Origin of the sequence: Frigoribacterium sp. CFBP 13605 (assembly GCF_014839405.1) — a bacterium.
Taxonomy (GTDB): domain Bacteria; phylum Actinomycetota; class Actinomycetes; order Actinomycetales; family Microbacteriaceae; genus Frigoribacterium.
Window position 1 is genome coordinate 1 of the sequence record NZ_JACYNS010000013.1, and the last position, 48603, is coordinate 48603.

43 protein-coding genes and 1 tRNA gene are annotated in these 48603 nt (G+C 70.9%); 29 read left to right on the forward strand and 15 right to left on the reverse strand.

Translation table 11 applies throughout. The features are described from left to right. Window positions 1-302 precede the first annotated feature (302 nt). On the reverse strand, window positions 303-1706 hold the full coding sequence (gndA, locus tag IFT36_RS05230; protein ID WP_200412602.1) for an NADP-dependent phosphogluconate dehydrogenase: 1404 nt from the start codon (window positions 1704-1706) through the stop codon (window positions 303-305). A gap of 201 nt (window positions 1707-1907) precedes the next feature. On the opposite strand from gndA, the gene IFT36_RS05235 reads away from it, so the two are divergent. The 13 genes from IFT36_RS05235 (at window position 1908) to IFT36_RS05295 (ending at window position 16672) form a co-directional block, all read left to right on the forward strand. Further along, the gene (locus IFT36_RS05235) at window positions 1908-2450 is read left to right on the forward strand and encodes a gluconokinase (protein WP_236557034.1); all 543 of its coding nucleotides are present in this window, start codon (window positions 1908-1910) and stop codon (window positions 2448-2450) included. Window positions 2451-2746: 296 nt separating this feature from the next. After that, the gene (locus tag IFT36_RS05240; RefSeq protein WP_056048841.1) at window positions 2747-3382 is read left to right on the forward strand and encodes a 50S ribosomal protein L25/general stress protein Ctc; all 636 of its coding nucleotides are present in this window, start codon (window positions 2747-2749) and stop codon (window positions 3380-3382) included. Between the two features lie 60 nt (window positions 3383-3442). Then, window positions 3443-4033, forward strand: coding sequence for an aminoacyl-tRNA hydrolase (gene pth / locus IFT36_RS05245; protein WP_123571603.1), 591 nt, complete (start codon window positions 3443-3445; stop codon window positions 4031-4033). A gap of 153 nt (window positions 4034-4186) precedes the next feature. Further along, window positions 4187-7798 carry a transcription-repair coupling factor gene (mfd, locus tag IFT36_RS05250; protein WP_159827150.1) on the forward strand — a complete coding sequence of 1204 codons (3612 nt, stop codon included), beginning with the start codon at window positions 4187-4189 and terminating at the stop codon, window positions 7796-7798. A 2-nt stretch (window positions 7799-7800) separates the two neighbouring features. Continuing rightward, complete coding sequence (locus IFT36_RS05255; protein WP_200412592.1) at window positions 7801-8706, forward strand: MazG nucleotide pyrophosphohydrolase domain-containing protein; 906 nt, start codon at window positions 7801-7803, stop codon at window positions 8704-8706. Window positions 8707-9012: 306 nt separating this feature from the next. Continuing rightward, the gene (locus IFT36_RS05260; RefSeq protein ID WP_200412593.1) at window positions 9013-9594 is read left to right on the forward strand and encodes a TetR/AcrR family transcriptional regulator; all 582 of its coding nucleotides are present in this window, start codon (window positions 9013-9015) and stop codon (window positions 9592-9594) included. Window positions 9595-9847: 253 nt separating this feature from the next. Next, window positions 9848-11089 (forward strand): histidine--tRNA ligase, encoded by a 1242-nt coding sequence (gene hisS / locus IFT36_RS05265; protein ID WP_159827144.1) that lies wholly within the window; start codon window positions 9848-9850, stop codon window positions 11087-11089. A 102-nt stretch (window positions 11090-11191) separates the two neighbouring features. Next, the gene (gene eno / locus IFT36_RS05270) at window positions 11192-12472 is read left to right on the forward strand and encodes a phosphopyruvate hydratase (protein ID WP_056048826.1); all 1281 of its coding nucleotides are present in this window, start codon (window positions 11192-11194) and stop codon (window positions 12470-12472) included. 85 nt (window positions 12473-12557) lie between these two features. Continuing rightward, window positions 12558-13115 (forward strand): FtsB family cell division protein, encoded by a 558-nt coding sequence (locus tag IFT36_RS05275; RefSeq protein ID WP_056048823.1) that lies wholly within the window; start codon window positions 12558-12560, stop codon window positions 13113-13115. After that, window positions 13112-13669: a DUF501 domain-containing protein gene (locus tag IFT36_RS05280; RefSeq protein WP_200412594.1), complete on the forward strand. Its 558-nt coding sequence runs from the start codon at window positions 13112-13114 to the stop codon at window positions 13667-13669. Before IFT36_RS05275 ends, IFT36_RS05280 begins: the two co-directional genes overlap by 4 nt. Window positions 13670-13674: 5 nt before the next feature. Then, entirely contained in the window at window positions 13675-14922 is a 1248-nt protein-coding gene (locus IFT36_RS05285; RefSeq protein ID WP_307785030.1) for a S8 family serine peptidase, read from the forward strand. Window positions 14923-14961: 39 nt separating this feature from the next. Further along, window positions 14962-16470 carry an NAD(P)/FAD-dependent oxidoreductase gene (locus IFT36_RS05290; RefSeq protein ID WP_173152865.1) on the forward strand — a complete coding sequence of 503 codons (1509 nt, stop codon included), beginning with the start codon at window positions 14962-14964 and terminating at the stop codon, window positions 16468-16470. Between the two features lie 128 nt (window positions 16471-16598). Next, a tRNA-Leu gene (locus tag IFT36_RS05295) sits at window positions 16599-16672 on the forward strand. A 911-nt stretch (window positions 16673-17583) separates the two neighbouring features. Here the strand turns inward: IFT36_RS05295 and IFT36_RS05300 are convergent. After that, complete coding sequence (locus tag IFT36_RS05300) at window positions 17584-19806, reverse strand: Ig-like domain-containing protein (protein WP_200412595.1); 2223 nt, start codon at window positions 19804-19806, stop codon at window positions 17584-17586. Window positions 19807-20036: 230 nt separating this feature from the next. Here IFT36_RS05300 and IFT36_RS05305 point away from each other — a divergent pair, with 230 nt between their 5' ends. Both IFT36_RS05305 and IFT36_RS05310 read left to right on the forward strand, forming a co-directional pair. Continuing rightward, complete coding sequence (locus tag IFT36_RS05305; RefSeq protein WP_043597810.1) at window positions 20037-20618, forward strand: LemA family protein; 582 nt, start codon at window positions 20037-20039, stop codon at window positions 20616-20618. A 25-nt stretch (window positions 20619-20643) separates the two neighbouring features. After that, complete coding sequence (locus IFT36_RS05310; RefSeq protein WP_056048814.1) at window positions 20644-21549, forward strand: M48 family metalloprotease; 906 nt, start codon at window positions 20644-20646, stop codon at window positions 21547-21549. Here the strand turns inward: IFT36_RS05310 and IFT36_RS05315 are convergent. Next, window positions 21546-22796, reverse strand: coding sequence for a winged helix-turn-helix domain-containing protein (locus IFT36_RS05315; protein WP_307785031.1), 1251 nt, complete (start codon window positions 22794-22796; stop codon window positions 21546-21548). The genes IFT36_RS05310 and IFT36_RS05315 overlap by 4 nt on opposite strands. Before the next feature lie 130 nt (window positions 22797-22926). Between IFT36_RS05315 and IFT36_RS05320 the strand changes: the two genes are divergently transcribed. Together IFT36_RS05320 and ilvA are read left to right on the forward strand one after the other, a co-directional pair. Next, window positions 22927-24108, forward strand: a complete 1182-nt coding sequence (locus tag IFT36_RS05320; RefSeq protein ID WP_159825629.1) for an AI-2E family transporter — start codon at window positions 22927-22929, stop codon at window positions 24106-24108. Continuing rightward, window positions 24101-25339, forward strand: a complete 1239-nt coding sequence (ilvA, locus tag IFT36_RS05325) for a threonine ammonia-lyase (protein ID WP_056048808.1) — start codon at window positions 24101-24103, stop codon at window positions 25337-25339. Before IFT36_RS05320 ends, ilvA begins: the two co-directional genes overlap by 8 nt. Before the next feature lie 338 nt (window positions 25340-25677). Here the strand turns inward: ilvA and greA are convergent, their stop codons facing one another. Together greA and IFT36_RS05335 are read right to left on the reverse strand one after the other, a co-directional pair. After that, a complete protein-coding gene (gene greA / locus IFT36_RS05330; protein WP_056048805.1) occupies window positions 25678-26169 on the reverse strand; it encodes a transcription elongation factor GreA in 492 nt (163 codons plus the stop codon). A gap of 142 nt (window positions 26170-26311) precedes the next feature. Continuing rightward, window positions 26312-26734: a DUF4307 domain-containing protein gene (locus IFT36_RS05335; protein ID WP_043597824.1), complete on the reverse strand. Its 423-nt coding sequence runs from the start codon at window positions 26732-26734 to the stop codon at window positions 26312-26314. Between the two features lie 69 nt (window positions 26735-26803). On the opposite strand from IFT36_RS05335, the gene mca reads away from it, so the two are divergent. Both mca and IFT36_RS05345 read left to right on the forward strand, forming a co-directional pair. Continuing rightward, window positions 26804-27694: a mycothiol conjugate amidase Mca gene (gene mca / locus IFT36_RS05340; protein WP_192122780.1), complete on the forward strand. Its 891-nt coding sequence runs from the start codon at window positions 26804-26806 to the stop codon at window positions 27692-27694. Beyond that, entirely contained in the window at window positions 27691-28065 is a 375-nt protein-coding gene (locus tag IFT36_RS05345) for a hypothetical protein (RefSeq protein ID WP_056048802.1), read from the forward strand. Before mca ends, IFT36_RS05345 begins: the two co-directional genes overlap by 4 nt. 58 nt (window positions 28066-28123) lie before the next feature. Here IFT36_RS05345 and trhA read toward each other — a convergent pair whose 3' ends face one another. Beyond that, a complete protein-coding gene (gene trhA / locus IFT36_RS05350; RefSeq protein WP_374058385.1) occupies window positions 28124-28810 on the reverse strand; it encodes a PAQR family membrane homeostasis protein TrhA in 687 nt (228 codons plus the stop codon). Window positions 28811-28985: 175 nt separating this feature from the next. Here trhA and IFT36_RS05355 point away from each other — a divergent pair, with 175 nt between their 5' ends. The 5 genes from IFT36_RS05355 to IFT36_RS05375 all read left to right on the forward strand — a co-directional run bounded on the left by IFT36_RS05355 (window position 28986) and on the right by IFT36_RS05375 (window position 35233). Continuing rightward, the gene (locus tag IFT36_RS05355) at window positions 28986-29774 is read left to right on the forward strand and encodes an isoprenyl transferase (protein WP_043597826.1); all 789 of its coding nucleotides are present in this window, start codon (window positions 28986-28988) and stop codon (window positions 29772-29774) included. A 325-nt stretch (window positions 29775-30099) separates the two neighbouring features. Further along, a complete protein-coding gene (locus IFT36_RS05360; protein WP_056048799.1) occupies window positions 30100-31227 on the forward strand; it encodes an aminotransferase class V-fold PLP-dependent enzyme in 1128 nt (375 codons plus the stop codon). Between the two features lie 258 nt (window positions 31228-31485). After that, window positions 31486-32829: a PhoH family protein gene (locus IFT36_RS05365; RefSeq protein WP_267659683.1), complete on the forward strand. Its 1344-nt coding sequence runs from the start codon at window positions 31486-31488 to the stop codon at window positions 32827-32829. A gap of 1019 nt (window positions 32830-33848) precedes the next feature. Continuing rightward, a complete protein-coding gene (locus IFT36_RS05370; RefSeq protein WP_200412597.1) occupies window positions 33849-34457 on the forward strand; it encodes a hypothetical protein in 609 nt (202 codons plus the stop codon). Between the two features lie 290 nt (window positions 34458-34747). Continuing rightward, the gene (locus IFT36_RS05375) at window positions 34748-35233 is read left to right on the forward strand and encodes an A24 family peptidase (RefSeq protein ID WP_200412598.1); all 486 of its coding nucleotides are present in this window, start codon (window positions 34748-34750) and stop codon (window positions 35231-35233) included. A 215-nt stretch (window positions 35234-35448) separates the two neighbouring features. Here the strand turns inward: IFT36_RS05375 and IFT36_RS05380 are convergent, their stop codons facing one another. The 5 genes from IFT36_RS05380 to xseA form a co-directional block, all read right to left on the reverse strand. Further along, on the reverse strand, window positions 35449-36849 hold the full coding sequence (locus IFT36_RS05380; RefSeq protein ID WP_255350807.1) for a class II fumarate hydratase: 1401 nt from the start codon (window positions 36847-36849) through the stop codon (window positions 35449-35451). An 85-nt stretch (window positions 36850-36934) separates the two neighbouring features. Then, on the reverse strand, window positions 36935-37525 hold the full coding sequence (locus IFT36_RS05385) for a carbonic anhydrase (RefSeq protein WP_056049244.1): 591 nt from the start codon (window positions 37523-37525) through the stop codon (window positions 36935-36937). A gap of 142 nt (window positions 37526-37667) precedes the next feature. Then, on the reverse strand, window positions 37668-38351 hold the full coding sequence (locus tag IFT36_RS05390) for a DUF4245 domain-containing protein (protein ID WP_056048791.1): 684 nt from the start codon (window positions 38349-38351) through the stop codon (window positions 37668-37670). Next, a complete protein-coding gene (locus tag IFT36_RS05395; protein WP_200412599.1) occupies window positions 38348-38578 on the reverse strand; it encodes an exodeoxyribonuclease VII small subunit in 231 nt (76 codons plus the stop codon). The genes IFT36_RS05390 and IFT36_RS05395 overlap by 4 nt, the downstream gene beginning before the upstream one ends. A gap of 9 nt (window positions 38579-38587) precedes the next feature. Next, complete coding sequence (gene xseA, locus IFT36_RS05400) at window positions 38588-39877, reverse strand: exodeoxyribonuclease VII large subunit (protein ID WP_200412600.1); 1290 nt, start codon at window positions 39875-39877, stop codon at window positions 38588-38590. Between the two features lie 124 nt (window positions 39878-40001). Here xseA and IFT36_RS05405 point away from each other — a divergent pair, with 124 nt between their 5' ends. Beyond that, on the forward strand, window positions 40002-41066 hold the full coding sequence (locus IFT36_RS05405) for a 4-hydroxy-3-methylbut-2-enyl diphosphate reductase (protein WP_233568507.1): 1065 nt from the start codon (window positions 40002-40004) through the stop codon (window positions 41064-41066). After that, a complete protein-coding gene (locus tag IFT36_RS05410) occupies window positions 41063-41644 on the forward strand; it encodes a DUF6264 family protein (RefSeq protein ID WP_123571589.1) in 582 nt (193 codons plus the stop codon). Before IFT36_RS05405 ends, IFT36_RS05410 begins: the two co-directional genes overlap by 4 nt. 76 nt (window positions 41645-41720) lie before the next feature. On the opposite strand, the gene fbaA is transcribed toward IFT36_RS05410, so the two are convergent. Further along, window positions 41721-42749 (reverse strand): class II fructose-bisphosphate aldolase, encoded by a 1029-nt coding sequence (gene fbaA / locus IFT36_RS05415; RefSeq protein ID WP_123571588.1) that lies wholly within the window; start codon window positions 42747-42749, stop codon window positions 41721-41723. Window positions 42750-42860: 111 nt separating this feature from the next. On the opposite strand from fbaA, the gene glpX reads away from it, so the two are divergent. Beyond that, the gene (glpX, locus tag IFT36_RS05420; protein WP_043597850.1) at window positions 42861-43859 is read left to right on the forward strand and encodes a class II fructose-bisphosphatase; all 999 of its coding nucleotides are present in this window, start codon (window positions 42861-42863) and stop codon (window positions 43857-43859) included. A gap of 65 nt (window positions 43860-43924) precedes the next feature. Here the strand turns inward: glpX and IFT36_RS05425 are convergent, their stop codons facing one another. Together IFT36_RS05425 and IFT36_RS05430 are read right to left on the reverse strand one after the other, a co-directional pair. Beyond that, window positions 43925-45193: a DNA recombination protein RmuC gene (locus IFT36_RS05425; RefSeq protein WP_123571587.1), complete on the reverse strand. Its 1269-nt coding sequence runs from the start codon at window positions 45191-45193 to the stop codon at window positions 43925-43927. A gap of 104 nt (window positions 45194-45297) precedes the next feature. Continuing rightward, entirely contained in the window at window positions 45298-45927 is a 630-nt protein-coding gene (locus IFT36_RS05430; protein ID WP_123571586.1) for an exonuclease domain-containing protein, read from the reverse strand. A 119-nt stretch (window positions 45928-46046) separates the two neighbouring features. Here IFT36_RS05430 and ychF point away from each other — a divergent pair, with 119 nt between their 5' ends. Beyond that, window positions 46047-47120, forward strand: coding sequence for a redox-regulated ATPase YchF (gene ychF / locus IFT36_RS05435; protein WP_043597911.1), 1074 nt, complete (start codon window positions 46047-46049; stop codon window positions 47118-47120). 42 nt (window positions 47121-47162) lie between these two features. Further along, window positions 47163-48350, forward strand: coding sequence for a N(5)-(carboxyethyl)ornithine synthase (locus tag IFT36_RS05440; RefSeq protein ID WP_056048773.1), 1188 nt, complete (start codon window positions 47163-47165; stop codon window positions 48348-48350). A 35-nt stretch (window positions 48351-48385) separates the two neighbouring features. Here IFT36_RS05440 and IFT36_RS05445 read toward each other — a convergent pair. After that, window positions 48386-48603: TetR-like C-terminal domain-containing protein (locus tag IFT36_RS05445; protein ID WP_200412601.1), on the reverse strand; the 218-nt coding region annotated here is incomplete at its 5' end.

Consider the following 48603-nt stretch of genomic DNA (forward strand, 5'->3'; position numbering starts at 1 on the left):
GCCCGCCCGGCCCGTGCCGCCTGGGTCACGCGACCGGCAGGCCACGGCCCGGCCCGAGCGGCCGGCCTGGCCCGCGACCTGCCCGTGCGATGTCGGCAACTCCGGAGTTCGGCTGCGCCGCGCCTCCAAAGGGCCGATTCGGCGGCCGTTCTCCTGAGTTGTCTACGTCGACGTCGGAAGCTCCGAGATCCGCTGCGGCGGAACGACGGACGGGCGTGCCCGATGCCGCCCGCCGCAGCGGCACCGCATCGACGGGCACGCCCGTCAGGACGCAGGAGGCGCGGTGAGCGCCCCTGCACCCGTCAGTGGGTCGACGGCTCCGTCTCGATCTCGGACCGGTCGCCCGACCAGAGGGTGTGGAACGTGCCCTCCTCGTCGACGCGCTGATAGGTGTGTGCCCCGAAGAAGTCCCGCTGCCCCTGGATGAGTGAGGCGGGCAGGCGTTCGGACGCGAGCGAGTCGTAGTACGACAGGGCCGAGGCGAACCCGGGCACGGGGATGCCCGAGAGGGCCGCCTTGGCCACGATGCGGCGCCAGGCCTCTTCGCCGTCTCGGACGGCCGCGGCGAAGTAGTCGTCCTCGAGCAGGGTCGCGATCGACGCGTCCTTCTCGTAGGCGTCGACGATGCGGTTGAGGAACTGTGCCCGGATGATGCAGCCGCCGCGCCAGATCTTGGCGATGGCGCCCTTGTCGATGTCCCAGTCGTACTCGTCGGCACCGGCGATGATGGCGTCGAAGCCCTGGGCGTAGGCGACGATCTTCGAGGCGTAGAGCGCCTTCTGCACGTCGTCCTCGAAGCCGTCGCCGGCCTCCTGGATCTCGGGCCGTCCCTGCAGGGTCTTCTGCACGGCCGAGCGCTGGGCGGGCTTCGACGACACGGCGCGGGCGAAGACGGCCTCGGCGATCCCACCGACCGGCACGCCCAACCCGACGCTGTTCTGCACGGTCCAGACGCCCGTGCCCTTGGAGCCGGCCTGGTCGACGATCGAGTCGACGAGCGGGCCGCCCGTCTTGGCATCCGTCTGGCGGAGCACCTCGGCCGTGATCTCGATCAGGTACGACTCGAGCTCGCCCTTGTTCCACTCCTCGAAGACCGAGGCGATGGCGGCGGGCTCGTGGCCGCCCACCCGGCGCAGCAGGTCGTACGACTCGGCGATGAGCTGCATGTCGGCGTATTCGATGCCGTTGTGGATCATCTTGACGAAGTGGCCCGCGCCGTCGGCCCCGACGTGCGTGACGCAGGGCTCGCCCTCGGCCACCGCGGCGATCGACGCCAGGATCGGGCCGAGTGTCTCGTAGGCCTCCTTCGAGCCGCCGGGCATGATGGACGGCCCCTTCAGGGCGCCTTCCTCGCCGCCCGAGATGCCGGCGCCCACGAAGTTCAGTCCGCGCTCCTTGAGGGCGGCCTCTCGTCGGCGGGTGTCCTGGAAGTTCGCGTTGCCGCCGTCGACGATGATGTCGCCCTCGTCGAACACGTCGGCGAGCTGGCTGATGACGGCGTCGGTGCCCCGACCGGCCTGCACCATGACGATCGCGGTGCGCGGCTTCTGCAGGGATGCGGCGAAGTCCTCGATCGACTTCGAGGCGATGAACCCGGCGTCACCGTGCTCGTCCATGAGGGTGTCGGTGCGCTCGGGGGAGCGGTTGTAGACGGCGACCGTGTTGCCCTCGCGACTGGCCAGGTTGCGCGCCAGGTTCGAGCCCATGACGGCCAGGCCGACGACTCCGATGTTCGCGTGGGCGGTGGACTGCGATGCTGCTCCGTGTTCGGTCACGGTGCCTCCTTCTCGGTCGGTGGTGTTCGCAGACTATGCCTCGGTGCCGAGCGTCCGACAGGCTCCGTCCGTACCCCTCCACGGCGGCTCGCCTAGGGTTGACGCAACCGTTTCCCCGATCGAAGGCCGTCCGTGACCGACCAGCCCCACCCCGCTCCCTTCCCGCCCGTCGTCGTGATGGGGGTCTCCGGATCGGGCAAGTCGACCGTGGGCGAGCTGTTGGCCGAGACCCTCGGCGTCCCGTTCGTCGACGCCGACGACCTGCACCCCGAGGCCAACCGGCTCAAGATGGCCGCCGGGCAGCCGCTCGACGACGACGACCGGTGGCCGTGGCTCCGCATCGTCGCCGACCGCATCGCCGCGGCGGGCGACGACTCGGTGGTCGTCGCCTGCTCGTCGCTGAAGAAGGCGTACCGCGACGTCCTGCGGGAGGGCGACCCGCGCCTCCGGTTCGTGCACCTGACCGGCGTGCGCGACCTCGTCGCCCGACGTCAGCGCGAGCGCAAGGGGCACTTCATGCCGGCCGGCCTGATGGAGTCGCAGTTCGCCACCCTTGAGCCGCTGACCGACGACGAGGCCGGTTTCGAGGTCGACGTGGAGCCCGGTCCCGACGACGTCGTGGCGGCCGTGACGGCCCACCTCGGGGCCGTGCGACGAGGCGAACTCGGGCACTGACGAGCCCGACTCGGGCGCTGAGGGGGCGCCCTCGCGGACGGACGAGCCGAGGAGGCGCGGGTTGGCGACACGCCCGGCCGACGTGTAGCCTTGGTAGCTGAACCTCGGCGAGGGGTGCTCCGGCACCCGTGATCGACGCGGTAGGCAGGCGCTCGGTGCTCACGCACCACTCGTGCAGCGGTGATCGTCCCTCGGGCGGCACCCCTCGGGTTGCGGGTCCTTCCTCACGCGATTCGCGTTCGAGTTGACACCGACCACACACCCCCGGGCCGTCACGGCCCCTGCAAGGAGACGACATGTCCGACCAGAACAACCTCAGCGCCCTCGTGCGCACCAGCTTCGGCAAGGGCGCGGCCCGCAAGATCCGTGCCAAGGACCAGATCCCCGCGGTCATCTACGGCCACGGCACCGACCCCCAGCACGTCACGCTGCCCGGTCACGAGACCATGCTGATCACGCGTCGTGCCAACGCCGTCATCACGCTCGACATCGAGGGCACGAACCAGCTCGCCCTCGTCAAGGACATCCAGCGCGACCCGGTCAAGCAGACCATCGAGCACATCGACCTCATCGTCGTCCGCCAGGGCGAGAAGGTCACCGTCGAGGTGCCCGTGCACGTCGAGGGCGAGTCGGCTCCCGGCACGATCCACGTCGTCGAGCTCAACGCCGTCGAGCTCGAGGTCGAGGCCACGCACATCCCGCAGAACGTCGTCGTCTCGATCGAGGGCCTCGAAGAGGGCGCCCAGATCTCGGCCGCCGACCTCGTGCTGCCCAAGGGCGCGACCCTGGTCAGCGAGCCCGAGACCCTCGTGCTCGCCGTCTCGGTGCCCCAGCTCGACCTGACGACCGACGCGGTCTCCGACGAGGACGGCGAGGCCGCCGAGGCCGAGGGCGACGTCGAGTCCATCGAGGACGAAGAGCGCTCCGAGTAACACGACGCAGCTCGAACACCCTGTCGGCGCAGACCCACTGAGAGAACGACGACCACGACGATGGCACTCGACGACCAGTGGCTCGTGGTCGGGCTCGGCAACCCCGGGCCCGGCTACGCCGGCAACAGGCACAACGTGGGGCAGATGGTCCTGGCCGAACTGGCCGACCGACTCTCCACCGGGTTCAAGAACCACCGCACGAACGCGACGGTCGCCGAGGGGCGCACCGCTCCCGGCGGCCCTCGCTTCGTGCTGGCCAGGCCCGCGACCTTCATGAACGTCTCGGGCGGGCCGACGCAGGCACTGTTGAAGTACTACGACCTCGACGTGTCGCGGCTCATCGTCGTCCACGACGAGCTCGACATCGACTTCGACGTCGTCCGGCTGAAGCACGGTGGCGGCCACGGCGGCCACAACGGCATCCGCGACATCATCGCCGCCACGGGGTCGAACGAGTTCACCCGGGTTCGTGTCGGCATCGGCCGTCCGCCCGGCAGGCAGCCAGCCGCCGACTTCGTCCTCAAGGACTTCTCCTCCACCGAACGCAAAGAACTTCCGTTCCTGGTCGCCGACGCGGCCGACGCGGTCGAGATGATCGCGACCGACGGGCTCACCGCGGCGCAGCTGAAGTTCCACACCGCAAAGAGCTGACGCGTCCCGAGCCCGACCGACCACGGACGTGGTCGAGTCGCGGACCGCGACGAGCGGGTCCGTCCCGCCGGTGACCGACCTCCGGGCGCCTCCCGGTGTCGCCGACAGCGAACCCCGACCGCGGTGTCGGTGGTGCCGCGTAACATCGTGCGGGTGATACTCGCGGGCTTGATCCAGGCGCTCTCGCGCGCCTCCACGTTCTCTGCCGCCCTCGACCGGGCCGCACGCAGCACTGATTTCTCCGTCGTCGACGGCCTCCGCGTTCCCCTGCTGGCCGGTCTGCTCGACCGTCGCGAGGGTCCGCAGGCGATGCTGGTCGTCACGGCCACGGGTCGGGAGTCCGAGGCGGTGCGGGGGTCGCTCACCAGCTACCTGCCCGAGGCCGAGGTCATCGAGTTCCCCGCGTGGGAGACCCTGCCCCACGAACGTCTCAGCCCCAGCGCCGAGACGGTCGGCAAGCGGATCCACGCCCTGCGGCGTCTCGCCACCTGGCGGCAGGAAGCTGCCGAGGCGCCGGGTTCCGTCCGCCCCATCGTCGTCGTCGCCGGTGTGCGCGCCGCCCTCCAGCCGCTCAGCGACAACCTCGTCGAGCTCGACCCCGTGCGGCTCACCGTGGGCGAGCGCGGCCACGACCTCTCGGGCATCGCCGTCCATCTCGTCGACCTGGCGTACGCCCGGGTCGACATGGTCACCCGCCGTGGCGAGTTCGCCGTCCGCGGCGGCATCCTCGACGTGTTCCCGCCCACGGCCGAACACCCGGTGCGCGTCGACTTCTTCGGCGACGAGGTCGACCAGATCCGTCGGTTCTCCGTGGCCGACCAGCGAAGCCTGGACGGCGAGGTCACGTCGGTCGAGCTGCCGCCGAGTCGCGAGATGCTGCTCACCGAGGCGGTCCGTCAACGGGCTCGCGAGATGCAGCACGAGTTCCCCAGCCTCTCGCAGATGCTCGCGAAGATCGCCGAGGGCATCCCGGTCGAGGGCATGGAGAGCCTGGCACCCGCGCTCGTGCACCGGCTGGTGCCGGTGACGCACTACCTGCCGGCCGGCGCCTCCATCGTCGTCCTCTCACCCGAGCGGGTCGTGTCGCGCGCCCAGAGCCTGGCCGAGACGAACCGCGAGTTCCTGTCGGCCGCCTGGAACGCCGCGACGGCCGGTGCCGAGGCACCCATCGACCTCGACTCGGGCGACTTCCTCAGCCTCCGCGACCTGCGTGACGCAGCGGGCGACCGGTCCTGGTTCACGATGAGCGGCTTCGACTCGGGCGAGGTCCTGTCCGACGACGAGGCGGTCGCCGCGGCCGGCGACTACGTCCGCGTGGACGCGGCCGTCGTCCCGAGTTTCAGCGGACACGCCGAGGGGGCGCTCGAGCACGTCGTCGAGCGCGTGCGCGACGGCTGGTCCGTCGTCGTCACGGCCCGCGGCACGGGGCTCGTCGAGCGGGCCCGAGACGTCCTCGCCGAGCGCGAGGTCGCCGCCCGCCTCGAGGAGAGCCTGCCCGAGACCCTCGAACCCGGCGTCGTCCACCTCGTGGCCGGTGGTGTCGAGGCCGGTTTCGAACTGATGGAGTCCAAGATCGCCGTCCTCGGCGAGTCCGACTTCTACGGCCGTTCGGCCAACTACGACTCGCGGCAGGTCAAGAAGCTCGCGACCCGACGCAAGAACGTCGTCGATCCCCTCCAGCTCAAGCCGGGCGACGTCGTCGTGCACTCGACCCACGGCATCGGCAAGTTCCTCGAGCTCACCAGCCGCGAGGTGTCGAGCGGTGGCAAGAACGCCGTCAAGCACTCTCGCGAGTACCTCGTGCTCGAGTACGCGCCCTCGAAGCGCGGTTACCCCGGCGACAAGCTCTACGTCCCGACCGATCAGCTCGACCTGCTCAGCCGCTACGTGGGTGGCGAGGCCCCGACGCTCAGCAAGATGGGCGGCGGGGACTGGGCGGCCGCCAAGGGCAAGGCGCGCAAGGCCGTCCGCGACATCGCGGTCGAGTTGGTCAAGCTCTACTCGGCCCGCATGGCGAGCAAGGGCCACGCGTTCCCGCCCGACACCCCGTGGCAGCGCGAGCTCGAAGAGGCGTTCCCGTTCGCCGAGACCCCCGACCAGCTCACGACCATCGACGAGATCAAGGCCGACATGGAGCGCCCGATCCCGATGGACCGCCTGCTCTCGGGCGACGTCGGCTACGGCAAGACCGAGGTCGCCGTCCGAGCGGCGTTCAAGGCCATCCAGGACGGCAAGCAGGTCGTCATGCTCGTCCCGACGACCCTGCTCGTGAAACAGCACTTCGACACCTTCAGCGATCGCTTCGCCGGGTTCCCCGTGCACCTCCGGAGCCTCAGCCGGTTCCAGTCGGCGAAAGAGTCCAAGGAGACGATCGCCGGGCTCGGCGACGGCACCGTCGACATGGTCATCGGTACTCATCGACTGTTGAGCGAGGGCATCTCGTACAAGGACGTCGGCCTCGTCATCATCGACGAAGAGCAGCGTTTCGGCGTCGAACACAAGGACGCCCTGAAGAAGCTCAAGACCAACGTCGACATCCTGGCCATGTCGGCGACCCCGATCCCGCGGTCGCTCGAGATGGCCGTCACGGGCATCCGCGAGATGTCGACCCTGGCCACCCCGCCCGAGGACCGCCACCCGATCCTCACCTTCGTGGGCCCCGAGAGCGACCGGCAGAAAGCCGCCGCGATCCGGCGCGAGCTGCTGCGCGAGGGCCAGGTGTTCTACGTGCACAACCGCGTGTCGAGCATCAACCGCATCGCGGCGCAGATCGCCGAGCTCGTGCCCGAGGCCCGCGTCGCCGTCGCCCACGGCCAGATGGCCGAGTCGACGCTCGAGCAGGTGATGGTCGATTTCTGGGAGCGCAAGTTCGACGTCCTCGTGTCGACCACCATCATCGAGACCGGTCTCGACATCGCCAACGCCAACACGTTGATCATCGACCGGGCCGACAAGTACGGTCTGAGCCAGCTGCACCAGCTGCGTGGGCGGGTGGGTCGAGGAAGGGAGCGAGGCTACGCGTACTTCCTCTACGACGCCGACAAGCCGCTCAGCGAGACCGCACAAGACCGGCTCGAGACGATCGCCGCCAACAACGAGCTCGGTGCGGGCATGCAGGTCGCCTTGAAAGACCTCGAGATCCGTGGGGCCGGCAACCTGCTCGGCGGAGAGCAGTCGGGGCACATCGCCGGGGTCGGTTTCGACCTCTACCTCCGCATGATCGGTGAGGCCGTCAGTTCCTTCCGCGGGGACGTCGCCGAGGGGCAGACCGAACTCCGGCTCGAACTCCCGGTCGACGCCCACGTCCCCGAAGAGTACGTCGAGAGCGAGCGGCTGCGCCTCGAGGCCTACCAGAAGCTCTCGACGGCCAGCTCGCCCACCTCCACCGACGACCAGATCGACTCGGTGCTCGACGAACTCACCGACCGTTACGGTGAGCCCCCGGCACCCGTGCTGGCGCTGATCGAGGTCTCCCGCCTGCGTCGGGCGGCCCAGAAGGCCGGCCTCAGCGAGGTCGTGGTCATGGGCAGCAACCTGCGGGTCTCGGGCGTCGACCTGCCCGACAGCATGCAGGTCCGTCTGCAGCGGATGTACCCGGGTGCGCGGTGGTTCGCGCAGACGAACGCCGTCAGCGTGCCCCTGCCGCGAGCCCACGGGCAGGCACCGAGCGACGACGAGTTGATCGTCTGGGTCGAGCAGCTGCTGTCGGCGATCTACGCGGCCCCGGTCGCGCGTCCGGCGACCGACACGGCCGCGGCGAGCTGACCGTGTCGGGTCGCCCGGACGGAGCCCACGACGAGGAGGCGCGGGGCGCCTCCGAACCCGGGGCGGGCGCTCGGCTCGACGAGCTCGTCCGCGTGGTCGACGCCCTCCTCGCCGACGAGGGCGGCTGCGCCTGGAACCGTGCGCAGACCCCACGGTCCCTGGTGACCTACCTCGTCGAAGAGACCTACGAGCTCGTCGAGGCGATCGAGGACGGCACCTCGGACGACGTCCGGGAGGAGCTCGGGGACGTGCTCTACCAGGTGGTCCTGCACGGGGCCCTCGCCGCCCGCGCCTCCTCGGGGTCGTTCGACCTCGCCGACGTCGTGCGTGACGTCGCCGAGAAGACCGTGCGGCGTCACCCCCACGTGTTCGGGGCCGACCGGGCCGACGACGTCGACGAGATCGTCCGACTCTGGTCGGCGGCGAAGGCCGGCGAGAAGTCGCAGCGGACGAGTGCCTACGACGGCGTCCCCGTCGGACAGCCCGCTCTCGCCCGCGCCCAGAAGCTCGATGCACGACGGGCTGCCGCAGGTGGCGTCCGCCCCGAGCCCGTACGCGCACCGACCACGACGTCGGGCACGGAGGTGACGGGGACGGAGGTGACGGGCACGGCGGCGACGGACGCCCGGGCCGAGTCGCGCGAACTCGCGTGGGGTCGATCGCTGCTCGCGCAGGTCGACGAGGCCACCGATCGGGGCATGGACGCCGAGCGCGCGCTTCGGGCCGCCGTGCGCGAGCGCGAGATGCTGCTTCGGCGAGACGAGGCCGAACCGGCCGGAGGCGGGCAGCTCGAGGGCGGCCAGGCGGAAGGCGAGGAGCCCGAGGGCGCCCAGGCCGGAGGCGGCACGATCGAAGGCGGCACGATCGAGGGCCGTCCCGTCGAGCAGGTGCCCCCTCAACCCGAATGAGGGGGCACCTCGGCGTCGCCCGCTCAACCCGAATGAGTGGCGAGGCCGGCGCTCGTCCACCAGAGGGTCGGCCCGAGGGGCAGCGACCCGGTGGGGTCCGAGTGGTGTCCTCAATGTAGAGGATGTGTGTTGACATGTCAAAAGCCGACATGTCGGTCCACTCGGCGTCCCGCCCGGGGTGCTCGGAGGGCCTCGCGGGTGCCGGTCGACCGACCGGTCGGCCACGACAGACGTCTGTTATGGTCCACTACGACGACGGCGACCGCGCAGGGCGAGTACGACTCGTCGGCACGAAGGAGCGGCACCATGCCTCGCAAGCCTGATCCCACCCGCAAGCCCGAGCTCCTCGGCCAGATCCTCGAGCACCTCCGGGGTCGCTCCCTCGCCACCGTGTCGTTCCGCACCCTGGCCGAGGCCCTGGGGGTCAGCACGTACGTCTTCGTCTACCACTTCGGCAACCGGGCGGAGCTCATCGCCGAGATCGTCCGCGCGGTCGTCGCCCGCAACGACGCCTTGCTGTCGGTCGCGGTCTCCGAGCTCGACCGCGAGGCCTTCGGCAAGCACCTGGCCAGGGTCTGGCACGAGGTCACCACCGAGCGGGGCCGGGACCTGCACCGCCTCGAGCTCGAGGCGGCCCTGCTCGAGACCGTGGCGGGCGAGGTCGGCGGCACGGCCCGCGGGGCGGTCGGGCGATGGGTCGACCACGTGGCGGGCTGGGTCTCGGCGAACGGGGTCGCGCCGGCCGAGGCCAAGGTCGCGGCGCGGGTCTTCGTCGATGCGTTGTTCGGCCTGCAGTACGACGCCATCGTCTCGGGGGACGGACGTCGTGCGTCCGCAGCGTACAAACATGCCGTCGAGACCCTCGTCTCGCGCGTTCCTCAGCACTGACCCTGCTCGCCGTCGGCCTCGGGGTGGGTGGAACCTGATGGTGTCGGCGGGCGTCGGGTCGGGCTGAACCGGGCCGAGCGCTCAGCGCCCGGCCCGGCCAGGGCCCTCACCGCAGGGAAGGGAGGGCCGAGTGGTGTGACCGACACGCAACCCGATTCGCGCCGACCACCCGAGAAAACCATAACGTAGAATGTGACATGCCTGCAAGTCGGTACCGACGTCAGGGGTGCGGCGTCTCTGGGATGATGTCCTCATGCCGACCCCCGTCAACCCGCCGCGCGGCATGCGCGACCACCTGCCCGCCGACAAGAGGCGCCGCGAGGGCGTGCTCTCGGTCATCCGAGGCGTCTACCGCTCCTACGGCTTCGACGAGATCGAGACGCCCGTGGTCGAAGAGAGCTCGCGCCTCCATTCCGGGCTCGGGGGCGACAACGAGAAGCAGGTCTTCGCCGTCCTCCGGCGGGGCCTCGACCTCGACGATCTGCGGTCGGCCGAGAGCGTGCTCGGACTCGCCGACCTCGGACTCCGCTTCGACCTGACGGTGCCGCTCGCGCGCTTCTACGCGTCGCACCGAGCCGAGTTGCCGACGGTCTTCCGCTCCGTGCAGATCGCCCCGGTGTGGCGGGCCGAGCGTCCGCAGAAGGGCCGCTACCGCCAGTTCGTCCAGTGCGACATCGACGTCCTGGGAGAGGCCGGGCCGCTGGCCGAGATCGAACTGATCCAGGCCACGACCGCCGTGCTCGACGCCCTCGGCCTCACCGGCACGACGATCCGCGTGAACGACCGCCGCATCCTGCTGGCGATGCTCGCCCACTGGGCGGTACCCGAGGCGCTGACCGACCAGGCGCTGATCGTCGTCGACAAACTCGACAAGATCGGCGTCGACGGCGTCGTCGCCGAACTCGCCGACCTCGGCGTCACCACGCCGGGTCTCGGCGAGGCGCTCACCCAGCTGGCCGGCGCCTCCTGGGCCACCGGTGAGGCCACGGACGTCCCGTGGCTCGACCGTGCGGCGTTCGCCGACCTCGTCGCGCTGCGCGAGGCGCTGCCGGGCTCCACCCTCGAGTTCGATCCGACCCTGGTCCGCGGCATGGGGTACTACACGGGCACGATCTTCGAGATCGCCCACCCGGACGTGCCCTATTCGCTCGGCGGCGGCGGTCGCTACGACGGCATGATCGGACGCTTCCTCGGCAGCGACGTGCCCGCGGCCGGTTTCTCCCTCGGCTTCGAACGCCTCGTCGACCTCGTGACCCTCGAGGCCGACGGCGACGAGGGGCTCGCGGTGGTCTACGACAAGAAGGTCGAACCGGTCGAGCTGCTCGCCCTGCAGCGCGCGTTGCTGGCGGGCGGCGAACGGCGCGTGCGCCTCGAGAAGAAGGCCAAGAACTTCACCAACCAGCTCGACGGGCTGGCCGCGGCGGGGTTCGGCCGCTTCGTCACCGTGCGCGGGGGCGAGTCGGCCGCCGACCTCGAGGTCCGCACGATCGGCTGACCGTCGCCGACGGCTCCTCGCCACGAACCAGGGCAGGAGGCGCGGCTAAGCTGGGCCGCGGACCTCGCGTCCCCAGACGAACGACTACTAAGGAGCTCTCCAGTGGCAGCAATCGACGCCGTAGGCGCCCGCGAAATCCTCGACTCGCGGGGCAACCCCACCGTCGAGGTCGAGGTCTTGCTCGAGGACGGCACGGTGTCGCGTGCGGCCGTCCCCTCGGGTGCATCGACCGGGGCCTTCGAGGCCTACGAGCTGCGTGACGGCGACAAGAGCCGTTACCTCGGCAAGGGCGTGCTCAAGGCCGTCGCCGCCGTGATCGACGAGATCGGCCCCGAGGTCGAGGGGCTCGACGCCACCGACCAGCGCCTGATCGACCAGGCCATGATCGAACTCGACGGCACCGACAACAAGAAGCGTCTCGGCGCGAACGCCATCCTCGGCGTCTCGCTGGCCGTGGCCCGGGCGGCGGCCGACTCGGCCGACCTGCCCCTCTTCCGCTACCTCGGCGGGCCGAACGCGCACACGCTGCCCGTCCCCATGCTCAACGTCATCAACGGCGGTTCGCACGCCGACAGCAACGTCGACATCCAGGAGTTCATGATCCTGCCGGTCGGCGCGTCCTCGTTCGCCGAGGCGCTGCAGTGGGGTGCCGAGACGTACCACGCCCTGAAGAGCGAGCTCAAGGCCAAGGGCCTCTCGACCGGTCTGGGCGACGAGGGTGGCTTCGCGCCGAACCTCGACAGCAACCGCGCCGCGCTCGACCTGCTCGTCGAGGCCATCACCAAGGCCGGCTTCACCCCGGGCAAGGACCTCGCCCTGGGTCTCGACGTGGCCTCGAGCGAGTTCTACGCGGACGGCAGCTACACCTTCGAGGGCGAGAAGCGCGACTCGGCCTTCCTCGCGAACTACTACGCCGACCTCGTCGCGTCGTACCCCCTCGTCACCATCGAGGACCCGCTCGACGAGGACGACTGGGAGGGCTGGGCCCACCTGACGAGCGAGATCGGCTCGAAGACGCAGATCGTCGGCGACGACCTGTTCGTCACGAACCCCGAGCGACTCGCCAAGGGCATCAAGGCCGGCGCTGCCAACTCGATCCTCGTGAAGGTCAACCAGATCGGCACGCTGACCGAATCGCTCGACGCCGTCGCGCTCGCCCAGCGCAGCGGCTACACGACGGTCCTCTCGCACCGTTCGGGTGAGACCGAGGACACCACGATCGCCGACCTCGCCGTCGCGACCGACGCCGGCCAGATCAAGACCGGTGCCCCCGCCCGCAGCGAGCGCGTGGCGAAGTACAACCAGCTCCTCCGCATCGAGGAAGAGCTCGGCGACGCCGCGGTCTACGCCGGGTACAGCGCTTTCCCGCGCTTCTCCGCCTGACGCGACCCGCGCCTCCTCGGGGCCCGTCCTGCTCGTGCGGGGCGGGCCTCCGTCGTTCCCCAGAGACGTCCTTTAGGCTCGTCCCATGCCCCGTGAGACCGCGAACCGCCGTGTGCCGGTGACCCTGCCGACCGGCGAGACGCCGACGGGCCACTGGCTGCGGTCGATCCGGTTCTCGGGGTTCAGCGTGCTCATGCTGGTCATCCTGGTCATGTTCGTCGTCATCCTCGCGCCCTCGCTGCGCACCCTGGTGCAGCAGCAGCAACAGATCGCGGCCCTCCAGGACGACGTCCGGCAGCAAGAGCAGTCCGTCGACGAGTTGAAAGAAGACGTCGCGCGATGGAGCGATCCGGCGTACATCGAGGCCCAGGCACGCGACCGCCTTCTCTACGTCTACCCGGGTGAGTACAGCTACCTCGTGATGGGCGACGACGCGGCCCAGGCGCCCGGCACGGCTCCGGGCACCGGCACGACGATCAGCGACTCGCTCCAGACGCCCCAGGTCGACTGGGTGGCGGCGATGACGGCCTCGGTGCTCGACGCCGGGCTGAGCGACGAGCCCGCGACCGAACTCGTCGCCCCCGACATCAGCGGCAGCCAGGTGCCCGCCCCGACCTCCGAGCAGACAGGTGGCACGCCGTGACCACGCCCCCCTTCGACCCCGTGACCGACCACGACGTCCGTGTCGTGACCGCCCAGCTCGGGCGGCCCGCGCGCGACGTCATCGGCATCGCCGCGCGCTGCGTCTGCGGCGCACCCACCGTCGTGGCGACGAAACCGCGGCTGACCGACGGCACGCCCTTCCCCACGCTCTACTACCTGTGCCACCCCGGTGCCACGGCTGCCGTGTCGACCCTCGAGGCCACCGGGGTGATGGCCGAGTTCACCGAGCTCCTCGAGTCCGACCCCGAGTTGCGAGGCCGTTACCACGCCGCGCACGAGGCGTACCTGGCCGACCGCGAGGGCATCGAGCACGTGGACGAGATCGACCACGTCACGGCGGGTGGCATGCCCGAGCGGGTCAAGTGCCTGCACGCCCTCGTCGGTCACTCGCTGGCGGCCGGGCCGGGGGTCAACCCCTTCGGCGACCTCGCCCTCGAGCGGGCGTCGTGGAGTCCCGACGTGTGCCGGTGCCCCGACTTCCTGGCCGACGACCAGCAGGCCGCCGCCTCGCCCGAGATCGGTGGGGGAGCCTGACGCGCGTGCGCCGTTCCGGGGGGTTCGTGGTGGCGATCGTGCTGGGGGCCCTCGTCGCTGCCGTCGTGCCGGCGTCGGCCGCATCGGCCGACCAGGTCCGCGATGCCGAGTACTGGCTCGCCGACTACGGCATCCAACGGGCGTGGCAAACCACACGGGGGGCGGGGACGACCGTGGCCGTGATCGACACCGGCGTCGATTCGTCGGTGCGTGAACTCCAGGGCGTCGTCGTCGGCGGCACCGACGTGTCGGGGCTCGGCTCGGCCGACGGTCAGACGCCCGTCGGCGACGACCCGAACCACGGCACGCTGGTCGGATCGATGGTCGCCGGCCGTGGCACCGGGTCCGGCGACGGCGTGATCGGCGTCGCGCCCGAGGCCGACCTGCTCTCGGTGTCGGTGGGCTTCGGCTCGTCGGCGGTGGACTCCGACGACCAGATCGCCCGGGCGGTGCGCTGGGCGGTCGAGGCCGGGGCGGACGTCATCAACATGTCCCTGACCCGCAACACGCTCGACTGGCCGACCAGCTGGGACGACGCCTTCCTCTACGCCATGCAGCACGACGTCGTCGTCGTCGCGGCGGCCGGCAACCGCGGCAGCGGCACGACCGAGGTCGGCGCGCCCGCGACCATGCCGGGCGTCCTCACCGTCGCCGGCGTGGATCGCCAGGGCACGGCGAGCTTCGACGCGTCGAGCCAGGGCATCACGATCGGTGTGGCCGCCCCGAGCGAGGACCTCGTGGGTGTCGGTCCCGGTGACGTCCACTACAGCTGGAGCGGCACGAGCGGTGCCACGCCCCTCGTGGCGGGCATCGTCGCCCTCGTGCGCAGTGCCCATCCCGAGCTCGACGCCGACGACGTCATCAACCGCGTCGTCGCGACGGCCACGCCGAAGGGCGCCACGACACCCGACCCGCTGTACGGGCACGGCCTCGTCGACGCGGCCGCGGCCGTCACGGCCTCGGTGCCGACGGTCGCCGAGAACCCCATGGGCGACCTGGCCGAGTGGATTCGGGTGCACCGGCGGGCGGACGTGCCGGCGCCGTCGGCGCAGGCGACGAACCCGACCGTCGAGGCCCCCGTGCCGACACCGGTGACCGATCCGGGTCAGCCGTTGGCGGTCCTGCTGCCCACGGTCGAGACCATGAGGTCGACGGGCATCCCGTTGATCGTCCTCACGGTCTTCGGGGGAGCGGCCGTCCTCGTCGCCGTCGGGGCGGTCCGCCAGTTCAGGCGTGCGCGGCGCTCGGGGTAAGGTCGTCTGCGACACCCCCATCTCAAGGAGACATTCGCCGTGCCCAAAATCCTGATCGTCGGCGGCGGCTACGCCGGCTTCTACACTGCCTGGAAGCTCGAGAAGTGGTTGCGCGCGGGTGAGGCCGAGGTCACGATCGTCGACCCGCTGCCCTACATGACGTACCAGCCGTTCCTGCCCGAGGTCGCCGCCGGGTCGATCGAGCCGCGCCACGCGGTCGTCGCCCTCCGCCGCCACCTCAAGAAGACGAACGTCGTCACGGCCAAGGTCACCGGCGTGGACCACGCCTCGAAGACCGCCACGATCACGCCCGAGGTGGGCGACGCGTGGACGATGCAGTACGACCAGATCGTCATGACGGCCGGCGCCGTGTCCCGCACCTTCCCGATCCCGGGCGTCGCCGACGAGGCCATCGGCCTCAAGACCATCGAAGAGGCCGCCGCGATCCGCGACAAGGTGCTCACGAACTTCCAGAAGGCCGCCAACCTGCCGGCCGGTCCCGAGCGCGACCGCCTGCTCACGGTCGTCGTGGTCGGCGGTGGCTTCGCCGGCATCGAGGTCTTCGCCGAGCTGCGCAGCTTCGCCAGCGACCTGCTCAAGAACTACCCCGACCTCACCATCGACGACACGCACTTCCACCTCGTCGAGGCGATGGGCCGCATCATGCCCGAGGTCTCGCTCGAGACGAGCCACTGGGTGCTCAAGAACCTCGCCGAACGCGCCGCGACGGTCCACCTCGACACGCAGCTGCAGTCTGCGGTCGGCGGGAAGATCGAACTGTCCACGGGCGAGTCGTTCGAGTCCGACCTCATCGTCTGGACGGCCGGCGTCATGGCCAACCCGATGGTCCGCGGCACCGACTTCCCGCTCGAACAGCGCGGACGCATCACCGTCAAGGCCGACCTTCGCATCGTCGACGGTGAGACCGTCGTTCCCGACGCCTGGGCCTGTGGTGACGTCGCCGCCACCCCCGACCTCACCGGGAAGGGCGTGGGCGGCTTCTGCGTGCCGAACGCCCAGCACGCCGTCCGCATGGGCAAGCGTCTCGCGAAGAACATTGTCGCCTCGCTCCGCGGAGAGGGACTCGTCGACTACAAGCACGAGAACCTCGGAGCCGTCGCCGGCCTGGGGCTGAACGTCGGCGTCTTCCAGAGCGGCAAGTTCGCCATGAAGGGCTTCCCGGCCTGGGCCGCCCACCGCGGGTACCACGGCCTGGCGATGCCCTCCTTCGAGCGTAAGTTCCGCGTCGTCGGCGGTTGGTGGAACAACTTCTGGTTGGGACGCGACATCGTCTCGCTCGACAACCGTGAGCGTCCCCGGGCGGCCTTCGAAGAGTTCGCCTCGCGTCCCAAGGCGGCTGTCGAGACGCCCGCCGAGGCTCCCGCGCCCGCATCCGTCGGTGCCGGCCAGCCCGCCGGCGAGGCGGGGCCCGCGTACGCGAACCCGGTCGAGGACGACGGAACGGCCAAGAAGGGCACGGCCGAGGTCGGCGAGGCAGCGACCGGTACTCCTCGCAAGGCGCCTGCGCGCAAGCCCGCCGCCAAGTAGGAGATCACCGGCGAGACCGCGGTGACGGACGGGGTGCCCGCCTCCGAGCGACCCTCGAGCACGTCCAAGACGCCCGCCCGCTGCCTGCAGCGTGGCGGGCGTCCGCGTCTCGTAGGCTGGTCGCTCGGGCCCCCGTAGCCCAATCGGCAGAGGCAGGCGACTTAAAATCGCTTCAGTCAGGGTTCGAGTCCCTGCGGGGGCACGTGCCGCCCCTCCCTGCCAGGTCACGTGCCGCCCGAGGTGGCGAGGTGGCATCTGCCCCGGCGCTCGGTGCTGATCGCGGCCGGGCCCCTGCGGAACGCAAGCGCCTCGCTGTCGACCCCGCCGCGCCTCCTGCTCTCGCGTAGGCCCCTCGCCCGCGCCTCCTGCTCTCGCCCCCGCCTCCTGCTCGCGCCTAGGCCCCCGTCCCCTCGTCCGCTCCCACCCCGTAGCCCCGCCAGCTCTGCCAGCCCGCCCGCCCGGCGCGAGCATCGTCGGCAACTCAGGAAATCGGCGTGCTCCGGGGCACGTCGCGCGCGTTCCGGCGTCGTTCCCCTGAGTTGCCGACTTCACGCGTCCGGCCGGCGGTCGCGTCCGCCGTGTGGCCGCATCGCCTCGGCCCCTGTCGCGCGCCGTCCGCCCGCGTGTTCCGCTCCGCCGCCCCCTGCCGCGCCCCGAGCTACCTCGCCGCACCCTGCCGGCCGCGCTCAGCCCTGCTCTGCCGCGCTCTGCCCCGCTCCGCCCTGTCCCTGCCCTGCTCCGTCTGCCCTGCCCTGCCCTGCTCCGCCCTGCTCCGTCTGCCCTGCCCTGCCCTGCCCTGCTCCGCCCTGCTCCGTCTGCCCTGCCCTGCCCCGCCCGCCCTGCCTAGCCCTGCCTAGCCCTGACCTGCCCTACGTCGACAACTCAGGAGATCGGAGGATCGGCAGGCCGGTTCCGTCCGTTCGTGCGTCGGTTTCCTGAATTGCCGACGACGACGACGGTGACGACGGCGGCAGGCAATGCGGCGAGACCAGACCACCGGCAGCCCGACGGCCTGGCAGCCGTCCGCGCGACATCCGCCGCCCCGCCCGCCGCCGCCCCGACCGCCGTCGCGTGGACCGCAGTCGGGACGGCCGGCGACGGAGGCGCGTCAGGTCAGGCGTCGTCGGTGTCGATCTCGACGAACGACGTCCAGAGCCAGGCCGCGACGCAGAGGCCTGCGGTCACTGCGGCGGCCACGACCGCGCCTCCGACCGGGAAGGACGACGAGCCGCCCGTGAGCACGGCGGCGGCCGCCGTGACGCCGACGACCGTGAGTGCCACGTGCAGCGGGCGCGACCAGGCCCAGAGGCGTCGACCCGGCAGGGAGCCCACCGGCACGAGCGCGAGCACGAGCGATCCGAGCCCGGTCAGGCAGACCGTCGCGCTCGTCTCGAGGGCCAACTCGGTGAAGAACCCGCCGGTGGCGGGGAGGGCGCCGTGGACGGCCCAGGCTCCGGCCGCCACGACCACCAGGGCGGCGACCTGGACGAGCGCGAGCAGCCCTGCTTCTCGATCACCCACCTCACCGGTCCGGCCGTGGTGCGCCGACCGGGGCGCTGCGGCGATGCTTCCGACGAGCACCACCCCGAGCACGAGGGGCGGGTCCAGGCCGAGCGACCGCGTCACCGCGCAGGCGACGACGGCGACGAGGAGGAGGCGCGGTGACATGTGGATGCGCGCCTCGCGGTCCGGGGAACGCCCCATCACCAGGGTGGGCACGACGACCGCGAGCACGTTGACCAGGGCGACTCCGACGACGATCCCGGCGAACAGGCGTGCGTAGCGGACCTCGTCGTCGAGGCCGGCCGCCAGCCCGACCACGGCGGCTCCGGCCGCGATGGTCAACCCGGCGGCGAGGCGCGGGTCGAGTGTGGCGGTCGAGAACGAGGTCGGGAGTTCCCGACGACGGTTCCGGCCGGTGAGCCGCGGGGCGCGAGGCGCGAGGCGACCTCGCATCGCCGTGGCCAGCAGACGTGCCGGGGCGACGACGAGCAGCACGAACGCGGCTGCGAGGCCGAGAGCGATCAACCATCCCGTCCCGGTCATCGTCCGGCCGAGGGACGGCAGGTCGCGACCGAACGTCGTCGCAGCCGCCCAGGAGTCCGCCTCCGGTGTGGTCGCTCCGGGTGGTACCTCGCCGACGCCACCGGGAGCACCTCCCGGCCCGCCACCGGTCCCTGGGGCTCCGGGCGTACCGGGAGACGGCACGGAGGGGACGGCGCCCCCGGACGCACCGGGCGCCGCCGTCGGTGCCGGAGCGGCCGAGGACGAAGGAGGCGCGGGCTGCGCGGCCGACGACGTCACCGTGATCGAGATGCCCGCGCTGGGCGGCCCGACGTTCACCGACGGGTCGATCTGTGCGGCCTGGACCACGTGCTCTCCGTCGGCGAGGGTGGCATCGGACGACGTGCAGGCCCATGCGCCGCCGGAGACCGTGGCCTGGCAGACCGGGGTGCTGTCGACGTAGGCGGTGACGGTCGCGCCGTCTTCTCCCGTCCCCGAGAAGGTGAGCGGTTGCGAGGCGACCCGTTCGCCGGCCCGGGGCGTGAGCACGGCCGGCGGGGCGGGTGGGTCGCGGTCGATCGTGACGGTGACGCCGGTGGAGGTCGAGGACCGGGGCACGGCGGGAACGGAGTCCGAGGACTGGGACGCCGTGACCGTGTACCGGCCGGTCGGCCAGGTCGCCGACGGGAGCACGGCCGACCAGGCCCCGGCGCCGTCGGCCGTCGCCGAGACCGGCCCCGCGCCTCCGCTGACCGTGATGCGGGCACCGGGGAACGCGGTGCCCGCGACCTTGCCACCGACGGCGGGTCCGCCCTGGACCGTGGGCGGGCCGAGCACCGAGAACGGAGCGCTGACGGCGTCGTCGACCACGGCGGCATTCGTCACGTCTCGGACCGTGAGGGTCTGGTCGGCACCGTCCTCCAGCGTCACCGGGCACGACCAGGGGACGCCGGCCGGGTCACCGGTGGGCAGGGTGACCTCGCAGAGGGCTCGACTGGGGACGCGGGGGTCGAGCACCCTCACGGTGGCTCCGGGCGTGCCGGTCCCGCCGACCACGACGGCGTTCACGTCCCGGTCTCCGACGTCGCCGATCGTGGGTGCGACCGGACCGGGAAGGGGCTGGCCGAGCGACGGGCCGGGTGCGGGGGTGCCCGACGGGCTGCCCGCGGCGAGCGCGCCGACTCCGCCCGTCAGGGCGAGCGAGAGACCCAGCACGACCGTCGCGAGGGTCGAGGCGACACGTCGTCCGTGTCGCGGCTCGACCACGAGCCGTCCGTCGACGGGGGTCGACGGACGCGGGGGACGCAGGGTCGGCGGCTCGAACACTGTCACCCATTCAGCACGTTCGCGGGGTACAAGTCAATCCGTTGTGCGGGGGAGTCGTGCGGGGGAGATGCCCGGTCGGGCCCTCCTCGGGAGTCTGCTTCGAGATCACCCGACGGGCAGGGACCCCACATGCAGCGCATTTATAGTGTCCAACGGACTCCCGACGACCCGACCCCGGTCGCGGGCGACCATCCGGCGCCCGCCGTCATCGGTCCACCACCTAGGAGTGACACGTCATGCAACCGGCCACGATCGGCATCTTGGTAGCAGCAGGGATCATCGTCCTGCTCGCGGTCATCATCGGCATCTACCTCTGGGCCACCTACAACTCGTTGGTGACCCTGAAGGTGCGCGTCGACGAGGCGTGGAGCGACATCACGATCCAGCTCAAACGCCGGGCCGACCTGATCCCCAACATCATCGAGGCGGTCAAGGGATACGCCTCGCACGAATCGTCCGTCTTCCAGAACGTGACGGCGGCCCGTGCCGAGACCATCGGAGCGGGCACACCGGCCGAGGCGTCGGCTGCCGAAGGGCACATGCAGACCGCCCTGAAGAGCATCTTCGCCGTGGCCGAGGCCTACCCGCAGCTCCAGGCGAGCCAGAACTTCCTGCAGTTGCAGTCCGAGCTGGTCGACACCGAGGACAAGATCCAAGCCGCGCGCCGCTTCTACAACGGCGGCGTCCGCGAGTTCAACACCAAGAACCGCGTCTTCCCCAACTCCCTCTTCGCAAAGCGGCTCGGCTTCAGCGAGCGGGACTTCTTCGAGGTCTCCGAGCCGTCGGCGATCGCCGAACCGCCGCGCGTCCAGTTCTGATCCAGCCCGAGTCGTCCTCGACACCGTGTACTCCGCGATCTCGCGCAACAAGCGCAACACCGTCTTCATCGTCCTGATCTTCCTGGTGATCGTCGGGGCCCTCGGGTTCGCCGCGAGCGCCATCTGGAACAACGGGTCGATCGGTTTCCTGGTTCTCGGTGGTGCCGCGGTGTACGCCGTGATCCAGTACTTCGCGGCCAGCGGGCAGGCGCTCTCGATGAGCAACGCCCAGCAGGTCGACGGTGTGACGGCTCCGCGGTTGTACCGCACGGTCGAGAACCTCAGCATCACGATGGGCATGCCGATGCCCAAGGTCTACGTCGTGGTCGATCCGGCCCCCAACGCCTTCGCCACGGGCCGCGACCCGGAACACGCCGTGGTCGCCGCCACGACCGGCCTGCTCGAGATCATGGACGACAGCGAGCTCCAGGGCGTCATGGCTCACGAGCTCGGTCACGTGAAGAACTACGACATCCGTGTGTCGACCATGGTGTTCGGCCTCGTCGTGGCCGTGGGCTTCCTGGCCGACATCCTGTTGCGCATGTCGTTCTTCAGCGCGTTGTCAGGGGGGAACCGCAACTCGAACAACAACGGTGGGGGCGGCGGGAACCCCGTCTTCCTGGTGCTCGGTCTGGTGGCCATGATCATCGCCCCTCTCGCCGCAGCAGGTGTCCAGGCGGCCGTCTCGCGTCAGCGCGAGTACCTCGCCGATGCCACCGGGGCGTTGACGACGCGGTACCCCGAGGGTCTCGCCCGAGCCCTCGAGAAGCTCGGTGCCCAGGGGCGGCCCATGCGGCAGCAGAACACCTCGATGTCGCACCTCTGGATCAGCGATCCGATGAAGCCCGGCGTGATGGACCGACTCTTCAGCACGCACCCTCCGCTCGCCGATCGCATCCAGCGGCTGCGACAGAACGCCGGGACCTTCTAACCGAGGGGGTCGGCCGGGCCGGCCGCGTCGGCCCGGCCGGTCAGCACCGTGCGGAGTCGGCCCGCCAGGTCGCCCCGATCGGCCACCTCGACGGCGTCCAGTCCCTGCCAGGCGGCCGCCCGGCGCAGCGTCGTCACGAGCCGCTCGACGTCGACGGGGAGGTCGCGCTCAAGCCATGCCGCCTGCACCCGCAGGACGCCCGCCTGACGATCGCTCTTGAGGTCGACCCGCCCCACCAGCTGGTCGTCCTGCAGGACGGGGAGGACGTAGTAGCCGTGCACGCGTTTCTCGCGCGGGGTGTAGATCTCGATGCGGTAGCGGAAGTCGAAGAGGCGTTCCGCCCGGGGCCGGTGCCAGACGACGGGGTCGAACGGTGACAGCACGGCGTCGGCCTCGAGCCGACGGGGTACGCGGGCGTCACGGTGCAGCCACGCGGTCGCACCCCAACCCGGCACGTCCACGGGTTCGACGACACCGTCGTCGTGGAGCTCGCGCAGGGCGGGTACGACGTCGGCGGCCTTGAGGCGGAAGTAGTCGGCGAGGTCGGCGGCCGTCGCGACCCCGGAGGCGCGGGCCGCGTGGGCGACGAGGCGCCGGTGGGCCTCGTGACGGTCGACGTCGACGGCCAGGACCTCGGCCGACAGCACCTGTTCGGGCAGCGCGTAGACGCGCTCGAACCGACGGCGACCGGCACTGACCAGGGCGCCCGTGCGGAACAGCGACTCGAGGCCGCGCTTCACGTCACCCCACCCCCACCACGGGCCCGTCCGGTCTGGCTGGGGGAAGAGGGCGGCGTCGGCCTCGACCAGGCTGGCCGGCAGCGGCCCCTTGTCGCGGATCTCGTCGAGCAGCCAGCGTTCCATGCGCGGACTCGTCGACAGCCACGAGGAGGCGTCCCCCCGCCATTTCGCGTCGTAGTCGCGCATGCGCCACCGCAACAGGGGCCAGGTCGACACCGGGACGATGGCGGCCTCGTGGGCCCAGTACTCGACGTACCGCCCACGGGGAACGAAGGTGAGGCGGTCGAGGGTCGCGCGGTCGTACGCGCCCAGTCGTGCGAACGCGGGCAGGTAGTGACTGCGCTCGAACACGTTAACCGAGTCGATCTGCAGCAGGCCGAGGCGATCGACGAGGCCGTTCAGCTGCCGCGTCCCCGGGCGGGCGTGGCCGTCGACGGGCCTCCCGAAGCCCTGGGCCGCCAAGGCGACACGACGGGCCTGGGCGGGGGAGAGCTGCTGACGGGGCACGCGGACGACTGTAGCGACGGCCACCGACGCGCGCCGCGCCTCCTGGTGTCGTCTGGTCCCCGTCGACACATGCGTGCACCGGCATGTGGAGGGGTAGGTGACCGGCCCCGCAGGGCCATAAACTGACGCGATGATCTGGCGGAACCGCCCCACGCGCGGCGACGAGGTGCAGGGCGACGTCACGAGCGGTCGCGCGGCCGGTGTCGTCGCCGATCCGTCGGTGCCGCGGGGCATGGTCATCGCCGGGGCCTGGTCCTGGCGCATCCTGGTGATCGTGGCCGTGGCCGGCGTCGTCATCTGGTCGATCACCCAGCTGCGGGTCATCGTCATCCCCTTCTTGGTGGCCCTGTTGATCTCCGCGCTGCTCGTCCCGCTCTCGGGGTGGCTGCAGCGGCACCGCTGGCCCAAGTGGTTGGCGGTCGTGTCCGTCCTGGTGGGGTTCCTCGTCGTGGTCTCGGGCCTCGTCGTCCTGGTCGTCCTCCAGATCGTCGACGGCTGGCCCTCGTTGCGTGATCGCTCGATCGCCTCCTACGGCGACTTCAAGGACTTCCTGCTCACCTCGCCGTTGCACCTCACCGAGGCGCAGATCAACGGGTACGTGTCCGACGCGGTGGCGGCCGTCCAGCAAGACAGTCAGCCGCTCGTGCGCGGTGCGCTCTCGGTCGGGTCGACCGCGGGTCACGTCGCGGCCGGGCTCGTGCTCGGGCTCTTCGCGACGATCTTCGTGCTCGTCGGCGGGTCCGAGATCTGGCGGTGGGTCGTCCGGCTCTTCCCCCGGGCATCGCACCCGGCGATCGACGGGGCGGGCCGCGCGGGTTGGCTCACCCTGACCAACTTCGTCAAGGTGCAGATCTTCGTCGCGTTCGTCGACGCCGTGGGCATCGGGTTGGGGGCGCTCTTCCTCGGCCTGCCCCTGGTGGCACCGATCGCCATCGCGGTCTTCCTCGGGTCGTTCGTGCCCGTCGTGGGCGCCGTCGCGACCGGAGCCGTCGCCGTCGTCATAGCCCTCGTCTACAACGGCTGGGTCGTGGCCCTGCTCATGCTCGCCGTGGTGATCCTCGTGCAGCAGATCGAGGGGCACCTGTTGCAGCCGTTCGTCATGGGCAGCGCCGTCAAGGTGCACCCGTTGGCCGTCGTCTTCGCCGTCGCGGCCGGCACTCTGGTCGCCGGGATCCCCGGCGCCCTCTTCGCGGTCCCGTTCGTGGCCGTGCTGAACGTCATGATCACCTACGTCGCGAGGGGTACGTGGCGAGAGAAGCCGCGACCCGTCGAGCACGACGTCACGCGGCCCGGAGGCCTCACCGATGTCTGAACGCACCCTGGCCGGTCCCACCCTCGTCGAGATCGAGGAGGCGCGCGACCGCGTCTCGCAGGTCGTCCGCGTCACCCCGATGGAGACCTCGCAGTACCTCGCCGAGGTGCTCGGCTCGCGGGTGCACCTCAAGTGCGAGAACCTGCAGCGCACCGGGTCGTACAAGATCCGAGGCGCCTACAACCGCCTGACCCAGCTGAGCGACGACGAGAAGGCGCGCGGGGTCGTCGCCGCGTCGGCCGGCAACCACGCTCAGGGTGTCGCCCTGGCGGCCCGTGAACTCGGGATCGTGGCCACGATCTTCATGCCCGTCGGCGTGGCCCTGCCCAAGCTGCAGGCGACCCGGCACTACGGCGCCGACGTCGTCCTCCGGGGGCACACGGTCGAGCAGTCGCTTCGAGCCGCACAAGAGTTCGCCGACACGACCGGCGCCGTCTTCATCCCTCCGTTCGACCACGCCGACGTCGTCGCGGGCCAGGGCACGCTGGGGCTCGAGATCCTCGAACAGGTGCCCGACGTCGACACCGTGATCGTGCCCGTCGGCGGAGGTGGGCTGGCGGCCGGCGTCGCCAGCGCCCTGAAGCAGAGCGCGGCACGCACCGGGCGCGACGTCCGCATCATCGGCGTGCAGGCGGCCAACGCCGCCCCGTACGCCGTCTCGATGAAACTCGGGGTGCGGACCGACATCGACGCCCAGCCCACGATCGCCGACGGCATCGCCGTGGCGAAACCCGGCGTGCTCAACTTCGAGATCATCCGCGACACGGTCGACGAGATCGTCACGGTCAGCGACGACGACACGGCCCGGGCGATGCTCGTGCTGCTCGAGCGCGCGAAGCTCGTCGTCGAGGCCGCGGGTGCCGTGGGCATCGCCGCCATCCTCACCGAGCAGGTGCGTGACCTCGGCACGACCGTGGTGATCCTCAGCGGCGGCAACATCGACCCGCTGATGATGGAGCGCGTGATCGGTCGCGGCCTCGCGGCCGCCGCCCGCTACGTCAAGCTGCGCATCGGCATGCCCGACCGCCCCGGCCAGCTGACCCGCGTCAGCGAAGTGTTGTCCGACGCCAACGCGAACGTGGTCGAGGTGCTGCACACCCGCCACGGTCGCGGGCTCCAGATCAGCGAGGTCGAACTCGAGCTCAGCGTCGAGACGCGCGGGCCGGACCACGTCGAAGAGGTCCTGCAACGGCTCCGCGACGCCGGGTACGAGCCCAACGTCGACTTCTAGCCGACTCCGCGAGACGCGCCCCGCGCCTCCTGCCGGTGCCCGCGCCTCCTGACCAGGTCTGCGCGTCCTGACCGGGTGTTCGCCTGCTGAACGTGCCCGCGCCTCCTGACCAGGTCTGCGCGTCCCGACCGTGCCCGCGCCTCCTGACGGTGCCCGCGCCTCCTGACGGCACCGCGTCCCCGTCGGCAACTCGGGAGAACGGCCGCCCGCGGGCGCAGGACTGCCGCGGACGACGCCGCATTCCGGAGTTGCCGACACCCCCGTCGAGGGTCCGGGCCCCCGTGGCCGGGACGACGAAGGCCCCCGCTCCGTTCGAGCGGGGGCCTTCGGCGTCGGACCTACGGCTGGTAGGTCTCGACGTTCGTGATCGACACCGAGATGTCCTTGCCGTTCGGGGCGGTGTAGCTGGTCGTCGTGCCGACCTTCAGCCCGTTGATGGCCTGGCCGAGCGGGCTGGTCTCGCTGTAGACCGAGAGGTCGCTGCCGGCGGCGATGATCTCGCGGTTGCCGAGCAGGAAGGTGCTCTCGTCGCCGGCGATGGTCGCCGTGACGACGGTGCCGGGGCCGACGATGCCGTCGGCGGCCGTCGAGTCACCGACCGTCGCGTGCTTCAGCAGGTTGATCAGCGTACGGATGCGCGCCTCCATCTTGCCCTGCTCGTCCTTGGCGGCGTGGTAGCCGCCGTTCTCCTTCAAGTCGCCCTCTTCGCGGGCGGCTTCGATGCGTGACGCGATCTCGCGACGTCCCTCGCCGCTGAGGGTGTCGAGCTCGGCCTGCAGACGGTCGCGGGCGTCCGTCGTGAGCCAGGTGGTCTCGTTGTCAGTGCTCATGGTGTCTCCGTTTCGTGCGGCGGCCGAACCCGGTCGGGCGACTCGAGCCGAGGAGGCGCGGTGCCGGGAGCCGGGGCGAGGTCGCCCACCGAAAAAAGGAGACCGGCCGAGTGGCCGGTCTCGTCGTGCGATTCCGAGCAGTCTAGGGAAGCCAGCACCGGTAGATCAAGCCCGTGACCGCCCGTTCCGACGTCGCGAGCGAGGTCGTGTAGGTCACCGAACGCCGCTCGGAGGCGGGCAGGTGCACGATCTTCCAGCCGACGACCGCGAAGCCGCTGTTCTGGGCTTCGACCGCACAGTCGACCGCCTCGCCCGTGTCCGCGGTGACCGTGTACTGGACCTCGACGGCTCGGTCGGAGGTGACCTGGTAGCCCACGTCGGCGGATTCGAGCTGGGACGAGGTCCCGTCGAAGGCGGCGAAGACGACCCACGCCGCGAAGACGACGACGAAGGCGACGGCGACGGACAAGCCCACGACGAGGCGCCTGCGCCGACCCCGCGGCGAACGCCCGTACCGTGCGTCGAGGCGCGACGAGGGCGAGGTGACACGGGGCGTGGACGTCACGCGGATCTCCGTCCGATTAAGCTGTCCCCAGGGTAGCAACGTCTGCCCGGCACACATTGCGAGGAAGAATTGACCCTGCGCCTGCTGGCGGTCCACGCCCACCCCGACGACGAGTCCAGCAAGGGCTCGGCGACCTACGCCTACTACCGCAGCCTCGGCGTCGACGTCCTCGTCGTCAGCTGCACCGGCGGCGAGCAGGGGTCGATCCTCAACGAGCAGCTCGAGGCCCGAGCTCACGCCGAGCGTGACATCGCGGGCCTGCGCGTGCACGAGATGGCGGCCGCCCAGGCGGCGATGGGCATCGACCACCTGTGGCTGGGCTACGCCGATTCGGGCCTGCCGGCCGAGGGCGAGTCGGTCGCGGTCAACTCGTTCTCCACCATCCCGCTCGAGATCAGCGCCGAGCCGCTCGTCGCGATCATCCGTCGGTTCAAGCCGCAGGTGCTGGTGACCTACGACGAGAACGGCGGGTACCCCCACCCCGACCACATCCGCACGCACGAGATCTCGATGGCGGCCTACCGCGACGCCTCCGACCCCGAGCGCTACCCGGCGACCGGCGACGCGTGGCAGATCGACAAGGTCTACTACGACCGCATGTTCAGTGCCGGACGCATCGGCGCGATGATCACGCACCTGCGCGAGAGCGACCCCGAGTCGCCCCTCATCGAGTCGTTGACCGAGATGCTGGCCCGTTTCAGCGACCGGCCCGACCTGGCCACGACCCGCGTGCCGGTCTCCGACTTCTTCCCCGTGCGCGACGCCGCCCTTCGGTCGCACGCCAGCCAGGTGCCGCTCGACAGCGCGTTCTTCTTCTGGCCCCACGACCTCCAGGTCGCCGCCTGGCCCACCGAGGACTTCCAGCTCGTCGAGTCGAACGTCGGGTCCGACCTGCCCGAGGTCGACCTCTTCGCCGGGGTCGTCGACCCCGACACCGGCCTCGTGGGGGTGCAGCGATGAGCGTGCTCTCCGAATCGGTGGTCGCGGTCACGACCCGTCTGCTGGCGCAGCCGCAGACCCCCGACCCGACGCTGCCGCCGTCGACCATCCCCGACGAGGCCGTCACGCCCGGCGTCTGGGGTTTCGTCGCCATCGCGTTCGTCGCCGTCGCGACGGTGCTGATCGTCGTCGACATGACCCGTCGGGTCCGACGCACCCGGTACCGAGGCGAGGTGCGCGAGCGCATCCAGGCCGAGCGCGACGAGGCGACCCTGGCGGCCGCGGCTCTCGACGACGAAGAACTCCCCGGAGACGCCGATCGGCGGGCTCGCCCCGTCGAGGGCGACCTCGACGACGACGGCGACCGCAGGAGGCGCGAGCGCGACTCGTGACCGACGCGACCGGTGCCGGGGTGGCGACCCGCGCCTCCTCGGCTCGGGCGACCTCGCGCTAGAAGGTCGGCGGGTCCAGGGCCACGAGCAGGATGCCCGTCCAGTGGCAGAGGTACGCCAGCACCGTCATGGTGTGGAACAGCTCGTGGAATCCGAAGTGCCCCGGTACGGGGTTCGGCCTCTTGATGCCGTAGAACACGGCACCCGCGATGTAGAGCGCGCCGCCGACCAGCACGAGCACCATCATCGCGACGTTCGCGTCGAGCAGGTCGACGATGAACCCCAGGGCGCCGACGCCCAGCAGGACGTAGAGCGGCACGTACAACCACCGCGGCGCGTTCAGGAAGAACACCCGGAAGAGGATGCCCAACACGGCGCCCGTCCAGACGAGCACGAGCAGCGTGACGCCCTTCGACGGCGGCAGGGCGATGACCGCGATCGGCGTGTAGGTGCCGGCGATCAGCAGGAAGATGTTGGCGTGGTCGAGGCGCTTCAGGAAGCGTTTCGCGTTCGGGCTCCACGGGAAGCGGTGGTAGGTCGCCGAGATGCCGAAGAGCAGGAGCGACGTGGTCATGAAGACCGCGCAGGCCCAGGTCGCCGCCACGCCCTGCGCGAGGACGACGAGCACCACGCCGGTCGCGATCGCGACCGGGAAGGTGGCCGCATGGATCCAGCCGCGCCAACTCGGTTTGCGCTCGATGTCGGGGTAGGCGAGGGCGTCGTCGAGCAACGGCAGGTTCGGGATGTCGGCCCCGTCGGACCCGTCTGCCCGGTCGGCTCCGTCGACCTCGTCGGCCCCGAGGCTCGCGCGATCTCCGTCGGTGTGGCTGCTCATGGGGCCGAGCCTAGGGGAGCGCCCGAGGAGGGGGGCTGAGAATCCTCGGCTCTGTGGACGGCCGGCCGTGGGCTACCGTAGCCCTGTGAAAAAGCGCCGTCCCTCTCCCCTCGCCAGGGGAGTCCTGTACGGCCTCTACCAGAACCGCATCCGCCGGAGCCTCGACGGTCAAGAGCTGCCGCACCACGTCGCCATGATCGTCGACGGCAACCGGCGCTGGGCCAAGCAGCGCATGCTCGAGACCGCTGCCCACGGGCACCGCGCGGGTGCCGCGAAGATCAGCGAGTTCCTCACCTGGTGCGACGACCTCGGCATCAAGGTGGTCACGCTGTACCTCCTCTCCGCCGACAACCTCGGCAACCGACAGTCCGACGAGTTGACCGAGCTCTTCGGCATCATCGGCGACGTCGCGGACGAGCTCTCGCGTCAGCGGGACTGGCGCGTGCAGCACGTCGGCGCGACCGACGACCTGCCGCCGGCGCTCTGCTCGGCCCTGCGCGAGGCCCAGGCCCGGACCGCCGACAAGACGGGGCTGCACGTGAACCTCGCCGTCGGCTACGGCGGGCGCCGTGAGATCGCCGACGCCATGCGCAGCATCGTGCGGGCGCACGATGCCGCGGGGGGCACGCTCGACGCCCTGGCCGAGGTGCTCACCCCTGAGCTCATCGCCGACCACCTCTACACCGGCGGCCAACCCGACCCCGACCTCGTGATCCGCACGTCGGGCGAGCAACGGTTGAGCGACTTCATGCTGTGGCAGAGCGCTCACAGCGAGTTCTACTTCGTCGAGGCCTTCTACCCCGACCTTCGCGAGGTCGACTTCCTCCGGGCCGTGCGCGACTTCGCCCTCCGGCACCGGCGCTACGGCAGCTGACGCGGGGTGCGGTCGCCGGCTCAGTGACCGGGCTGGTGTCGGCAACTCCGGACTCCGGCTGCGCCGCGCCTCCTGCTGGGGTTCTGGTGTGCCGTTCTCCTGAGTTGCCGGCTGTGCGCGCGGTGACGGGGCTGGTGTCGGTGACTCCGGAATCCGGCTGCGTCGCGCCTCCTGCTGGGGTTCTGGTGCGTCGTTCTCCTGATTTGCCGGCCGCGTGCTGGCCCCCCGCGCACGGCCCCGCGCGGACGACCGGACGAGGAGGCGCGGGTCGGCGGACCGCGGACGGCACTACGGTGGACCAGTCACCGCCGCCTAGGAGAACACCGTGAAGACCATCGACGACCTCGCCTCGGGGTTCACCGACGAGCCCGGATACTTCGACTTCGCGAAGTGGGGTCCCATCTCGAGCTCCGTCGCCGACGAGCAGCGCTCGTTGGTCGAGGTGCAGGCGAGGGCCCGTTTCGGGTCCGAGATCGCCCTGACCGAGCAGGCGGGTCGCGTCGGACGGGCGATCTCGTCCCTCGTCGGCTTCGCACCCGACCACGTCGTCTTCCAGCCGAACACGAGCGAAGGGCTCACGCACACGCTGTTCGGTCTCACCGGGCAGGTGCTCATGTCGCCGCGCGACTACCCGAGCATGCCCGTCGCGGCGACCCGCTCCTCCGAGGCCCTGCGCGTGCTCGAGCCGGTCTGGATGGACCTCGACCACGACGTGGTCACGCCGGCCGTGGTGCAGCGTCACCTCACCGACTCGGTCACCGCCGTGGCCGTCAGCCTGGTGGACTACCGCACGGGGTACCTGGTGGACCTCGAGGGCATCCGCCAGGTGATCGGCGACCGGTTGCTGATCGTCGACGCGATCCAGGGGTTCGGTGTGGTCGACGCGCCCTACGCCGTGGCCGACGTCGTGGCGTCGGGCGGTCAGAAGTGGGTCCGCGCCGGGTGGGGGACGGGCTTCCTGGCCCTGAGCGACCGCGCTCTCTCGGCCCTGACACCGGTGTTCAGCGGTGTCGCCGGGAGTGACCTGACCCTCGGCGGCTCGTACCACGGACGGCAGCCGACCCGCCCGGGTGCTGCGGCGTTCCAGCTGACGAATCCCGACCCCATCGCCCAGGCGCGCCTCGCCACGGCCCTCGAGGACCTCGCCGACGTGGGCGTCGCCGCCGTCTCGCGGGCCGTGGCCGAGCGGGCCACGCGGGTGATCGACCTCGCCGACGAGTTCGCGGTGCCGGTGGTCTCGCCGCGCGACGAGGCGGAGCGCGCCGGCATCGTCGTGCTCGAACCCGCCCTCGACCAGATGACGACGCTGACGGCCGCTCTGATCAACCACGGGGTCACGGCCACCGTGCGCGACACGACCGTGCGGCTGAGCGTGCACGTGTCCACGGGCGACGATTCGTTCGAGATGCTGCGGGGTGCGTTCACCTCGTTCGGCACGACCGTCTTCTACTAGGCGGGATCGCCCTGCGGGGTGGGGCTCGCGCGCTGCACCCTCGACCGTCACATGAGGGTCGTTCACCTGATCGTCACACGACACGGTGGTGTCGATGATGCGGATGTCGGAGGCGCGTCGTAGGTTCGTCACATCGGGCAAGGAGCCCGATCGAGACGGCCACGAAAGTTCGCCTCGCAACTGCTCCGCGGCCGTCTCTGCCGAAGGTACCCGGGTGCCCAGCCGCCCGAGGACGGAGTGGTCGTGACCGCGTCGAACATCACCTCAACCGAACGCAACACCGCAGCAACGACGGGGGGTGACCAGTCGGTCGCCCAACGCACGTACGTGCTCGACACCTCGGTGTTGCTGTCCGATCCGCAGGCGCTCTTCCGCTTCGCCGAGCACGACGTGGTGCTTCCCGTCGTCGTCGTCAGCGAACTCGAGGGCAAACGTCACGACCCCGAGCTGGGCTACTTCGCGCGCCAGGCCCTGCGCCTCCTCGACGACCTCCGCGTGAAGCACGACCGTCTCGACTTCCCGGTGGCCGTGGGTGACGGGGGCTCCCTGCGGGTCGAGCTCAACCACTCGAACATGTCGGTCCTGCCCTCGGGCCTGCAGTTGAACGACGCCGACTCGCGCATCCTCGCCGTCGCGTCGAACCTCGCCGCCGACGGGCTGGCCGTCACGGTCGTCTCGAAAGACCTGCCCCTGCGGGTGAAGGCCGCGTCGATCGGACTGGCCGCCGAAGAATACCGGGCCGAACAGGTCGTCGACAGCGGGTACACCGGGCAGACCTCGATCGACGTCTCGAGCGACCAGATGGCCTCGTTCTACGAGTCCGAGAAGATCTCCGCCCGTGCGCTCGCGGACGTCCCCGTGAACACCGGGGTGGTCGTGCACTCGGAGCGGGGCTCGGCACTGGGGCGCGTGGTCGCCCGCGGCGAGGCTCGTCTCGTCCGCGGCGATCGCGACGTCTTCGGGCTGCACGGTCGATCGGCCGAGCAGCGCCTCGCGATCGACCTGCTGCTCGACCCCGAGGTGGGCATCGTGTCGCTGGGCGGCAGCGCCGGCACGGGCAAATCGGCCCTCGCGCTCTGCGCCGGCCTCGAGGCCGTCCTCGAGAAGCAACAGCACAAGAAGATCATGGTGTTCCGCCCGCTCTACGCGGTGGGCGGCCAAGACCTGGGGTTCCTCCCGGGCGACGCCGGCGAGAAGATGAACCCGTGGGCGCAGGCCGTCTTCGACACGCTGGGCGCGATCGTGTCCCAGAACGTCCTCGACGAGGTGGTCGAGCGGGGCATCCTCGAGGTCCTGCCCCTGACGCACATCCGGGGCCGGTCGTTGCACGACGCCTTCGTGATCGTCGACGAAGCGCAGTCCCTCGAGCGCAACGTGCTGCTGACCGTCCTGAGTCGCATCGGCCAGAACTCGCGGGTGGTGCTGACCCACGACGTGGCGCAGCGCGACAACTTGCGCGTCGGTCGGCACGACGGGGTCGCCTCGGTCATCGAGACGCTCAAGGGTCACCCGCTGTTCGGTCACGTGACGCTGACCCGCTCCGAGAGGTCCGCGATCGCCGCCCTCGTCACCGAGATGCTCGAGTCGAACGACCTGGTGTAGCAGGGACGCAGGAGGCGCGGGTCACCTGACCCGCGCCTCCTGCGTGTCCGGCGTCGCGCCTCCTGCGTGTCTGGCGCTGCGCCTCCTGCGTGTCTGGCGTCGCGCCTCCTGCGTGTCCGGCACCGCGCGTCGTGTCGGCAACTCCGGCGATCGGCAGGCTGCGAGGAGTCAAGGCCGCACCTGGTCGCCGTTCTCCTGAGTTGCCCACCGGACCGTGCTCGGGGTCGCGTGGTGCTCGGTGGTGCGTGACGAGTCGGCGTCTCGGTGCGACCCGTGCCGTGCTCGACCGGCACCAGGGACCACCTGCCGGTCGGCAACTCAGCAGTCCGACACGGTTCGAGGCCGTGTCGAGGTCGGTGGGTGGCATTCTCCTGACTTACCAGCACGGTCGGGAACGCCCGGACGGGCGCGGGGTGCGGTCGGGAAGGCCCCGACGGGCGCGCCACGGGGTCGACGAACCGCGCTGCGGGACGCCTCGGCCCCACCTCGCGCGACGCGGACGTTCTCCACCGGCGGGCTCTCGTGCGCCGCGGAGGAGGTGCGGGTCGCGTCAGCCTGTCGGCATGCAGCAGATCGCGACCCACGTCAGGAGGGCAGGCGGCGTCCTCCACAAGCGGGATCTCGTCGCCCTCGGAGCCACCGACCGGATGCTCACCGCAGCAGTGCGATCCGGGCACGTTCACCGGGCCCGACGCGGGTGGTACACGACCTTCGCGCCGGGGGACGCACGGTACGAGGCCGTGCGCATCGGGGGCCGGTTGACCGGGGCGTCGCTCTTGGCCCTGCTCGGGGCGTGGATGTGGACCACCGTTCCGATCGTCAGCGTCGTGGTGCCCCCTGGAGCCTCACGACTTCGGGCCAGGCACGGTGCGAGGGTGCTGTGGCGCTCCGACGGGCGCGTTCCCCCTCGTCCGTCACCCGGGACGGTGCCCCGTCCGCCGGATGACGACGAACACGGATCGGAAGACGCGCGGCGTGCGGCCTGGGCCGTTCCCATCGGCACCGCTCTGGTGGACGCCGTGACGGTGGCTCCTCTCGACGAGGCCGTCGCCCTCCTGGACTGGGCGCTGTCGAGCGGTCACTTCTCGGTCGCCGGACTGCACGTGGCCTTCGCCGAGGCTCCCGCGGATGTGAGGGGCATCGTCGACTGGGCCGACCCACGGAGCGAGAGCTTCATCGAGAGCGTCATGAGGGTGACGTTCGCCGACCTGGGGCACCGCGTCGAGTCCCAGACCCGGGTCGGCCCGCAGGACCTCCGCCGCATCGACATCGTCGTCGACGGTGTCGTCGCCCTCGAACTCGACGGGCGCAGGTGGCACGGCGACACGTTCGACGCGGACCGTCTGAAGGACCTCGCGATCACGGTCCAGGGACGAATCGCCCTTCGAGCCAGCTACGAGATGGTGCGCGACCATCGATCGCTCATCGTCGAGGCCGTGCACGCGGTGCTCGACGACGCCCGGCGACCTCGACGGCGACTCGTCGTGACGACGGGCCGTGCCCACCGTCCGCGAACCCGGCGCACGCGAGGTCGACGCCCGTGGCATCTGGTCCGACCAGCTCGGGGACGTACTCCGCATCCGGGTCAGTCAGGATCGGAGACGGCCTCGTCATCAGGAGCATCATGAGCTCGCCGGAGGGTCTCGTGGACGAGACGGTGTCGCCGGACGGGACGGTGTCGCCGGACGGGACGGTGTCGCCGGACGGGACGGGCTCGTCGGACGGGACGGGCTCGTCGGATGGGGAAGCGGTTCGAGGTGGTGACGGACCGCGACAGGAGCGCAGGCAGGCCCTCGAAGCAGTCGCCGCGGCTGCACTGTCGGCGGTCACGGTCGCTGCCTCCACACTGCAGGCCGGCCCCCTCGTGGGCGCGAGCGCCGGGCCGGTGACGCTCGTGGGGTGTCTCGGAGTCGCGGCCGTGACTCCGGCCCTGGTCCGGATCGACATCGCCGAGCGTCGACTGCCGAACGTCCTGGTCGGAGTGGCCGCGGGCGCGTGGGGGGTGTCGACCGTCCTGCTCGTCGCAGGGGGCGGTCTCGCCACGGCGGCCACGAGCCTGGCCTTCGCCCTTGTCGCCGCCGTGCTCGGCCTGGTGGCTGCCATCGCCGGCGGCCTGGGCATGGGGGACGTCAAGCTCGGCGCCGTGCTGAGCGGACTCGTCGCGGCGGGTAGCCCGGCGGCCCTCCTGGGTCTCTGGGCTCTTGCCGGAACGTTCGCGATCGGGGTGGCCGGCGCTAGGACGTTGGGCTCGAGGCCGCGACGGGCCGGCACGCCTCCGCGGCCAGAGCTGGCATCGGTCAGCCGGGGCATCCCTTTCGGGCCGTGCCTGCTCGCGGCCTTCTGGTGTGTCGTGGCCAGCCCGCCGGTGGCCGTCGCCGTCGATGCCGTCCTGACGGTTCCGTGAGGTCCGCGTCGCGGCGTGCCCCCGTCGACGGGAACGGGAACGGGAACGCGAACAGGCAGGCGAGAGGGTAGAGAAGCCGAAAGGTCGAGGAGGCGCGTGTCCGTCGACGACGGACCCGCGCCTCCTCGACGTGCTGTGGTCCAGGCCGGCCGGGGATGGGCTCAGGCCGGAGGGCTCGACCCGGGCCGCTCGGGGCTGGACTCAGGCGGGTGGGCTCAGCCCGGGTGGGTCATGCTGAGCACGTCGAGTGCGGTGTCGAGCTGCTGCTCGGTGACCTCGCCCCGCTCGACGAACCCGAGATCGACGACGGCTTCGCGAACGGTGAGCTTCTGGGCGACCGCGTGCTTGGCCACCTTCGCCGCGGCCTCGTAGCCGATGACGCGGTTGAGCGGCGTCACGATCGACGGGGACGACTCGGCGAGGGCCCGGGCGTGCTCGACGTTGGCCTCGAGCCCGTCGACGGTCTTGTCCGCCAGGGCGCGGGTGGCGTTCGAGAGCAGGCGGATCGACTCGAGCAACGCCGTCCCCATCACGGGGATCGCCACGTTGAGTTCGAAGGCTCCGGACGCGCCGGCCCAGGCGATCGTCGCGTCGTTGCCGATCACCCGTGCCGAGACCATGAGCACGGCCTCGGGGATGACCGGGTTGACCTTGCCCGGCATGATCGACGAGCCGGGCTGCAGGTCGGGGATGTGCAGCTCGCCGAGACCCGCGTTGGGCCCCGAGCCCATCCAGCGGATGTCGTTGTTGATCTTGGTGAGGCTCACGGCGAGCACGCGCAAGGCACCGGAGGCCTCGACGAGCGCGTCGCGGGCCCCCTGCGCCTCGAAGTGGTCGAGCGCCTCGGTGACGGGCAGCCCGCTGTCGTCCGCGAGGGCGGCGATGACCCGCTGCGGGAAGCCCTGGGGCGTGTTGATGCCGGTGCCGGTGGCCGTTCCGCCCAGGGGGACCTCTGCCACGCGGGGCAGGGCGCTCTGCACCCGTTCGATCGCGAGACGGATCTGCCGGGCGTAGCCGCCGAACTCCTGCCCGAGCGTGACCGGCGTGGCGTCCATGAGGTGGGTGCGGCCCGCCTTCACCACGTCGGACCAGGCGGTGGCCTTCTTCTCGAGGGCGACCGCCAGGTGGTCGAGGGCGGGCACCAGGTCGTGCAGCAGCGCGCCCGTGACGGCGACGTGCACCGAGGTCGGGAACACGTCGTTCGACGACTGCGACGCGTTGACGTGGTCGTTGGGGTGGACGGCGACGCCGTCGACCGTTCCGGCGAGGGTGGCGAGCACCTCGTTCATGTTCATGTTCGAGGACGTGCCGCTGCCGGTCTGGTAGACGTCGACCGGGAACTGGTCGTGATGGCTGCCACCGATGATCTGGTCCGCGGCCGAGACGATCGCGTCGGCGACGGGTCGGTCGATGATGCCCATCTCGCCGTTCACCAGGGCGGCCGCGCGCTTGATGCGAGCGAGCGCGACGATCTGCGCCGGCTCGAGACCGGCCCCGCTGATGGGGAAGTTCTCGACGGCACGCTGCGTCTGGGCACGGTAGAGGGCCGATGCGGGCACCCGCACCTCGCCCATCGTGTCGTGCTCGATGCGGTACTCGGTCTCGGATGTGGTCACGACGTCGTGGTCCTTTCCTCGGGCCCTGCCGGGCTGCTGCGCCCGTCGAGGGCGCGGGGCGTCGGAGCGTTCGCCCCAACTCGGTTCAGAGTCGGCCGACGACGACCGAAGGGTCGACCCGCCCGTTGGCGAGGTCGTAGTTCGCGCCGACCACGGCCAACTTACCGTCCGCGACGGCGGACGCGATGAGGGCGGACCGGTCGACGAGCGTGCGGACCGACGCCTCGATGTGCAATTGGCCGACCGTGCGGGGGTCGAGGTCGGCACCCGTCTCGAGGTCGAGCTGGGCACGCTCGACCGACGGCATGATCATGTCGATCAGCCCACCCAGGAAGGCCGACCCGGGGGCGGCGTCGGAACCGATGGAGTCGATGGCCGAGGCGACGGCGCCGCAGCTGTCGTGGCCGAGCACCACGATGAGGGGGACGTGGAGCACCGAGACCGCGAACTCGAGCGAGGCGATGACGGTGTCGCCGACCACCTGGCCGGCGTTGCGCACGACGAAGAGGTCACCGAGGCCGACGTCGAAGATGATCTCGGCGGCCAGTCGCGAGTCGGCGCATCCGAAGAGGGCGGCCACGGGCTCTTGACCGGCAGCGAGGGACGATCGCCGGTCACTGTCCTGGTGGGGGTGGCGAGGTGCCCCCTCGACGAAGCGGTGGTTGCCGTCCACCATCCGGCTCCATGCCGTCCCCGGCTCGGACGCGCTCGCCGGCGCGATGGCCGAGACGTCCGTGGGCAGGGACGTCGCGGTGTTCTCGGGTGCGGAAGGGGCCGCGGTGGCGGGCACACCGGCGGCGGGGTCGTGTCGGGTCACGTCATTCGCTTTCTTGGCTGGAGATCTGCTCGGCCAGGGAGGTGGCCAGGACGTCGAACTCGGCGTCGTCGGCCGTGCCGTAGAGCACGTACGAGCTGCGGTCGACCGTGGTGGTCAGGGCATAGGCGTAGTTGCCCGGGTCGTCGGCGTCGCGCCGATCGTAGACGTCCCAGGTCAGACCGCCGATCGACCGGGTCGACGTCGCCGCCGCGTTCTGCACCTGCAGGCTGACCCAGGTCGGATTGGCGTCGATGCCCTGTTCGAGCCCGATGAACTGCTGGGCCGGCGTGATCAACCCCACGTACCAGGTCGGTACGTCGTCGCGGGTCGTGGAGCGGACCTCGGCGGCGTTCGAGCTCCAGCCGTCGGGCAGCGGAGGCGCGGCCAGGGGGGCGTCGACGCTCGCCTGGGCCTGCGACGCGACCTGGACGTAGTCGATCTCCTGCCGGTTCACCGTGCCACTCGGGCGGACCACGACGAGCACCAGGAAGAGCACGATGCCGAGCGAGGCGACGATCGACAGGGTCAGGTTGATCGCCGTCTGGTTCGCGTAGTGCTTGCGGGTGTTCTCGGCCTTGCGCGCGGCGGTCTCGTCCGGGGTCTCGGGTCGGCCGAGTTCGGCGACGATGCGGGGCTCTCGGGGGCGTCGCGAGCCCCGGGGGCCGCCGTCGGAGGGGGAGGTCATTTTGCCGACACCTGACGGCGGGCCGCCTCGAGGCGCTCGCGCGCCCCCATCAACCATTCTTCGCAGCGCCGGGCGAGCGCCTCGCCGCGTTCCCAGAGGGCCAGCGAGCGCTCGAGGGTCGAGGCGCCCTGCTCGAGTTCGGACACGACGGACACGAGCTCGTCGCGGGCCTGCTCGTAGCTGAGCGACGAGACGTCGGGCGGGGTGCTGGTCGGGGTGGTGTCCACGTGACGATCCTAACGAGGGGTGCTGGCGGAGGTCGTGGCGGACGCCACGGGTGACGACTCGTCGGGAGCGTCGGAGCCTGGGGAGGAGGCGCCGGTGCTGACGGCGCCCACCGCGCCTCCGTCGGTGGTCACGAGCAGGCGCGTCTCGGCGGGGGCCTCGGCGGGGGACCGCAACACCCCGCCCGACGGCAGCTGCACGATCGCGTAACCGCGGCGCAGCGTGCCCTGCGGCGACAGGGCGCGCAGCTGGGCCGTGAGCTCCGAGACGCGGGTGTGCGCGCTCTCGACGGCCCGGCCGACGAGTTCTTCGCCGCGGGCCACCGCCCGGACGACCTCGTCGGTCCGGACGTCGACGAGGGTCTGGGGCGACGCCAGCACCGGCCGGCTGTGGATCTGTTCGAGCCGGTCGATCTCGGTGGCGACCAGCGAGGTCAGACGCACTCCGATGCGGGTGCGCGCCTGTTGCACGCGCGACAGTTCTTCGGTCACGTCGGGGACGACCCGTTTCGCGGCGTCGGTGGGCGTGGACGCGCGCAGGTCGGCGACGTCGTCGAGCAGCGGCCGGTCCGCCTCGTGCCCGATGGCGCTGACGACCGGCGTGGTGCACTCCGAGACGGCGCGGACGAGGCCTTCGTCGCTGAAGCCGAGGAGGTTCTGGAAATCGCCGCCGCCTCGCGCGACGATGATGACGTCGACCTCGTCGTCGGCGTCGAGGCGCTGGATCGCCGCCGTGACCTCGCCGACCATGCGATCGCCCTGCACCGCGGCGTGCACGACGCGGAACGAGACCGAGGGCCATCTCAGCTGGGCGTTGCGCAGGACGTCTTTCTCGGCGTCGCTGTCCTTGCCGGTGACGAGGCCGATGCAGCCGGGAAGGAACGGCAGGGCCCGCTTGCGCTCGGGGGAGAAGAGCCCCTCGGCCGTGAGCTGGCGTCGGAGGCGCTCGAGTCGTTCGAGGAGGTCGCCGAGCCCGACGTGGCGCATGTCGAAGACCTGCATCGTGAGGCTGCCGCCCTTGACCCAGTAGTTCGGCTTGACGGCGGCGATGACCCGGTCGCCCTGCTTGAGGTCGGCGGGTACGCGTGACTTCACGCTGGACCAGATCGAGAACGAGACGGTCGCGTCGTGTTCGAGGTCGCGGAGCTTGCCGTAGACGTTCCCGCCCGAGACGTTCCACTGGGTGATCTCGCCCTCGACCCAGGCCGTCCCGAGGCGGTCGATCCAGTCGCGCACCTTGCTCGCGAGGAGCCCGACGGGCCACGGGGACTCGGCGGTGGGGGGAGGGGGAACGATCGTCATGGAGCTCCGTTCGAGGGGTGGTCGACACCGGCAGGACGAGCGGCGACCCCGGTGATCGACCGGCCGCGCGGTCGCTCCCAGTACGCGACCAGTCCGGCACACCTAGACTCGTCGGGTGAGCCACATCTCCAACGGCGCCCTCGCCATCGACCTGCCGACACCGCGTGTTCCTGCGGTGCGGAACAGGCTAAAGGATACCCCCGTCAACGGACGCAAGCAGGTGCTGCTCGCGGCACCCCGCGGGTACTGCGCCGGCGTCGACCGCGCCGTCATCGCGGTCGAGAAAGCCCTCGAGCACTACGGCGCGCCCGTCTACGTCCGCAAGCAGATCGTCCACAACGTGCACGTGGTCGCGACCCTCGAGAGCCAGGGGGCCATCTTCGTCGACGAGGTCGACGAGGTCCCCCCGGGGTCGCACATCGTCTTCAGCGCGCACGGCGTCTCGCCGGCCGTCGTGAAGGGTGCGGCGGATCGCGAGCTGCAGGCCATCGACGCGACCTGCCCCCTCGTCACGAAGGTCCACCGCGAGGCCGTGCGCTTCGGCAACCAGGGCCGGCACATCATCCTGATCGGCCACGCCGGGCACGAAGAGGTCGAGGGCACGATGGGCCACGCGGCGGATCGCACCACCCTCGTGCAGAACCCGGGCGAGGTCGACGACCTCGTCGTCGCCGACCCCGACAACCTCGTCTGGCTGTCGCAGACCACCCTCAGCGTCGACGAGACGATGGAGACCGTGCGTCGACTGCGTGAGCGGTTCCCGAACATCCAGAACCCCCCGAGCGACGACATCTGCTACGCCACGCAGAACCGCCAGGTCGCCATCAAGAAGGTCGCCCAGGGCGCCGACCTCGTCATCGTCGTCGGATCGGCGAACAGCTCCAACAGCGTGCGTCTCGTCGAGGTCGCCCTCGAGCACGGCGCCAAGGCCGCCTACCGCGTCGACTACACGAACGAGATCAAGCAGGAGTGGCTCGACGGCGTCGAGACGGTGGGGGTCACCTCCGGCGCGTCGGTTCCCGAGGTGCTCGTCGACGAGGTGCTGGCCGACCTGTCGGACGCCGGCTACGTCGACGTCCACGAGGTCGTCACGGCTGAGGAAGACCTGATGTTCTCACTGCCGAAAGAGCTGCGGAAAGACGCGACGGGCCAGGTCGACGCCCGCGGCCTCGGCGGTCGCACCCGATGACCGACGACCGACCGAAGCCGCGCTACGGCGAGTACGCGCCCGAGGGCTGGGTCAACCCCGCCGCGGCCGAGGCCGACGCCGCCGAGGAGGCGCGGGTCACCGGTCAGGACGCTCGGCCCGCGGTCTCGACCGACGTCCGCCCCGGTGACGAGACCCGCACCGCGCCTCCTGCGCTCTCGACCGGGCGGCGCATCGACCGGGTGGCGACGTTCGCCCTGATCGGGCTGGGTGCCTTCGGGGCGATCCAGGCCGTCGCCCGCGTGCCCGGTTACGCGACGACGCAGCTCGCCCAGTTCGAGACGTTCGGGCTCGACCTCTCGGGGTTCGGCTCGTCCGCTGCGCTGCAGACCTTCGGGGTCGTCATGGCCGTGTTGGCCGTGACGCTGTTCGCCGTCTCGACCTGGTGGACCCTCCGGCGGCTGCGCGCCGGGCGTCTCGGCTTCGTGGTGCCCCTCGTCGCCGGTGTGGTCTTCGGCCTCGTGCAGGGCTTCGGAGCGGCGGCCATCCTGATGGGTGACCCGGCCTTCGCCGAGGCGATGCAGAGCTTCACGAACGACTACTTCTCGGGGTCGAACTGACGTCCGCCCCTAGCCTCGACGACGAAGCCCCCGAGCACTCGCTCGGGGGCTTCGTCGTGCGACCAGGAGGCGCGGGTCAGCTCGCCGACTGACCGTACGACCCGAGCTGCTTCGTCGCCTCGACGACGCGGGCGGCCATGGCGCTCTCGGCGACCTTGCCCCAGGCGCGGGGGTCGTACTGCTTCTTGTTGCCGACCTCGCCGTCGATCTTGAGGAACCCGTCGTAGTTCTTCAACACGGTGTCGGCGATGGACCGGCTGAAGGCGTACTGCGTGTCGGTGTCGAGGTTCATCTTGACAACGCCGTTCGAGACGGCCTCGGCGATCTCGGCGTCGGACGACCCCGAACCACCGTGGAAGACGAGTTCGAGGGGCTTCGCGGCGGTGCCGAACTTCTCTTGGATGCCCTGCTGGATCTCGCCGAGCAGTTCGGGACGCAGCTTGACGTTGCCCGGCTTGTACACGCCGTGCACGTTGCCGAAGGTGAGGGCGGCGATGTAGCGGCCGTGTTCGCCGAGGCCGAGCGCCTCGACCACGCGGGTGACGTCGCCCACCGTGGTGTAGAGCGCGTCGTTGGTGCCTTCGTGCTGCACGCCGTCTTCTTCGCCGCCGACGACGCCGATCTCGACCTCGAGGATGGCGTTGATGGCCTTGGTGCGCTTCAGCATGTCCTGCGCGATCGAGATGTTCTCGTCGAGCGGGACGGCCGAGCCGTCCCACATGTGCGACTGGAACAGCGGGTTGCGACCGGCTCGGACCTCTTCTTCGGAGGCGGCGATGAGCGGGAGCACGAAGCCGTCGAGGGCGTCCTTCGGGCAGTGGTCGGTGTGGAGGGCGACGGTCACCGGGTAGTTCTTCGCGACCTCGGTCGCGAACTTGGCGAAGGCGATGGCGCCCGCGGCGCGGTTCTTGACGGTGTGGCCGGCGAAGTAGTCGGCGCCGCCGGTGGTGACCTGGATGATGCCGTCGCTGCCCGCCTCGGTCAGGCCCTGCAGCACGGAGTTGATCGTCTGCGACGACGAGACGTTGACGGCGGGGTAGGCGAAGCCCTTGTTCTTCGCCTTGTCGAGCATCTCGGCGTACTGCTCGGGGGTTGCGACGGGCATTGAATCTCCTTCGATCACGGCTGGTGGCTCATCTACCCTAGTCAGCGCACGTCTGTTCGTCCTGGTCGTCGGAGCCCGGTCGGGAGGCGCGGCGCGGGTAAGATCCGGAGCATGGCTGACACGGATTCCGGAACCCTCTACTCGCACCCCGACCGCAACCTCGGCATGGAACTGGTCCGGGCCACCGAGGCGGCCGCGATCCGTTCGGCGCCGTTCATCGGCAAGGGCGACAAGAACGCCGCCGACAAGGCCGCGGTCGACGCCATGCGCAAGTTCTTGGGCACGGTGGCGTTCGACGGCGTGGTCGTGATCGGCGAGGGCGAGAAGGACGAAGCCCCGATGCTCTTCAACGGCGAGCACGTCGGCAACGGCTTCGGCCCGGCCTGCGACATCGCCGTCGACCCGATCGACGGCACGAGCCTCACCGCGGCGGGACGCATGAACGCCCTCTCGGTGATCGCCGTCAGCGACCGCGGCAGCATGTACGACCCCAGCGCCGTCTTCTACATGGACAAGATCGTCACGGGCCCCGAGGGCCGCGGCATCATCGACCTCGACCGTCCCATCGGCGAGAACATCACCGCCCTGGCCGCCGCCAAGGGCATCGCCGTCGAGGACATGCAGATCGCCGTGCTCGACCGTCCCCGTCACGCCGACCTCATCGCCGAGATCCGGGCTGTGGGCGCGTCGACCCGGCTGCTCCTCGACGGTGACGTCGCCGGGGGGATCAACGCGGCCCGTCCCGACTCCCGCATCGACATGTGCGTCGGCGTCGGTGGCACGCCCGAGGGCATCATCACGGCCTGCGCGGTCAAGGCCCTCGACGGCCTGATCCTCGCCCGCCTCGCCCCGAAGGACGACGCCGAGCGCCAGAAGGCGATCGACGCGGGTCACGACCTCGACCGCGTCCTCGACCAGGACGACCTCGTCACGGGCGACAACGCGTACTTCGTCGCCACGGGTGTCACCGACGGCGCGCTCGTCGCGGGCGTCACGCGCAAGCAGGGCATGATCCGCACCTCGAGCATCGTGCTGCGCTCGCACTCGGGCACCATCCGCCGGGTCGAGGCCGACCACCTCGTCTCGAAGTGGTACGGCGAGAAGGCCTGATCGGCGCGACACCCGCCTGACACGACGAACGCCCGGCCTCGGCCGGGCGTTCGCCGCATCAGGGGTCAGTCGTGGTCGGTGCTGCGGTCACCGAGAGCCGACGCGAGCTCGGGGGCGGTGAGTTCTCGGGGGGACTCCTCGACGGTCGTCGGGGTCGCGAGGACCTTGGACTCGTCGAGCATGCTGAGCCGACGGGCCGACGGGAGGACCGTCCGCTCGAGCGACCCGACGAACCGGTTGTAGTCCGTGACGCCGGCGCGCAGCGACCGGCCGAGCTTGTCGACGTGGCCGGCCATGGTCGACAGTCGACCGTAGAGTTCGCGGCTGAGGTCGAAGAGCTCTTTCGCCTCGGCGGTGACGACGTCCTGTTGCCAGCTGAAGGCGACGGTCTTGAGCACCGACCAGAGGGTCACGGGCGAGGCGAGGGCGACGCGCTTCTGGAAGGCGTAGTCCATCAGGGCCGGGTCGGCCTCGAGGGCGGACGACACGAGCGACTCGCTCGGGATGAACGCGATGACCAGCTCGGGCGAGGACTCGAGCCCGGCCCAGTACGTCTTGCCCGCCAGGGCGTCGACGTGGGCCCGCAGCGCCTTGACGTGCTGCCGGACCAGCTGGTCGCGTCGTGCGCCCTCGTCGCCCGTGGCGGATGCGGGGATGGCGCTGGCCTCGAGGTAGGCGGAGAACGGCACCTTGGCGTCGACCGCGATGTTCTTGCCGCCGGGGAGGTGCACCACCATGTCGGGGCGACCGGAGCCGGCGTCCGACGAGATCGACGTCTGCACGTCGAAGTCGACGCGCTCGACGAGACCCGCTGCCTGCACGACGTTGCGCAACTGGGTCTCGCCCCAGACGCCGCGCGTGCTGTTCGACTTCAGCGCGGAGGCCAGCGACTCGGCCGTCCCGCGGAGCCGTTCACCCGATTCGGCGGCGGTGCGGAGCTGCTCGCTGAGGGCGCCGTACTGGAGGGTGCGTTCGGCTTCGAGCTCGGCCACCTTCTGCTGGACGGCCTGCAGGCTCTCGGCCACCGGGCTGAGCGCGACGAGCACCTGACCGTCGGTGCGCGCCCTCTCGGCCTCGGCGATGCGGACGTCGCGGAGGCGGTCCTGGAACTCGCGGAGGCGGTCTTCTTGCTGCGCGATCTGTCGACGGTACTGGTCGTCCTGACCTTCGAGGCGCTCGCGCGACGCGTCGGCCACGGCGCGGGCTGCGGCGAGGTCGGACGACAGGCGTGCCGTCGCCTCCGCGGCGCGGGTACGGGCGACGAGTGCCCCGACGGCGACGCCGAGGACGAGACCGAGCAGCAGGGCGAGGAACAGCGCGAGCGGAAGGGGCATGGCGGAAGTGTGGCAGCGGCCACCGACACCGGTCGGGAGTCGACGCGATGGGGTCGGGAGAGACCGACGCGCCCCGGGGGCGTCGGACTGGCGTGAGGAGGCGCCTAGCCCAAGGCCATCGGGCGTCGGTCGGCCCGGGGCACGGCGGGCGCCGTCGGCGCCCCGGCCGGCTGCAGCACCTTCACCTTGACCGACGCGATCGTCGCGAGTTCGGCCAGGTCGGAGGCACCGTGGAACAGTGCGGCGTGGGCGACGATGGCCGCGCAGGCCTCGGCGTCGGCGAGGGCGTCGTGGTGGGAGAAGACGTCGAACCCGGCGGCCGTCGCGGCGACCGGCAGCCGGTACGAGTCGAGCGAGTAGGTCTTGCGGGCGACCTGCAGGCTGCAGAGGTACGACCACGGGGGAGGGGTGAGCCCGGTCGCCGCGCAGGCGGCCTTGATGACGCCCATGTCGAAGCCGGCGTTGTGGGCGACGAAGACGTCGTCGCCGGCGAAGTCGGCGAGCAGCTCGAACTGTTCGGCCCAGCCGAAGGCGCCGACGACGTCGTTCGCGACGATGCCGTGGATGCGGGTGTTCCACTCGGAGAACTCGTCGTGCCCGGTGGGTGGCTGGATCAACCAGCCGACCTTGTCGACGACGACACCGTCGCGGACCTTGACGAGGCCGACGGAGCAGGCACTGGCGCTGCTCGAGTTTGCGGTCTCGAAGTCGATCGCGGTGAAGTCGATGGGCATTGACTCATGCTCTCACGCGCCTCCGACACCGCCTCCACAGGCGCGGTGGGCGACCGTTCCCTCCACAGCGGACCCGGTTCCGACGGCACGGCTCGGCAGGCCCGGTACGCTTGACCCTCGTGGCTCTCACTATCGCGATCGTCGGACTGCCCAACGTCGGCAAGTCCACCCTGTTCAACGCCCTGACCAAGAACCAGGTGCTGGCGGCGAACTATCCGTTCGCGACCATCGAGCCCAACGTGGGCATCGTCAACCTGCCCGACCCGCGCCTCCAGGTGTTGGCCGGTCTCTTCGGCAGCGAGAAGATCCTGCCCGCGCCGGTGTCGTTCGTCGACATCGCCGGCATCGTCAAGGGGGCGAGCGAGGGCGAGGGCCTGGGCAACAAGTTCCTGGCGAACATCCGCGAGGCCGACGCCATCGCCGAGGTCGTGCGCGGCTTCGACGACCCCGACGTCGTGCACGTCGACGGCAAGGTCGACCCCGAGAGCGACATGGGCACGATCAACACCGAGCTGATCCTCGCCGACCTCGAGACGGTCGAGAAGGCGCTCGTCCGGTACGAGAAAGAGCTGCGGCTGAAGCGCGTCGAGCCGATCGTGCACGAGACGGCCGTGGCCGCCAAGGAGGCGCTCGAGCGAGGCGAGGCGCTCTCGGCCACGAGCATCGACCTCGAGCCGATCCGCGAACTCGGGTTGCTCACGGCGAAGCCCTTCATCTACGTCTTCAACGTCGACGAGGCCGTCCTCACCGACGAGGCGCGCAAGGCCGAACTGCAGGCCCTGGTCTCGCCGGCCGAGGCCATCTTCCTCGACGCGCAGGTCGAGTCCGAGCTGATCGGCCTCGACGACGAGGACGCCGCCGAGCTGCTCGCGTCGCTCGGCCAGGACGAGTCCGGTCTCGACCAGCTCGCCCGCATCGGCTTCGAGACTCTGGGCCTGCAGACCTACCTGACGGCCGGCCCGAAAGAGACCCGCGCCTGGACGATCGGCAAGGGCTGGAAGGCCCCGCAGGCCGCCGGGGTCATCCACACCGACTTCGAGAAGGGCTTCATCAAGGCCGAGGTCATCTCGTTCGACGACCTGGTCGAGACCGGCTCCATCGCGGAGGCGCGCTCGGCCGGCAAGGCCCGCATCGAGGGCAAGGAATACGTCATGCAGGACGGCGACGTGGTGGAGTTCCGCTTCAACAACTGACCCTCCGGCTCGGGGGCGAGCGCCACTCATCTACTCTCAAGCATGAGCCAAACGGATTCCCCGCCCACCGGCACCACCTCCGGCGCCCCCGCACTGCTGCGCCTCGGCGTCCTGGCCACCTCGCGCAAGCCCGACGAGCGGCGCCTGCCGATCCACCCTGCCCACCTCGACCGCATCGATGCCGACCTGCGGGCGAACATGACCCTTGAGCGCGGCTACGGCCTGCGCTTCGGCATCCCCGACGCCGACCTCGAGCCCCTCGTGGCGATGGCCGACCGCGAGCAGATCGTCGCGGACAGCGACGTCGTCCTGCTGCCCAAGCCCCAGGCCGCCGACCTCGAGGGCCTGCGCGACGGTCAGACCCTCTGGGGCTGGCCGCACTGCGTCCAGGACCGCGAGATCACCCAGCTCGCCATCGACAAACGGCTCACCCTCATCGCGTGGGAGGCCATGAACCACTGGCAGTCCGACGGGGGCTACGGTCTGCACGTCTTCCACAAGAACAACGAACTCGCCGGCTACTGCTCGGTGCTGCACGCCCTCCAGCTCTGCGGCTCGACCGGCGACTACGGCCGTCGCCTCAGCGCCGTCGTCATCGGCTTCGGCGCCACCGCCCGCGGCGCCGTCACGGCCCTCAACGCCCACGGCATCCACGACGTGCGCGTCCTGACGAACCGCAACATCGCCGCCGTCGGCTCGCCGATCCCGTCGGTCGACATCTTCCAGTTCGAACACGACCCTGAGACGCCCGGCGCCAGCACCGTGAACACCCCCGACGGGCCGGTCGCCCTCGCTCCGTTCCTCGCCGCCGCCGACATCGTCGTCAACTGCACCCTCCAGGACCCGAACGCCCCGCTCACCTACCTGCGCGAGACCGACCTCGACGCCTTCCGCCCCGGCAGCCTCATCGTCGACGTCTCGGTGGACGAGGGCATGGGCTTCGACTGGGCCCGCGCCACGACGTTCGCCGAGCCGCTCGTCACGGTGGGCGCCACCACGAACTACTACGCCGTCGACCACAGCCCGTCGCTCCTCTGGAACTCCACGACGTGGGAGATCAGCGAAGCCCTCCTCCCGTTCCTCCGCACCGTCATGGAGGGGCCGACCTCGTGGGCGGCGTCCGACACGATCCGCCGCGCCGTCGAGATCGCGGAGGGGCGGGTCGAGAACGAGGCGATCCTCGAGTTCCAGCACCGCGCCTCCTCGTACCCGCACGCACCGCTCGACTGAGCAGAGCGCCAGGCCGGGCGGTCGCGGGGGACGGATCAGACCGCAGGAGGCGCGGCGAGGGCCGCGAGGACGCGCTCGGCCCCGAAGTCCCACGCCCCGTCGACGTCGCCGCCCAGCTGGAAGCCGCCGTTGAGCTCCATGATGACGAAGCCCGCCACCCACGCCGTGAGCGTGCGGGCGGCGTCGAGGGCCCGCTCCGGCCCGACGAGCTGCTCGCCGACCCGGAGGGCGGCGGCGCTCGCCGCGGCGCCGA

Bases quoted from the DNA above. Each gene is read 5' to 3' on its own strand.
- gndA (WP_200412602.1), bottom strand. From the start codon at position 1,706: ATGGGCTCGAACCTGGCGCGCAACCTGGCCAGTCGCGAGGGCAACACG.
- IFT36_RS05240 (WP_056048841.1), top strand. From the start codon at position 2,747: ATGTCCGACCAGAACAACCTCAGCGCCCTCGTGCGCACCAGCTTCGGC.
- pth (WP_123571603.1), top strand. From the start codon at position 3,443: ATGGCACTCGACGACCAGTGGCTCGTGGTCGGGCTCGGCAACCCCGGG.
- IFT36_RS05260 (WP_200412593.1), top strand. From the start codon at position 9,013: ATGCCTCGCAAGCCTGATCCCACCCGCAAGCCCGAGCTCCTCGGCCAG.
- hisS (WP_159827144.1), top strand. From the start codon at position 9,848: ATGCCGACCCCCGTCAACCCGCCGCGCGGCATGCGCGACCACCTGCCC.
- IFT36_RS05275 (WP_056048823.1), top strand. From the start codon at position 12,558: ATGCCCCGTGAGACCGCGAACCGCCGTGTGCCGGTGACCCTGCCGACC.
- IFT36_RS05305 (WP_043597810.1), top strand. From the start codon at position 20,037: ATGCAACCGGCCACGATCGGCATCTTGGTAGCAGCAGGGATCATCGTC.
- IFT36_RS05320 (WP_159825629.1), top strand. From the start codon at position 22,927: ATGATCTGGCGGAACCGCCCCACGCGCGGCGACGAGGTGCAGGGCGAC.
- ilvA (WP_056048808.1), top strand. From the start codon at position 24,101: ATGTCTGAACGCACCCTGGCCGGTCCCACCCTCGTCGAGATCGAGGAG.
- greA (WP_056048805.1), bottom strand. From the start codon at position 26,169: ATGAGCACTGACAACGAGACCACCTGGCTCACGACGGACGCCCGCGAC.
- IFT36_RS05345 (WP_056048802.1), top strand. From the start codon at position 27,691: ATGAGCGTGCTCTCCGAATCGGTGGTCGCGGTCACGACCCGTCTGCTG.
- IFT36_RS05385 (WP_056049244.1), bottom strand. From the start codon at position 37,525: ATGGTGGACGGCAACCACCGCTTCGTCGAGGGGGCACCTCGCCACCCC.
- IFT36_RS05390 (WP_056048791.1), bottom strand. From the start codon at position 38,351: ATGACCTCCCCCTCCGACGGCGGCCCCCGGGGCTCGCGACGCCCCCGA.
- xseA (WP_200412600.1), bottom strand. From the start codon at position 39,877: ATGACGATCGTTCCCCCTCCCCCCACCGCCGAGTCCCCGTGGCCCGTC.
- IFT36_RS05410 (WP_123571589.1), top strand. From the start codon at position 41,063: ATGACCGACGACCGACCGAAGCCGCGCTACGGCGAGTACGCGCCCGAG.
- fbaA (WP_123571588.1), bottom strand. From the start codon at position 42,749: ATGCCCGTCGCAACCCCCGAGCAGTACGCCGAGATGCTCGACAAGGCG.
- glpX (WP_043597850.1), top strand. From the start codon at position 42,861: ATGGCTGACACGGATTCCGGAACCCTCTACTCGCACCCCGACCGCAAC.
- IFT36_RS05425 (WP_123571587.1), bottom strand. From the start codon at position 45,193: ATGCCCCTTCCGCTCGCGCTGTTCCTCGCCCTGCTGCTCGGTCTCGTC.
- IFT36_RS05430 (WP_123571586.1), bottom strand. From the start codon at position 45,927: ATGCCCATCGACTTCACCGCGATCGACTTCGAGACCGCAAACTCGAGC.
- IFT36_RS05440 (WP_056048773.1), top strand. From the start codon at position 47,163: ATGAGCCAAACGGATTCCCCGCCCACCGGCACCACCTCCGGCGCCCCC.